Origin of the sequence: Micromonospora sp. NPDC049275, from assembly GCF_043197115.1 — a bacterium.
Taxonomy (GTDB): Bacteria; Actinomycetota; Actinomycetes; order Mycobacteriales; family Micromonosporaceae; genus Micromonospora.
In genome coordinates this window covers 221,092-275,784 of record NZ_JBICSN010000005.1, presented here as the reverse complement: position 1 = coordinate 275,784, position 54,693 = coordinate 221,092, and the positions used below count along the sequence as shown (strand labels likewise).

58 protein-coding genes and 1 other RNA gene (2 of these 59 cut by a window edge) are annotated in these 54,693 nt (G+C 71.3%); 23 read left to right on the top strand and 36 right to left on the bottom strand.

Translation table 11 applies throughout. The features are described from left to right. On the bottom strand, window positions 1-681 hold the 5' portion of the coding sequence (locus ACGFIE_RS18650; protein WP_393296126.1) for a histone. Its footprint begins 228 nt before the window's first position; only the first 681 of its 909 coding nucleotides appear in the window; it begins with the start codon at window positions 679-681; its stop codon lies off the left edge, out of view. An 81-nt stretch (window positions 682-762) separates the two neighbouring features. Beyond that, window positions 763-966, bottom strand: a complete 204-nt coding sequence (locus ACGFIE_RS18645; RefSeq protein WP_363683237.1) for a hypothetical protein — start codon at window positions 964-966, stop codon at window positions 763-765. Between the two features lie 191 nt (window positions 967-1,157). Between ACGFIE_RS18645 and ACGFIE_RS18640 the strand changes: the two genes are divergently transcribed. Next, on the top strand, window positions 1,158-1,655 hold the full coding sequence (locus tag ACGFIE_RS18640; protein ID WP_393296124.1) for an NUDIX domain-containing protein: 498 nt from the start codon (window positions 1,158-1,160) through the stop codon (window positions 1,653-1,655). Window positions 1,656-1,665: 10 nt separating this feature from the next. Here ACGFIE_RS18640 and ACGFIE_RS18635 read toward each other — a convergent pair whose 3' ends face one another. Then, on the bottom strand, window positions 1,666-2,532 hold the full coding sequence (locus ACGFIE_RS18635) for a GyrI-like domain-containing protein (RefSeq protein ID WP_393296404.1): 867 nt from the start codon (window positions 2,530-2,532) through the stop codon (window positions 1,666-1,668). A gap of 59 nt (window positions 2,533-2,591) precedes the next feature. Here ACGFIE_RS18635 and ACGFIE_RS18630 point away from each other — a divergent pair, with 59 nt between their 5' ends. Further along, a complete protein-coding gene (locus ACGFIE_RS18630; protein WP_393296402.1) occupies window positions 2,592-2,771 on the top strand; it encodes a GrpB family protein in 180 nt (59 codons plus the stop codon). Between the two features lie 74 nt (window positions 2,772-2,845). Here the strand turns inward: ACGFIE_RS18630 and ACGFIE_RS18625 are convergent, their stop codons facing one another. The 4 genes from ACGFIE_RS18625 to soxR form a co-directional block, all read right to left on the bottom strand. Continuing rightward, window positions 2,846-3,412 (bottom strand): GNAT family N-acetyltransferase, encoded by a 567-nt coding sequence (locus ACGFIE_RS18625; RefSeq protein ID WP_393296122.1) that lies wholly within the window; start codon window positions 3,410-3,412, stop codon window positions 2,846-2,848. Between the two features lie 36 nt (window positions 3,413-3,448). Beyond that, entirely contained in the window at window positions 3,449-4,390 is a 942-nt protein-coding gene (locus ACGFIE_RS18620) for a redoxin family protein (protein ID WP_393296120.1), read from the bottom strand. After that, entirely contained in the window at window positions 4,391-5,617 is a 1,227-nt protein-coding gene (locus tag ACGFIE_RS18615) for an epoxide hydrolase family protein (RefSeq protein ID WP_393296118.1), read from the bottom strand. It abuts the gene before it with no gap. Window positions 5,618-5,779: 162 nt separating this feature from the next. Then, on the bottom strand, window positions 5,780-6,238 hold the full coding sequence (soxR, locus tag ACGFIE_RS18610; protein WP_393296116.1) for a redox-sensitive transcriptional activator SoxR: 459 nt from the start codon (window positions 6,236-6,238) through the stop codon (window positions 5,780-5,782). An 85-nt stretch (window positions 6,239-6,323) separates the two neighbouring features. Here soxR and ACGFIE_RS18605 point away from each other — a divergent pair, with 85 nt between their 5' ends. Together ACGFIE_RS18605 and ACGFIE_RS18600 are read left to right on the top strand one after the other, a co-directional pair. After that, window positions 6,324-7,208 carry an NmrA/HSCARG family protein gene (locus ACGFIE_RS18605; protein WP_393296114.1) on the top strand — a complete coding sequence of 295 codons (885 nt, stop codon included), beginning with the start codon at window positions 6,324-6,326 and terminating at the stop codon, window positions 7,206-7,208. Window positions 7,209-7,373: 165 nt separating this feature from the next. Further along, entirely contained in the window at window positions 7,374-8,297 is a 924-nt protein-coding gene (locus ACGFIE_RS18600) for an expansin EXLX1 family cellulose-binding protein (RefSeq protein ID WP_393296112.1), read from the top strand. A gap of 31 nt (window positions 8,298-8,328) precedes the next feature. On the opposite strand, the gene ACGFIE_RS18595 is transcribed toward ACGFIE_RS18600, so the two are convergent. After that, complete coding sequence (locus ACGFIE_RS18595; RefSeq protein ID WP_393296111.1) at window positions 8,329-8,517, bottom strand: hypothetical protein; 189 nt, start codon at window positions 8,515-8,517, stop codon at window positions 8,329-8,331. A gap of 169 nt (window positions 8,518-8,686) precedes the next feature. On the opposite strand from ACGFIE_RS18595, the gene ACGFIE_RS18590 reads away from it, so the two are divergent. Then, complete coding sequence (locus ACGFIE_RS18590; protein ID WP_393296109.1) at window positions 8,687-11,485, top strand: TIM-barrel domain-containing protein; 2,799 nt, start codon at window positions 8,687-8,689, stop codon at window positions 11,483-11,485. A gap of 74 nt (window positions 11,486-11,559) precedes the next feature. On the opposite strand, the gene ACGFIE_RS18585 is transcribed toward ACGFIE_RS18590, so the two are convergent. Next, window positions 11,560-12,270: an SDR family oxidoreductase gene (locus ACGFIE_RS18585; protein WP_393296107.1), complete on the bottom strand. Its 711-nt coding sequence runs from the start codon at window positions 12,268-12,270 to the stop codon at window positions 11,560-11,562. 233 nt (window positions 12,271-12,503) lie between these two features. On the opposite strand from ACGFIE_RS18585, the gene ACGFIE_RS18580 reads away from it, so the two are divergent. Next, window positions 12,504-14,015 carry a cellulose binding domain-containing protein gene (locus tag ACGFIE_RS18580; protein ID WP_393296105.1) on the top strand — a complete coding sequence of 504 codons (1,512 nt, stop codon included), beginning with the start codon at window positions 12,504-12,506 and terminating at the stop codon, window positions 14,013-14,015. Between the two features lie 63 nt (window positions 14,016-14,078). Here the strand turns inward: ACGFIE_RS18580 and ACGFIE_RS18575 are convergent, their stop codons facing one another. Next, window positions 14,079-16,508 (bottom strand): ATP-binding protein, encoded by a 2,430-nt coding sequence (locus tag ACGFIE_RS18575; protein ID WP_393296103.1) that lies wholly within the window; start codon window positions 16,506-16,508, stop codon window positions 14,079-14,081. Window positions 16,509-16,805: 297 nt separating this feature from the next. Between ACGFIE_RS18575 and ACGFIE_RS18570 the strand changes: the two genes are divergently transcribed. Continuing rightward, a complete protein-coding gene (locus ACGFIE_RS18570) occupies window positions 16,806-16,925 on the top strand; it encodes a hypothetical protein (protein ID WP_393296101.1) in 120 nt (39 codons plus the stop codon). A gap of 56 nt (window positions 16,926-16,981) precedes the next feature. Here ACGFIE_RS18570 and ACGFIE_RS18565 read toward each other — a convergent pair whose 3' ends face one another. Together ACGFIE_RS18565 and ACGFIE_RS18560 are read right to left on the bottom strand one after the other, a co-directional pair. Further along, the gene (locus ACGFIE_RS18565) at window positions 16,982-17,245 is read right to left on the bottom strand and encodes a hypothetical protein (RefSeq protein WP_393296099.1); all 264 of its coding nucleotides are present in this window, start codon (window positions 17,243-17,245) and stop codon (window positions 16,982-16,984) included. Then, entirely contained in the window at window positions 17,242-17,517 is a 276-nt protein-coding gene (locus ACGFIE_RS18560; protein WP_393296097.1) for a hypothetical protein, read from the bottom strand. Before ACGFIE_RS18560 ends, ACGFIE_RS18565 begins: the two co-directional genes overlap by 4 nt. A 395-nt stretch (window positions 17,518-17,912) precedes the next feature. Between ACGFIE_RS18560 and ACGFIE_RS18555 the strand changes: the two genes are divergently transcribed. The 5 genes from ACGFIE_RS18555 (at window position 17,913) to ACGFIE_RS18535 (ending at window position 20,444) form a co-directional block, all read left to right on the top strand. Further along, window positions 17,913-18,719, top strand: a complete 807-nt coding sequence (locus tag ACGFIE_RS18555) for a helix-turn-helix transcriptional regulator (protein ID WP_393296095.1) — start codon at window positions 17,913-17,915, stop codon at window positions 18,717-18,719. After that, window positions 18,706-18,897, top strand: a complete 192-nt coding sequence (locus tag ACGFIE_RS18550; protein ID WP_393296093.1) for a DUF397 domain-containing protein — start codon at window positions 18,706-18,708, stop codon at window positions 18,895-18,897. The genes ACGFIE_RS18555 and ACGFIE_RS18550 overlap by 14 nt, the downstream gene beginning before the upstream one ends. A 46-nt stretch (window positions 18,898-18,943) precedes the next feature. After that, entirely contained in the window at window positions 18,944-19,135 is a 192-nt protein-coding gene (locus ACGFIE_RS18545) for a DUF397 domain-containing protein (RefSeq protein WP_393296091.1), read from the top strand. Between the two features lie 85 nt (window positions 19,136-19,220). Beyond that, complete coding sequence (locus ACGFIE_RS18540) at window positions 19,221-19,583, top strand: hypothetical protein (protein WP_393296089.1); 363 nt, start codon at window positions 19,221-19,223, stop codon at window positions 19,581-19,583. Window positions 19,584-19,664: 81 nt separating this feature from the next. Next, a complete protein-coding gene (locus tag ACGFIE_RS18535) occupies window positions 19,665-20,444 on the top strand; it encodes a transposase family protein (RefSeq protein WP_393296400.1) in 780 nt (259 codons plus the stop codon). Between the two features lie 60 nt (window positions 20,445-20,504). Here ACGFIE_RS18535 and ACGFIE_RS18530 read toward each other — a convergent pair whose 3' ends face one another. Both ACGFIE_RS18530 and rnpB read right to left on the bottom strand, forming a co-directional pair. After that, a complete protein-coding gene (locus tag ACGFIE_RS18530) occupies window positions 20,505-21,977 on the bottom strand; it encodes an NF041680 family putative transposase (protein WP_393296087.1) in 1,473 nt (490 codons plus the stop codon). Between the two features lie 651 nt (window positions 21,978-22,628). Beyond that, window positions 22,629-23,045: RNase P RNA component class A (gene rnpB, locus ACGFIE_RS18525), an RNA gene on the bottom strand. Window positions 23,046-23,172: 127 nt separating this feature from the next. On the opposite strand from rnpB, the gene ACGFIE_RS18520 reads away from it, so the two are divergent. After that, entirely contained in the window at window positions 23,173-23,934 is a 762-nt protein-coding gene (locus ACGFIE_RS18520; RefSeq protein WP_393296085.1) for a sulfite exporter TauE/SafE family protein, read from the top strand. Between the two features lie 108 nt (window positions 23,935-24,042). Here the strand turns inward: ACGFIE_RS18520 and ACGFIE_RS18515 are convergent, their stop codons facing one another. Further along, window positions 24,043-25,275, bottom strand: coding sequence for an MFS transporter (locus ACGFIE_RS18515; protein ID WP_393296083.1), 1,233 nt, complete (start codon window positions 25,273-25,275; stop codon window positions 24,043-24,045). Between the two features lie 54 nt (window positions 25,276-25,329). Between ACGFIE_RS18515 and ACGFIE_RS18510 the strand changes: the two genes are divergently transcribed. Further along, the gene (locus ACGFIE_RS18510) at window positions 25,330-25,782 is read left to right on the top strand and encodes a MarR family winged helix-turn-helix transcriptional regulator (protein ID WP_393296081.1); all 453 of its coding nucleotides are present in this window, start codon (window positions 25,330-25,332) and stop codon (window positions 25,780-25,782) included. Window positions 25,783-26,004: 222 nt separating this feature from the next. Here the strand turns inward: ACGFIE_RS18510 and mctP are convergent, their stop codons facing one another. From mctP to ACGFIE_RS18475, 7 genes are all read right to left on the bottom strand, one after another. Continuing rightward, on the bottom strand, window positions 26,005-27,654 hold the full coding sequence (gene mctP / locus ACGFIE_RS18505) for a monocarboxylate uptake permease MctP (RefSeq protein WP_393296079.1): 1,650 nt from the start codon (window positions 27,652-27,654) through the stop codon (window positions 26,005-26,007). Next, entirely contained in the window at window positions 27,654-27,896 is a 243-nt protein-coding gene (locus ACGFIE_RS18500; protein WP_363683299.1) for a DUF3311 domain-containing protein, read from the bottom strand. The genes mctP and ACGFIE_RS18500 overlap by 1 nt, the downstream gene beginning before the upstream one ends. A gap of 165 nt (window positions 27,897-28,061) precedes the next feature. Continuing rightward, the gene (locus tag ACGFIE_RS18495; RefSeq protein ID WP_393296077.1) at window positions 28,062-29,219 is read right to left on the bottom strand and encodes a bifunctional RNase H/acid phosphatase; all 1,158 of its coding nucleotides are present in this window, start codon (window positions 29,217-29,219) and stop codon (window positions 28,062-28,064) included. Between the two features lie 3 nt (window positions 29,220-29,222). Then, on the bottom strand, window positions 29,223-29,960 hold the full coding sequence (locus ACGFIE_RS18490) for a zinc ribbon domain-containing protein (RefSeq protein ID WP_393296075.1): 738 nt from the start codon (window positions 29,958-29,960) through the stop codon (window positions 29,223-29,225). After that, on the bottom strand, window positions 29,950-30,822 hold the full coding sequence (locus ACGFIE_RS18485) for a Nif3-like dinuclear metal center hexameric protein (protein WP_393296073.1): 873 nt from the start codon (window positions 30,820-30,822) through the stop codon (window positions 29,950-29,952). The genes ACGFIE_RS18490 and ACGFIE_RS18485 overlap by 11 nt, the downstream gene beginning before the upstream one ends. Window positions 30,823-30,916: 94 nt before the next feature. Next, window positions 30,917-31,489 carry a flavoprotein gene (locus ACGFIE_RS18480; protein WP_393296071.1) on the bottom strand — a complete coding sequence of 191 codons (573 nt, stop codon included), beginning with the start codon at window positions 31,487-31,489 and terminating at the stop codon, window positions 30,917-30,919. Window positions 31,490-31,505: 16 nt separating this feature from the next. Next, a complete protein-coding gene (locus tag ACGFIE_RS18475; RefSeq protein WP_393296069.1) occupies window positions 31,506-32,732 on the bottom strand; it encodes a helix-turn-helix domain-containing protein in 1,227 nt (408 codons plus the stop codon). Between the two features lie 249 nt (window positions 32,733-32,981). On the opposite strand from ACGFIE_RS18475, the gene ACGFIE_RS18470 reads away from it, so the two are divergent. After that, a complete protein-coding gene (locus ACGFIE_RS18470; protein WP_007463422.1) occupies window positions 32,982-33,653 on the top strand; it encodes a bifunctional DNA primase/polymerase in 672 nt (223 codons plus the stop codon). 263 nt (window positions 33,654-33,916) lie between these two features. Here ACGFIE_RS18470 and ACGFIE_RS18465 read toward each other — a convergent pair whose 3' ends face one another. The 5 genes from ACGFIE_RS18465 to ACGFIE_RS18445 are packed head-to-tail and all read right to left on the bottom strand — an operon-like array spanning window position 33,917 to window position 40,238. Beyond that, window positions 33,917-34,639: an FAD:protein FMN transferase gene (locus ACGFIE_RS18465; RefSeq protein WP_358102635.1), complete on the bottom strand. Its 723-nt coding sequence runs from the start codon at window positions 34,637-34,639 to the stop codon at window positions 33,917-33,919. 49 nt (window positions 34,640-34,688) lie between these two features. Next, window positions 34,689-35,288, bottom strand: coding sequence for an FMN-binding protein (locus tag ACGFIE_RS18460; RefSeq protein WP_393296067.1), 600 nt, complete (start codon window positions 35,286-35,288; stop codon window positions 34,689-34,691). An 11-nt stretch (window positions 35,289-35,299) separates the two neighbouring features. Further along, window positions 35,300-36,718 carry a ferredoxin reductase family protein gene (locus ACGFIE_RS18455; protein WP_363683311.1) on the bottom strand — a complete coding sequence of 473 codons (1,419 nt, stop codon included), beginning with the start codon at window positions 36,716-36,718 and terminating at the stop codon, window positions 35,300-35,302. Next, window positions 36,715-38,106, bottom strand: coding sequence for a DUF1501 domain-containing protein (locus ACGFIE_RS18450; RefSeq protein ID WP_363683313.1), 1,392 nt, complete (start codon window positions 38,104-38,106; stop codon window positions 36,715-36,717). Before ACGFIE_RS18450 ends, ACGFIE_RS18455 begins: the two co-directional genes overlap by 4 nt. An 8-nt stretch (window positions 38,107-38,114) precedes the next feature. Next, entirely contained in the window at window positions 38,115-40,238 is a 2,124-nt protein-coding gene (locus ACGFIE_RS18445) for a DUF1800 domain-containing protein (RefSeq protein WP_393296065.1), read from the bottom strand. 431 nt (window positions 40,239-40,669) lie between these two features. Between ACGFIE_RS18445 and ACGFIE_RS18440 the strand changes: the two genes are divergently transcribed. Beyond that, the gene (locus ACGFIE_RS18440) at window positions 40,670-40,927 is read left to right on the top strand and encodes a DUF3040 domain-containing protein (RefSeq protein WP_234586377.1); all 258 of its coding nucleotides are present in this window, start codon (window positions 40,670-40,672) and stop codon (window positions 40,925-40,927) included. A 4-nt stretch (window positions 40,928-40,931) separates the two neighbouring features. On the opposite strand, the gene ACGFIE_RS18435 is transcribed toward ACGFIE_RS18440, so the two are convergent. Further along, window positions 40,932-41,831: an SWIM zinc finger family protein gene (locus ACGFIE_RS18435; RefSeq protein ID WP_393296063.1), complete on the bottom strand. Its 900-nt coding sequence runs from the start codon at window positions 41,829-41,831 to the stop codon at window positions 40,932-40,934. Beyond that, a complete protein-coding gene (locus ACGFIE_RS18430; RefSeq protein ID WP_393296061.1) occupies window positions 41,831-45,292 on the bottom strand; it encodes an SNF2-related protein in 3,462 nt (1,153 codons plus the stop codon). The genes ACGFIE_RS18435 and ACGFIE_RS18430 overlap by 1 nt, the downstream gene beginning before the upstream one ends. 169 nt (window positions 45,293-45,461) lie before the next feature. Between ACGFIE_RS18430 and ACGFIE_RS18425 the strand changes: the two genes are divergently transcribed. Further along, a complete protein-coding gene (locus tag ACGFIE_RS18425; protein ID WP_393296059.1) occupies window positions 45,462-46,331 on the top strand; it encodes a carbohydrate kinase family protein in 870 nt (289 codons plus the stop codon). A 19-nt stretch (window positions 46,332-46,350) separates the two neighbouring features. Here the strand turns inward: ACGFIE_RS18425 and ACGFIE_RS18420 are convergent, their stop codons facing one another. Next, entirely contained in the window at window positions 46,351-46,872 is a 522-nt protein-coding gene (locus ACGFIE_RS18420) for a DinB family protein (RefSeq protein ID WP_393296057.1), read from the bottom strand. An 82-nt stretch (window positions 46,873-46,954) separates the two neighbouring features. On the opposite strand from ACGFIE_RS18420, the gene ACGFIE_RS18415 reads away from it, so the two are divergent. Next, on the top strand, window positions 46,955-47,161 hold the full coding sequence (locus ACGFIE_RS18415; RefSeq protein ID WP_363683325.1) for a hypothetical protein: 207 nt from the start codon (window positions 46,955-46,957) through the stop codon (window positions 47,159-47,161). 7 nt (window positions 47,162-47,168) lie between these two features. Here ACGFIE_RS18415 and ACGFIE_RS18410 read toward each other — a convergent pair whose 3' ends face one another. Both ACGFIE_RS18410 and ACGFIE_RS18405 read right to left on the bottom strand, forming a co-directional pair. After that, on the bottom strand, window positions 47,169-48,311 hold the full coding sequence (locus tag ACGFIE_RS18410) for a polysaccharide pyruvyl transferase family protein (protein WP_393296055.1): 1,143 nt from the start codon (window positions 48,309-48,311) through the stop codon (window positions 47,169-47,171). Between the two features lie 78 nt (window positions 48,312-48,389). Then, complete coding sequence (locus ACGFIE_RS18405) at window positions 48,390-48,878, bottom strand: GNAT family N-acetyltransferase (RefSeq protein ID WP_393296053.1); 489 nt, start codon at window positions 48,876-48,878, stop codon at window positions 48,390-48,392. Window positions 48,879-48,989: 111 nt separating this feature from the next. On the opposite strand from ACGFIE_RS18405, the gene ACGFIE_RS18400 reads away from it, so the two are divergent. Continuing rightward, window positions 48,990-49,922 carry a phosphotransferase gene (locus ACGFIE_RS18400; RefSeq protein WP_393296051.1) on the top strand — a complete coding sequence of 311 codons (933 nt, stop codon included), beginning with the start codon at window positions 48,990-48,992 and terminating at the stop codon, window positions 49,920-49,922. A 26-nt stretch (window positions 49,923-49,948) separates the two neighbouring features. Here ACGFIE_RS18400 and ACGFIE_RS18395 read toward each other — a convergent pair whose 3' ends face one another. Beyond that, on the bottom strand, window positions 49,949-50,575 hold the full coding sequence (locus ACGFIE_RS18395) for an HAD-IA family hydrolase (RefSeq protein ID WP_393296049.1): 627 nt from the start codon (window positions 50,573-50,575) through the stop codon (window positions 49,949-49,951). 135 nt (window positions 50,576-50,710) lie between these two features. Between ACGFIE_RS18395 and ACGFIE_RS18390 the strand changes: the two genes are divergently transcribed. Both ACGFIE_RS18390 and ACGFIE_RS18385 read left to right on the top strand, forming a co-directional pair. Continuing rightward, the gene (locus tag ACGFIE_RS18390; protein WP_393296047.1) at window positions 50,711-51,457 is read left to right on the top strand and encodes an SDR family NAD(P)-dependent oxidoreductase; all 747 of its coding nucleotides are present in this window, start codon (window positions 50,711-50,713) and stop codon (window positions 51,455-51,457) included. 301 nt (window positions 51,458-51,758) lie between these two features. After that, window positions 51,759-52,553: a hypothetical protein gene (locus ACGFIE_RS18385; RefSeq protein ID WP_393296045.1), complete on the top strand. Its 795-nt coding sequence runs from the start codon at window positions 51,759-51,761 to the stop codon at window positions 52,551-52,553. A 7-nt stretch (window positions 52,554-52,560) separates the two neighbouring features. Here ACGFIE_RS18385 and ACGFIE_RS18380 read toward each other — a convergent pair whose 3' ends face one another. Genes ACGFIE_RS18380 through ACGFIE_RS18370 form a run of 3 tightly spaced genes read right to left on the bottom strand, consistent with a single transcriptional unit; the run spans window position 52,561 to window position 53,818 of the window. Continuing rightward, complete coding sequence (locus ACGFIE_RS18380) at window positions 52,561-53,112, bottom strand: DinB family protein (protein ID WP_363683339.1); 552 nt, start codon at window positions 53,110-53,112, stop codon at window positions 52,561-52,563. Window positions 53,113-53,159: 47 nt separating this feature from the next. Beyond that, entirely contained in the window at window positions 53,160-53,375 is a 216-nt protein-coding gene (locus ACGFIE_RS18375) for a heavy-metal-associated domain-containing protein (RefSeq protein ID WP_393296043.1), read from the bottom strand. After that, window positions 53,372-53,818, bottom strand: coding sequence for a nuclear transport factor 2 family protein (locus ACGFIE_RS18370; protein WP_393296041.1), 447 nt, complete (start codon window positions 53,816-53,818; stop codon window positions 53,372-53,374). The genes ACGFIE_RS18375 and ACGFIE_RS18370 overlap by 4 nt, the downstream gene beginning before the upstream one ends. Before the next feature lie 86 nt (window positions 53,819-53,904). On the opposite strand from ACGFIE_RS18370, the gene ACGFIE_RS18365 reads away from it, so the two are divergent. Beyond that, the gene (locus ACGFIE_RS18365) at window positions 53,905-54,492 is read left to right on the top strand and encodes a TetR/AcrR family transcriptional regulator (RefSeq protein WP_393296039.1); all 588 of its coding nucleotides are present in this window, start codon (window positions 53,905-53,907) and stop codon (window positions 54,490-54,492) included. Between the two features lie 79 nt (window positions 54,493-54,571). After that, window positions 54,572-54,693: the 5' end (the start) of a class I SAM-dependent methyltransferase gene (locus ACGFIE_RS18360; protein WP_393296037.1), read on the top strand. Its footprint extends 751 nt past the window's final position; only the first 122 of its 873 coding nucleotides appear in the window; its start codon is at window positions 54,572-54,574; its stop codon lies off the right edge, out of view.

Below are 54,693 nucleotides of genomic sequence, written 5' to 3'. Positions count from 1 at the left end.
GCCGCTCGGGCGGGTGGAAGCGGTCTTCTTCGCCGCGGTCTTCTTGGCGGGAGCCTTCTTCGCCGCGGTCTTCTTCGCCGGGGCCTTCTTGGCAGCCGTCTTCTTCACGGTGGACGCCTTGGTCGCGACCTTGCGCGCGGGCGCCTTCGCGGCGGCGGTGGTCCGCTTCGCCGCCGACGCCGTGGTCTTCTTCGCGGCGCCTGTCGTCTTCTTGGCGGCGCTCGTCGTCTTCTTCGCCGTACCAGTCGTCCCGCTCGCGGCGGTGGCGCTCGTGCGCGTCGTGGACGCCGGGGTCCGCTTCGCGGCGGTCGTCGTCTTGCGGGTGGCGGTCGAGGTCTTGGCCGGGGCCTTCCTGGCCGCCGCGCTGGTCCTGGTCGTGGTCTTCTTCGCCGGGGCCTTCTTCGCCGCGGCGGCGGTCCTGGTGGGGGCGGCCTTGCTCGCGGTCGTCCTGGTCGCGGCCTTCTTCGCCGGAGCCTTCTTCGCCGCCGCGGCGGTCTTCTTGGCCGGGGCACGGCCCGCGCCGCCGGCTGCCTTGCGGGCCGGCGCCTTCGCGGCACCCGTGGTGGACTTGCGCACGGGGGTGGTCCGGCTCGCCGACGTGTTGCGCTCCGCCGCGGCGGTCTTCTTCGCGGTAGTGCGACGGGCGGCCGGACGGGTGGTGGCCTGCTGTGCTTCGGCCATCGTGGTTCCTCCTCGGGGACGTGCTCTCGCGTGCGTCCTCGCGGAGCACGAACTACCGCGACGCGGGCCGTCCCGCGCCGTCTACCTGTCCTCCCCGGCCCAACGAGCGTCCTCGGCCTCCCACGCTTCGTTGCGCTCCTGCACCTGCTGCAGGGCGTTCTCCGCGTCGGCCGCCGAGTTGTACGGGCCGAGAACGTGCTTCGCCGGACACACGTCGGCGTCCGTCTCGACCCGGTGGTGCCGGGTGCACCAGTAGAACTGCCCATTACGTCCGCTGTCGTTCATGGGAATCACTGTGCACCGGGAACGGGCTGACCGCCACCGGATCACGCAAGTCGCCGAACCCTCTCCACAGTAGAGACGCTCAGCGCACTTTGGGCGAAAACGCCGAAAGAAGTGCAGGTGGGGCATTGGCCCCTCGGGTGCGGGCCGGCGGGGCGGGCCGTGGCCGCCCACCAGCGGCCTATGATCGCCCGATGTCGGTACCGGATTACATCGTGCGGATGCGCAAGCACATCGGCCAGGACCTGCTGTGGCTGCCGAGCGTCAGCGCGGTGATCCGCAACGATGCCGGCGAGCTGCTGCTCGGCCAACGCGCCGACGACGGACGGTGGTCGATCATCAGCGGTTTCGTCGAGTCGGGCGAGCAGCCGGCCGCAGCGCTGCTGCGGGAGGTACGGGAGGAGACGGGCCTGGACGTGGCGCCCGTCCGGCTGTCCAGTGCCGTCTCGCACCCGCACACCTACCCCAACGGGGACCAGTGCGAAATCCTCAACCTGGGCTTCCTCTGCCGGGTGGTGTCCGGCACCGCACGGGTCAACGACGACGAGTCGGTGGCCGTGCGGTGGTTTCCGGTGGACCGGCTGCCCGAGCTGGACAAGCACGCGCTGCTGGTCATCGCCTACGCGCTGCGCGACAACCCGTTGGCCGGCTACCTGCCGCCCGGCACGAACTGGGACGACGTCCCCACCTGAACCGCGCCCGTCAGGCCGCGACCCGTTCGACGGGGATCCACAGTTCGGCGTCCGCCGTGGTCCCGTCCGCGGACACCCGCACCCGGGAGATCTCCGGTCCGGGTCGGCTGCGGTACGGGTTGGACGGGAACCACTGGGTGAAGACGTCCCGCCACAGGTACTGGACGGCCTGCGGGAACGCGCCGGAGGTGGTGAACACCGCCCACGTTCCGGCCGCCACCGCAAGCGCGTCCAGGTCCTCCGGTGGCGTGGCGCCGGTGACCACCCCGTGCCAGTAGTCCAACTCGCTGCCCTCGGCCCGACCGTCGGCGAGGTTGTCACTGACGTTGACGATCCCGGTCGGCTCCTGATCGGAGAGCGCCTCGATCCGAGCCGTCGTCTCCTGGTCGATGCTCCGGATGAACGCGACGATCGCGGGGTTCATCCCCTCGTGCACCAGCGGGACCCGGGCCCTGCGCCCCACCAGCGCGAACGCGTCCTTGGCGACGATTCGGTACTCCATGCTGCCACTCCCTTCCACTGTGAGTCGGAAGGACATCCGGGGCTGGGCGCGCAGCACTGCCCCCGTACGCCGAGCTTCTCCCGGCCCCACGCCGTGTACGGCGTGGAACGCCCGGGCGAACGCCTCGGCCGATCCGTAGCCGTACCGGACGGCGACGTCGAGCAGTGTCCGCTCCCCCGCGAGCACGTCCGCGCCGGCGACGGTGAGCCGACGACGACGGATGTACTCCGACAGTCCGATGCCGGCCAGCGCGGAGAACAGTCGCCGAAGGTGGTACTCCGACGTCAGCGCGATCCGCGCCAGGTCGGCCACCTCGATCTGCTCGTCGAGGTGCCGCTCGATGTGCGCCATGGCCTCGTTGAGCCGCTCCAGCACCCGGGCCTCCTTCCCTTCGAGCACCGACGCTAGGCGGCAGGTCCCGTCCCCCACCCGACATCCGATGCCCGCAACGATCGGGGTGGGTCGCACCGCTGCGCGCGCATCCGAAGGACCGGGAGCGGTACGCCGCGACCAAGCGCCGCCTCGCGCGGGACACGGCGCACCGGCCCCGCGACTACAGCCTGGCGAAGAACGACGTCATCGACGAGATCTACGGGCGCATCTTCGCCGCCTGACGTCGACGATCACACCCAGATCTTGGACAGTTTCCGTTAGCTGCTAACGGAAACTGTCCAAGATCTCCAGTAGCTCAGCGCGGCGGCTGCTGCATGATCCAGGTGGGGACGGGCTCGGCCAGGTAGCCCATCTCCTCCCAGCCGGCGCGGCGGTACAGCTCGACGTTGCCCGGGTTGCTGGTCTCCAGGATCGCCGGCAGGCCCTCGGCGGCCGCATGGTCCAGCCCGGCCCGCATGACCACACGACCCCAACCGCGTCCGGCGCTGTCCGGGTGGGTGCCCAGGACACCGAGATACCAGAACGGGTACGCCGGCAGGGCGGCGTGCACGACCTCGTCGTAGCCCCGCACGCGGGCCAGCACGTCGGCGGGGTAGTCGGGGTCGGCGTCCGTCGACGCGTGTCCGGCGTCCGGAGGCTCCCAGACGGCGACGGACGCACCCCCGCCGAGCATCCAGATCGACGACCTGTGCACCCGCTTGTCGAACAGGTCGCCAAAGAAGGTGGCGGCGTAGTGCGGGTAGGTCGCGTCGTCGGGGAACAGGTGCCGCAGGATGGGATCCTTGACGAACGCGGCGACCAGCGTGCCGACCACCGCATCGCGGTCCGTTGGCGTTGCGAGGGTGATCTCAGGCGTTGTCACAGCAGTCGACACTATCGCGGGCGGTAGTGCGCTGACTCACCCGAATGTGAAGGCGTACGCCGCGGCGCCCGGCTCGTCGAACGTGATGTCCAGGGTCCGTTCCCGGACCGCACCCGGTTGGCGTACGAGCTGGTAGAGCCGTCCGTCCTCCAGGACACCGTTGCCGTCGGCGTCGACGTCGACGCCGTGCGACGGCCCGGGAGCCTCGCCGTCGAGCAGCACGCGGAACGGGACCGACCGTCCCACCACGGGGGCCAGCACGAGATGCGCGTCGCGGGCGCGGAAGCGGACGGCGATGCCTCCCCCGGCCCCGTCGAGCGCGACGTTCTCCGACCCGATCGTCCACTCCCCCGCCAGGGCCCACTGGTTGAGCGCCAGGCTGCCGGGGAGGTCGTAGGCGCGGCGTTCGTCGAGCGCCGCGCCGTTCGGCGACGCGAAGTGGTCGCCGCGACTAAATCCGAGGTACGTCTCGGGCGTCCGCAGACTGTCCCAGTCGGCCGCCGCCTCCGGGCCGAGCCCGTTGACGGGTACGGGGTCGCGCTCGATGCCGAGCAGGCGCTGAAGCGTGCGCTCGGACTGCTCGTAGCGCCCCTCACCGAAGTGCTCGTCGCGGATGACGCCGTCGGTGTCGGTGATGTACAGCGCCGGCCAGTACTGGTTGGCGAAGGCACTCCAGATCGCGTAGTCGTTGTCGACGGCGACCGGGTAGTCGATCGAGCGGGCCGCGACCGCCCGGCGTACCCAGTCGACCTCATGCTCGAAGGCGAACTCCGGCGTGTGCACCCCGACGACGACGAGGCCGTCGTCGCGGTAGGCCTGCGACCAGGCGCGGACGTACGGCTCCTGACGCAGCCAGTTGATGCAGGTGAGCGTCCAGAAGTTCACGAGGACGACACGACCGCGCAGCCCGGCGGGGTCGAGCGGCTCGGAGTTGAGCCACTCGACCGCGCCGTTCAGCGGAGGCAGGTGCACGGCCATCTAGCGCAGTGACCGGAAAGCGGTCCGCAGTTCCTCGGAGAAGATCTTCGGCTGTTCCCAGGCCGCGAAGTGCCCACCCACGTCGAGCTTGTTGTAGTAGATGAGGTTCGGGTACGCCTGTTCGGCCCAACTCTGCGGCGCCTCGTACAGCTCGTCGGGGAAGACGCTCACGGCGACCGGGACGTTCACGCCCTTCGCGGCGAAGAACGACAGCTTGTTCTCCGCGTACAGCCGGGACGCGGAGATCGCGGTGTTCGTCAACCAGTAGAGCGAGATGTTGTCCAGGATGTCGTCACGGGTGAGGCCCGCCTGGGCCCCGTCGAAGACCTGCGCGATGAGGGCCAGGCTCTTCGCGTCGTGGTCGAGCAGGAAGGACGCCAGCCCGACCGGCGAATCCGCCAGGCCGGTGAGCGTCTGCGGACGGGTCGCCATCATGAGGGCGTACGCGACGTGCTTCCAGACGTAGTTGACCTCCTCGGCGGCGCGCATCTCGTCGGCGGACAGGCCGGAGGGCAGGGAGCCCATGGCGTTGTTCGCGCCCGTGGTGTCGCCCTGGAACAGCAGGTCGATCTCGGTGGGGACCGCGCCGGGCATGTTGGTGTGGATGCCGAGCAGTTCCGGAGGCGCCTGGATGCCCATCTGGTCCACGATGACCGCGCCCCAGTCGCCGCCCTGGGCGACGAACCGCGAGTAGCCGAGACGCTTCATCAGCTCGGTCCACGCGCTGGCGATCTTCTGCGGGTTCCAGCCCTGCTCCGTCGGCTTGCCGGAGAAACCATGGCCGGGCAGCGAGGGGATCACCAGGTGGAAGGCGTCCGAGGCGCTGCCGCCGTGGGCGGTGGGGTCGGTGAGCGGCTCGATGATCTTCAACTGCTCGATCACCGAACCGGGCCACCCGTGGGTGACGATGAGCGGCAGCGCGTCCTCGTGCTTCGAGCGCACGTGGATGAAGTGGATGTCCACCCCGTCGATCGTGGTCATGAAATTCGGTACGGCGTTCAGCCGCGATTCGACCTTGCGCCAGTCGTACTCATTTTCCCAATAACGCGCGACGGCCTGGATCGTCGCGAGTGGCACGCCCTGCGACTGGTCGTCGACGATTTCCTTGTCCGGCCAGCGGGCGGCCGCGATTCGCCTTTTCAGGTCGTCGAGGTCCGCCTGGGGGATTTCCACCGTGAACGGCCGGATCTCCGTGGTGCCGGGACGTGCCTTCGTCTTGACAGCCATGCGTGCTTCCTCTCTGTCGAAAGTTCGCGCTCGCGAGGGGAATCATGGGGTGAGGGCACTGCCCGAGCTTGTGCGCCAATTCGGAATGGGCACGCCGCCGCCATATCTCGGAGCCTAGAACGAGGTCTTCGAGCCCGTGGCGATACGAGCAGACGGCGCTGGTCAGTCCGTGCGCGGCAGGCGGCGTGCGCCGGGGCCCTCGCGGCCGAGCACGTCGCGGGGGTTGGTCAGGTGGCAGGACCGCAGCGAGAGGCAGCCGCAGCCGATGCATTCGGTGAGGTCGTCCCGCAGAGCCTGCAGGTGCGCGATGCGCGCGTCGAGTTCGGTGCGCCAGGCCGCGGACAGCCGGGTCCAGTCGTCGTGCGTGGGGGTGCGTTCGCTGGGGAGCTGGTCGAGCGCTTCCCGGATCGCCGTCAGCGAGATGCCGACGCGCTGGGACGCCCGGATGAACGCGACCCGGCGCAGGGTGTCGCGAGCGTACCGGCGTTGGTTGCTCGCCGTCCGGGTGCTGCGGATGAGGCCCTTGCGCTCGTAGAAGTGCAGCGCGGAGATTGCCACACCACTGCGGTCGGCGACCTGCCCGACGCTGAGTTCGTGAAATGCGGTGTGGGCCCTCGGCATGGCCCGACCCTAACGCTTGCCCTCAAGCATGGTTGAGGGCAGAGACTCGGCGTCGTCCCCGAACCGCTATCGAGGAGGCCGCACCGTGACCACCGTTCTCGTCATCGGCGCCACCGGAAAGCAGGGCGGCGCCGTCGCCGAACTCCTGCTCGAGCACGGCCACGACGTCACCGCCTACGTGCGGTCGCCCGAGTCACCGTCCGCCGTGGCACTGGCCACCGCCGGGGTACGCCTCGCCGTCGGTGACCTGGCCGACCCGCAGGCGCTCGCCAGCGCCGCCCACGGCACCGACGCGATCTTCGGCCTGTCCGTGCCGTTCGGCGCCGGCGGCAGGGACGAGGAGGTCGCCCAGGGTCGCCTCCTGGTGGACACCGCAATGCGGGCCGACGCGCATCTCGTCTACTCCTCCGTGCGCGGCGCCGACCGGATGGTCGCTACCGACATCGACCACGCCGACAGCAAGCAGCTCGTCGAGGCGTACCTACGGGAGCGGCAGGTCCCCGCGACAGTCCTCGGGCCGGTGTACTTCATGGAGAACGCCCTGAACGTCGGGTTCAGCCGCCTCACCGACGGCGTCCTGGCCAACCCGCTCTCCCCGGGCAAGCCGCTGGACCAGGTGACCGTCCGGGACATCGCCGGCCTCGCCGTGCACGCCATCGAGCACCCGGACCGGTTCGTCGGGGAGCGGATCGACGTCGTGTCCGACCGGGTGACCGGCGAGGAGGCGGCCCGCATCCTCGGCGACGTACTCGGCCGCGAGATCCCGTACCGGCAGATGCCGCTGGACCAGGTTCGGCAGTGGGCCGGCGACGAGATCGCCGACATGTTCCAACGCTTCGAGGAGACCACCGACTTCGCCGACATCGACGCGCTGCACGCCCGGCACCCGGACGTCGCCTGGCACAGCTATGCCGACTGGGCCCGCACGGTGGACTGGGATTACGTCCTGCGCAGCCCGACATCCGCTTGATCCACTCGGTTTCCCTGAAACCGGTCCATCCCGGGGGACACGACACCCCGTCTTCCGTGAAGCCGAGTGGACCAAGCGACGGACTGCGACCCGCCCGGTGCGGCGGGTGACGGTGCGCTCGACGGCTTTGCGCTGCCGCAGTGGAGTGCGGCAACATCAGCCGCCGTGACGGCAGCACCAGGCACGGATCCGGAGAACGCCACCCCCGCCGGCAACAGCGGCACGCCCCGGTCGAGTCGCCGGGTCAGGCACTGGCTGGCAGGTGCCGGGGTCGCCGCCCTGGCCGCCGTACTCGGCATCACCCTCGCCGTACGCGGCGGCGCCGCCCCGGCCTGCGCCGCGCCGCCCACGGGCAGCTCCGTCCACAAGGGAACGGCGAGTTTCTACGACGCGGGCCGCTCGGGTGGCACCTGCTCCTTCCCGAACCCACCGGCCGACCGGCTCTACGTGGCACTCGGCTCGTCGCAATACTCCGGAGCGGCGGCCTGCGGCAGCTACCTGGACGTCAGCGGTCCGAAGGGCACCGTCCGGGTCATGGTCATGGACCAGTGCGCCGGGTGCGGAAACAGCAAGATCGACCTCTCCGACGAGGCGTTCGCCCGGATCGCCGACCGGTCGCAGGGCATCGCGCGTGTGACGTACCGGGCGGTGGTGAACCCGCCGCTCCACGGAGGGCTCACCTTTCGGATGAAGGGCGGCGCGTCGAAGTACTGGTTCGCCGTTCAGGTCGGCAACCACGGCAACCCGCTGCGCTCGGTCGAGGCGAAGGGGCCGAGCGGCGGCTTCCGCAAGGCGGCCCGCCAGGTCGACAACTACTGGACCATCGAGGACGGGATCGGCCCCGGGCCGTACAGCATCAGGGTCACCGACGTGTACGGACGCCAGGCGACCGCCACCAGCATCCGGATGGTCACGAAGCAGGTGCAGCGCAGCACGGCCTCTCTCGTCTCTCCGACGCCGAGCATCTCACCCACGGCCTCGCCGAGCCCCACCATCGCGCCCTCACCGACCCCGACAGCATCAGTCGCACCGACGGAGACGGTCGAAGCGCTCGCCGGTGCCGCCGCACTCGACAGCCCTCGCTGCTGAGGAGTTGAACGAGAAGGGCGACGACGGCCCGTCAACGCACCGTGCCGAGCTGTTTGACGGTTCGTAGCAGCGGCTCCGACTCGATCCGCTCCACACCGTCCAACGAGCTCAACTTTTCGGTCAGGTACCGGTAGAACTCCGGCATGTCCCGGCAGAGCCCATCACCGCCGAGGCGCTCGTGGGCAGCACGCAGCCGACGCCGAGACCGGCCACGTTTCATCGATGAACGCGCACGCATCTGGTAGCTACCGCGTGGACGCGGTGACACCTGGACCCGACGAGCCGCGAAAGAGAGAAGGGACACTCTCCGACGCCCGTTGACATATGTTTCGGGCGAGTGACAGCGTTGTCATCGACTCATTTCCTCCATATGAGACGAGGAGCGCATCTTGCTCTATCGGAACTCACCACGCCGCCGCCGCACGACGGCCGCCGCTGCGGCCGGCATTCTCGTCACGGGGCTGGCACTCGCTCCGTCCGCGCCGGCCCAGGCCAGCCACCGCCGGGCGCAGGACGAGGCCGTACGGTCGGGCGACGCCCGTTTCGAGGTGCTGTCCCCGACCCTGATCCGCACCGAGTACCAGAAGGACGGCAGGTTCACCGACGCCGCCACGTTCAACGCCATCGGGCGCGACGACTTCCCCCGTACGCGGTTCACGAAGCGCGTCGAGCACGGCTGGCTCACCATCGACACCGGCGCGATGACGCTGCGCTACAAGGTCGGCTCGGGCGCGTTCACCGCCGACAACCTGACCGTGCGGCTCAAGGCTGGCAAGCAGACCGTGCAGGGTCAGCCCTGGGCCGGCCACACCCCACCCGCCTGCGCGTTCGGCGCGCTCTGCGAGGCCGAGTCGCTGCAACTGAGCGGCCCCGGCGTGGCCACCGACCACCAGGGTTTCACCGGACGCGGATTCGCGGCCGGCTTCGCCTCGTCCGGCGACTCGATCACGTTCGCGCTCGACGCCCCGGAGAGCGGCACGAAGCAGCTCGCCGTCCGCTACGCCAACAGCACCGGCGGCGACGGCCAGAACGTGGACCGCACCCTGACGGTTCGGGTCGACGGCGACGCCGGCCGCACGCTGACGCTGCCGCCCACCGCGAACTGGGACACCTGGGGCCTGGCCACCGTGCCTGTCGACCTCACCGCCGGAAAGCACGTGATCAGCGTGGTACGGGGTCCCACCGACTCGGGCAACGTGAACGTCGACAGCCTCGCGGTGGTCAACCCTGGTGATCCGTTCCCGGCGCCGACCCCGCCCCAGCCGCAGCCCCTGCGGTTCGGCACGCTGGCAGAGGCCGAGACCGGCGCGCTGACCGGCGGCGCGAGGCCCGCGAACGACCACAACGGCGCATCCGGTACGGGATTCCTGGCCGGCCTGGAGAGCACCAGCTCCGCCGACGCGCTCACCGTGACGGATGTCCCGTCCGCGGGTGAGTACCAGGTGCAGATCCGCTACGCCAACGGCCAGGCCGGCGGCCAGCCGAGCCAGGCGCGCACCATGTCGGTGACTGCCGGAACGGCGGCGCCGGTCACGGCGACCCTTCCGCCGACCAGCGGGTGGGACTACTGGAACACCGTTTCCGTCCCGGTCCACCTCGACCGCGGCACCAACACCGTGACGTTGGGCTGCCCCACCGACGCCAGTTGCAACGTCAACGTGGACACGGTCGCCGTCACGGGCAAGGGTTCCCCGCTGCTCGCCCCGCACGCGCCGCTCGGCGGCTACCGCCGGGGCCTGGACGGCGTGACCGGTTCCGCGCTCACCGCTCCGGGCCTGCTCTACCAGGACGGCTGGTACCTGCTCGACGACTCGGCCTCGGCCCTGAGCACCACCAAGCCCCGGCCCGCCGCCGAGCAGGACGGCTACGTCTTCGCGTACGGGCAGGACTTCACCCGTGCCCTGAAGGACCTGTCGACCCTGACCGGGCCCACGAAGCTGCTGCCGAAGTGGGCGTACGGGGTGTGGTACTCCGAGTACTACGACCGCACCGCCGCCGAGTTCCAGGACCTGGTGTCCCGGGCCAAGGCTGAGGGCGTACCCATGGATGTTCTTGTCCTCGACACCGACATCAAGGCGCCGGACAAGTGGAACGGCTGGAGCATCGACCCCACGCGGATCCCCGACCCGAAGGCGTTCTTCGACTGGGCCAAAAAGCAGGGCCTGCACACCGGCATCAACATCCACCCGAGCATCCTCGGCTCGGACCCGAAGTTCGCGCAGGCACAGGCCACCGCGAAGGGCAAGCTCCAGCGCGTGGGCTGCAACGGCGGCGCCGACTGCTACGCGTTCGACTTCGGCGACCCGGACCAGCTCAAGGCGTACCTGCAGCTGCACGACGGGATGATCCCGAAGGGCAGCAAGGGCCCCGACTTCTGGTGGCTGGACTGGTGCTGCGACAACACGAAGTCCTCGCTCGCCGGGGTCACCGGGGACGCATGGATCAATCAGCAGTACGCCGACAAGACCGGCTTCGCGTTCTCCCGGGCGTACGGCTCGTTGCAGGCCGGCGGCTACAGCAGCCCGACCCCGGTGTCGACCGGGCCGTGGGCCGACAAGCGCACCACGCTGCACTTCACCGGCGACACCACCTCCGACTGGTCGACCCTGCAGATGGAGGTCGGCTACACGCCGGGCGAGTCGGCCGCGACCGGGTTGGCAGCGGTCAGCCACGACATCGGCGGGCACACCGGCGGCCTGCGGGAGCCGGGCACCGAACCGGGCAGCACCAAACTGCCCGACGACCTGTACGCCCGGTGGGTGCAGTTCGGCACGTTCCAGCCCATCGACCGGCTGCACTCCAACCACAGCGACCGGCTGCCCTGGCAGTACGGCCCGGAGGCGAACGCGTCGGCCAAGAAGTTCCTGAACCTGCGGGAGAAGCTGCAGCCGTACACCTACGCCGCCGCCAAGGAGGCCACCCGCACGGGTACGCCAATCGTCCGCTCGATGTACCTGGCGTACCCGCATGAGCAGGCCGCGTATGCCACCGCCGGTTCGGAGTACCTCTACGGCCCGGACTACCTGGTGGCACCGGTGACGACGCCGGGCACCACCGCCACGACGTCGGTGTGGTTCCCGCCGGGCAACAGCTGGACCGACATCTTCACCGGGAAGACGTACCGGGGCGGCACCACCCAGAACATCACCACCACCCTGGACACCATGCCGGTGTTCAAGAAGCACTGAAGCCTCTTTGCAGGGATCAAGACGCCGGCCGGGTGGGGTAACCCACCCGGCCGGCTGCACGGGAGGCGGTGGTGTCAGCCGAAGAGGGCGGCGGAGATGTCGGCGTAGAAGAGGGCCGGGTCGCGGGAGAGCGAGGCCTTGACGTTGGCGGTAGGACTGTCGGCGATTACTTCGAGCTTGCCCGCCTCCAGGCCGTCCAGAGCGATGGCGACCACCTCGCGGGGCGGGAGTTTAGGGATGTCGTAGGCGGCCATCATGTCGGTGTCCGCTATCGCCAGGGCGAGGGCGGTAACCTGGGTTTTCTGGTCGGCCAGCTCAAGTCTGATGCCATTGGTGAGAGACCATTCGGCGGCTTTGGAGGCGGCGTAGCCATTGCTGGCAGGGGCATAGGCGTACCAGCTCAGCGCTGAGATGACGTTGAGAATGGCACCCCCGCCGAGCCTGGGAGCAAAGGCGCGGGTGACGTTGAGGGTGCCCCAGAAGTTGGTGTCGAACTCGCGACGGATGTTTTCCACGGAGGAGCCGAGCAGGGGTGCGTTCGTGGAGATGCCGGCGTTGTTGATGAGGACGTCAAGGTCGCCCACCTCGGCTGCGGCGGCCTCGATGGACGTCTGGTCGGTGATGTCCAGGTGGAGGGGGATCACGCCGGGGATGTCGATGCTCTCCGGCCGGCGGGCGGTGGCGTAGACGGTGGTGGCACCGCGGGCGAGGAGCCCCTCGGCGAAGGCCTTGCCGAGTCCACGGTTGGCACCTGTTACGAGGGCTTTCGTACCGTTGATCTGCATGCCCCCACGCTAAAACCTCACGTTAACGTCAGGGGCAAACATTTGCGAGGTGGGTCACTGTGCGGATCGGGACGCGGGCCCGTCGGTGATCGGCGATCGCGCGAGCACCGATCCGCGTACGCCGAGCACGGTGCGGCAGACCACGGACGACTGCCGGCAGGACCGCCGGCATGTTGACTCCTGCCGGGCGTCCTGCCTGTCTCCCGGCAGCGGACGTTGCTTGACTCAGCGGCATGACATCAATACGGAAAGCGATCGCCAGTACGGTGATCGTCGGGGCACTGGTCGGCGCGACAGCGCTCACCGGTCCCACCTCCGCGTACGCGGAGTCCGGCCAACCGGGGGCCGCCGGGGCCGCCAAGTCCCTCCTCGACATCATCCCGGCACGGACCCTGGACCAGATGGTCGCCCAGGCCCCACTGGTCGACGTGGCCAATGTCATCCGCACCGCGGTGGAACGCGCACCGGCACGTGGCTATGCCGGTATCGGCCTGGTCGACGACCACGTCACCCTGTGGTGGAAGGGTGCGCTGCCCACCGACATCACGGCAGCCGTCACCGCAGCCCGCCGCACCGCGCCGGTCGAGGTGGCCAACGCCACCTACTCCCGCGCCGAACTGCGCAAGGCCGCCGCCAAACTCACCCCGGTGGTGGAAGCCGACCCGGCGGACGCCAGCCACTCGGTCAGGCTGCGCACAGACGGCACCGGCATCGAGATCGCCGTTGACCACACCCCGGCCAAGCTGCCGAAGCTACCGGTCACCGGCGTCCGTACCAGCTTCGTCGAACGCAACCGGATGGTCGCACGGTCACGGGCCAACGACGCCGCGCCGTTCGACGGCGGGGCGGGCATCGGGTTCACCACGCCCGGGTGTACCGCAGGCTTCGGCGTCCGCAACGCGGACACCAACGCCGGTTACATCCTGACCGCCGAACACTGCGGAGCCGTCGGCTCGCCCTGGCACGTCGGCTGGAACAAGGCCACCGGCACCGGCACCCTGGTCGGCTACGCGGTCGCCAGCAATGACAACCACGACACGATGATCATTTCAACGCCGACGCCCGGCGGCCAGCTCTACGTCGGCGGTCAGCAGGACGAGGTCCGAACCCAGGTGATCGGCTGGACCGAGGTCTTCCCCGGCCAGCTGTTGTGCCAGTCCGGGTACACCTCCGCGGGTGCGATCGGCGGTCCGGTCTGCAACCTGCGGGTCGATTACCACTACGACGACATCGAGGACCTCGTCGAGGCCACCCAGCTCGACGGCCAGGAGTCCGCACGGGGCGGCGACAGTGGCGGCCCGGTCTACGCCGTCAACGCCAACGGCACCGTGCTCGCCGCCGGCACCACCACCCGATCGGCCGGTCGGGGCTTCGGGTTCCAGGACTTCGCCACCGCCCGCGACGACTACGGCAACCTCGTGCCGGCGACGAAGATCGCCAGCACCTGCCGGGTCTCCTTCGTCGTCACCAACTCGTGGGTCACCGGCTACAGCGCCAGCGTCACCGTCTACAACGACGGCCCGGCCGCCAACGGCTGGTCGCTGGGCTTCACCTTCCCGGGTGGACAACTCGTCCAGGGCCACTGGAACGGCGTCTTCCAGCAGGCCGGCTCGGCGGTGACCGTCACCAACGAGAACTACAACGCCACCATCCCGACCGGCGGCGCCGTCAACTTCGGCTTCACCGCGAGCGGCCCCCCCGCCACCTCGGCACCGTTCACCCTCAACGGCACCACCTGCAACTGACCCCCTGTCCCTGCAACACCGGGCCCCGCCGCATCGTCGGCGGGGCCCGGTGTGTGTCCGGGATCAGGATTCGGCCAGTTCGCGTCGCAGGGTGGCGCGCAGGGTCCGCACCTCCGGGGCGTCCAGTTCGCCGCACCGGTCGAGCGCCCGCTGTCGCAGCAGGCGGGCGTCGGCGGCCCGGCCCGGAGCCGAGCCGGCAAGCGCCGCGAGCGCGGACAGAGTCTGCGCCTCCCACCACGGGCAGGACAGCGCGGCATACAGGGCCAGCGCCGCCCGCAGCGCCTCGCCCGCCGCGTCGGCCTCGCCCAACGCCTGAAGCGCGAGCCCGTAGCGATGGATGGCGATGGCCTCGCTGAACGTCGCGCCGCACCTGTTGAACAGCCGCCGGGCGCGGGCGTACTCGTCAGCGGCGTTCCGCCAAAGGCCCATCCCGGCCAGATCCGCACCGAGACTCATCATCGCGCCGGCCTGGGCCACCACCGCGCCGGTACGACTGAGACCGTTGCCCTGGACGTAGAACGCCAGCACGTCGCCGTGCAACTCGGCCGCTTCGGCGAACCGGCCGAGCGTTGCCAGCGCTCCGCCCAGCGCGCTCGCCGCGCTGTGCTCGCCGAGGGCGTACCCGATCTCGCGGAACAGGCCCACGGCCCGGCGGCAATGGTCGACGGCCGCGCCGCCGCGGCCGATCCGAATGAAGATCGCGGCGGTGTAGGTCAGCGCCCACGCCTCCTCGCGGCGGTCCCCGATCCGCTGGGCCAGTTCCAGCGCCCGGTCCAGCGCGGCCAGCCCGTCGGTGTTGCGGTCCCGGCAGAAGTACCGGGCCCAGCCCAGGAAGTTCAGCAGTACGGCCTCGTCGCGCGGGCTACCGGCGGCCCGGGCCGCGGCCACTCCCAGCGAGAAGATCTCGTCCCAGGAGTGCCGGTGGCTGTTGGCGTCCGAGTACCAGTGCAGAGCCCTGGTGACCGCGACCACGTCGGCGTGCCGACCGCGCCGGGCCGCGTCGCGCAAAGCCGCCAGCCAGTTGACGGACTCCCGATTCAACCAGTACGCCGCCGCCCGATCGTCGTCGAACGGGGAGTCGACCCGAGAGGCGACCGGTTCGAACATCAAGCCGGCCTGCCGCGTACGCCGCAGCAGCCAGCCGACCATCTGATCGTGCGCGCCCGTTCGGGATGCCTGCTGTTCCTCGGCGTCAAGGCGTTCCTGGGCGTAGAGCCGGAGCAGGTCGTGGAACTGGTACCGGTCCCCCATGGTCAGGAGGACACCAGCCTCGACCAACTCCTCCAGGGCCGCCGCCGCGGTGTCCTCGTCGGTGCCGGACACGGCGGCGACCAGCGCGGGCTCGAAGTCGCTGCCGGGAATCAACGAGGCCCGCCGGAACACTCGCGCGGTCATCGGGTCCAGTTGCCGGTAGGAGACCTCGAACGCGGATCGAACGCCCAGGTCTCCGGCGGTCAGAACGGTCAGCCGCTGACGCTGGTCGCGGAGCAGGTCCACCAGCCAACCGACCGACCATTGCGGTCGGCTGGCGAGGCGGTTGCCGGCGATCCGAACGGCCAGCGGCAGCCGGCCGCAGAGTTTGACGAGTTGGTCGGCCGCGGCCGGCTCGGCGGCGATCCGGTCGGCACCGACGATCGCCGCGAGCAGCAGTCGACCGGCTGCCGGGGCGAGCAGGTCGAGCGGCAGGCGGACCGCACCGGCAAGACCCGTCAGTGGACGCCGGCAGGTGACCAGCGCGAGGCATCCCCGCCCGGCCGGCAGCAGTGGGCGTACCTGCGCCTCGCTTGCCGCGTTGTCCAGGACCACCAGGAGCGGCCGGTCCCGAGTGAGGGTGCGGAACAGACCACCCCGCTCGGCCGGCGACACCGGCACCCGGCTGTCCGGCACCCCGAGCGACCGCAGCAATCCGGCCAGCGCCTCGGCCGGGTCGACCGGGTCGTCCGGCGAGGCGCCCTGCAGGTCGACGAAGAGTTGTCCGCCGGCGAAGGCCGGGCTGAGTCGATGTCCAGCGGCGACGGCGAGGCTGGTCTTGCCGATCCCGGGCGGTCCGTGCAGCACCACCACCGAGGCGGTGTCCGGCCGCCCTGCGGTGACGTCGGCGGCCAGCGCCGAGAGCCGTTCCAGGATCTCCGCCCGGCCGGCCAGGTCCGGTACGGCGGCGGGCAGTTCCCCGGGTACGACCAACGCCGAAGGGTCGTGCGGCACCACCGCGACGCGGTCGTCCGGCACCGCCACGCGGTCGTCCGGCTGCCGCTCGACCCGGGCCAGGGCGACGAAACGATCGCGGTCCTCCCCGGTCAGCCGCAGGGCGTCGGCGAGCAGCACCACCGTCCGTCGTTGCGGGCTGCGCACCCGGCCGCGCTCCATCTCCCGGATTCCCCGGACACTGGAACCGGCTGCCTCGGCAAGCTCCTCCTGGGTCAGCCGCCGCTCCAGGCGGAGGGTCCTGAGGAGGTCTCCGAAGTGGTCACGCCGTACCTGACTCTTGGGCATGCTCCCCCAACCACCAAGCGCCCGCAGTGACGTAACGTACGTCGATGCTCGCATGTGTGTGACGAGTAACGAGCCACTGTGCACCGAGTGTGAGTATCGCCATGGCGGGCGGTGAGCCACCGACATCTGCCGGGGACAACGCCCCATCGGCCAGAGAAACCAGGTCCACCGAGGCCGTACGGAAGCCGGCGGGTTGGCCTGATCGCGTGGTCGGGGCTTCCGGCTGCCGCGCCAGTCCAACCCGGGCCTGGCTTGCCACGGCACGTCGATGGACACCGTTCGCCCGCGACGACGTCGGTGTGGTTCCCGCCGGGCAACAGCTGGACCGACATCTTCACCGGGAAGACGTACCGGGGCGGCACCACGCAGAACATCACCACCATGCTGGACACCATGCCGGTGTTCAAGAAGCACTGACGTACTGGCTCGACACCGGCCGGGTGGGCTACCCCACCCGGCCGGTGCGTTCGCTGCTACCGGTGCGACCGTCGCGCCAGCGACAACCAGCCGAGGAACCGGGCGTGCAGCGCGGGCAGGTCCGGGCACAGCCCCATGCCGTACGCGTCGTCGATCGCCTCCTGCATCGACGCGGCGAGGTAGAACGCCAGGGCTATCGAGTGGCCGGAGAACTCGGCAGCGAGGGCGAGCTGAGCCGGGCCGCACGGCCAGGGCGCGGCGCAGTTGCGGCACCGCCACGCCGGGCGCATCGGCAGGTGCGGGCGAGGGCGGGCGGTCATCCGACCCGCGCCGAATCCCGGTGGCGTTTGGCTGACCTGGTCGGTTTGCCGGGCGGGGCCTGCAAGCGCAGGCCCGCACGCCTCACGTACAACTCGCGCCGCGCCACCGCGTCGCCCGTCGCGTTCAGTTGGTAGCCCTCAATCCAGACCCATCCGTCGTACGTGTGCCGCTCGGGCAGCTCACGGATGACGCGTACGAAGATCGGGCGCAGGAACTGCACGCTCGCCGCGGTGGTCAGGTGGACCACGTCGCCGGCCTTCAGCGTCCCCATCACCGCGACTCCCGGGGGTACGCGGCAGCGCGGCTCGCGCCGGGGCAGCGGATTGATGGTCCGGGCGACCACGGGTCGTAGGGCGCATTAGGGTCGCCGGGTCGTGGGCTTGCCGGTTCCGGGGTGGCTTTCTCGGGTTTGTCGTCGGGCACGGTCTCCCCCTTTGGTGCCGTTGGGAAGGGGCCGCTCCCGTGAGTGCTCGCCCGCCGGGAGCGACCCCGCTACGAACGCGACCGCCGGATCTCGTGGTCCCTACCGGCCGCGCCGCCTGGTGACACTCTGCTGTGGAGACCACTACGCTCGTAAGACGTTCCAGGTGTCCGGCCGGAGCTGGCAGAACAGCCGCCGGACGTGTGGCACCTCGGGTAGTCGATCTCCGATTTGAGGAGCCTTGAATGGCTGACGTGCCGAGCCCTCTCGCGGACTTCATCGTGAGCGAGATCCGCCGCGCTCGTGGAGCCTCCGGGATGACGCAAGAGTCATTCGGCCGGGCAGCGGGCTTCAGCGGCTCGCACGTCAGCGCCGTGGAGAGCGGCACCCGAGCGCTGACGATGGACTTCATCCGGGGAGCGGACCGGGCCTTCAGCAACGACGGGCTGTTCGGACGCCTGGTGGCGAAACTCGGCGCACCGTCGTGGTTCCTGCCGTGGCTGGACGCCGAGCGCGGTGCGCGACAGCTTCGCCTCTTCGAGCCGCTCCTGATCCCGGGCCTACTCCAGACCGAAAACTACGCCCGCGTCGTGATGCGCCTGAACGACCTCATGTCCGCCACCGAGGTAGACCAGCAGGTGAGCGCCCGGATGAGCCGACACAAGATCCTCACCGGTGACAGCCCGCCGCAGGTGGTGGCCGTGCTGGATGAGTCCACGCTCCACCGCTCGGGCGACGAATACGCCGGCATCATGGCCGAGCAGGTCGCGCACCTCATCACCGTCGCTGAGCTGCCGCACGTTCACGTCCATGTGATCCCGGCGGGCGCTGGCCTCCACATCGGGCTGTCCGGGCCGTTCGCGCTGGCACGGGCCGGTGACGGGAGCTGGGTCGGGCACCTTGAAAATCAGCTGGGCGGGATCGTGGTCGACAACGAAGATGAGCTACATACTCTTCAGACGAGGTGGGAGAACGTCCGAAACGAAGCGCTCCCGCGCCGGCAGTCCAACGAGCTGATGAAGGAAGTGCACAGCGATCATGGACCTCACTAACGCCACCTGGCGCAAGTCCCGGCGCAGCGGATCGTCCGGGGGCAACTGCGTCGAGGTCGCCGACAACCTGCCCGGCGTCGTCGGCGTCCGGGACAGCAAGGATCCTGCCGGCCCGGCCCTGACCTTCGGTCCAGCGACCTGGCGGGCATTTGTCACCCAGATCGGCGCGCGGCGCTAAACGCGCCGGCAGTCCATCGACCTGCCGAAGGAAGTTGAGAGCCATCATGGACCTCAGGAACGCCCGGTGGCGCAAGTCCACCCGAAGCGGAGCAAGCGGCGGGAACTGCGTCGAGGTGGCAAGCAACCTGCCCGGCGTTGTGGCCGTCCGCGACTCGAAGGACGCCTCCAGACCGGCACTGACCTTCGCCCCCGCCGCCTGGGCAGCGTTCGTCGCCCAGATCGCAGAGCGGCCGTGAGTGGGCGTCTCGTCCGCTTAACACCTGCTTAAGAGACGTCTCGTAAATCCGAGCGGGGTTCGCAGCCGGATGCGATCCTCGGGGCATGACGGGCCCAGCACGGGATGACGCCGAGGTGGCATACATGCGGGAGGTCACCGCGCTGGCCGAGAGTCTCATCGCCGCGAAGGATCCTTACGAGGTAGCGCTGGACATCCACGGGGTGTCTGCGCATGCGTCGATCGAGGTGGATCCGGCCGGCTACGTGTACCTCATCTGGGGCGAACTTACCGACTGGGTGGAGCTCAAGCCTGACGAGCATGAGCAGGCCGCAGCTGAGATGGTCCGGGCGGCGCGGGAGTGGCTATCGCTGGACCTTGCCGATCGCGAGGCCGTGGCCAGGTATCTGGACTACTGGGTGCACGACGTATGCGGCTATGCAAGGCGGGCCGGCGCAGGCGCTGACTGACTGACTGACGAAAACTCTGCAAGGCGACACCTCGTAGCCCCGGGAATCTGTCTGTTGAGGATGGTGGGGCAGGATGCCGGGGTGCAGGTGATCTCGGCAGCTCGCTCGGAGTGGATCTTTCCGTTCACCGGGCTACAGCCCGCCCAGTTCCGCACGCTGGTCCGGCTGGTCGCCGAGCGTGGCGGTGACAGCATCGCTGACGGCCGGCCGGGCCGGCAGTGGGCCCTCGACCTCGCCGACCGGGTGCTGCTGGTGGCCGCGTACTGGCGCACGAACCTGACGATGCGCCAGATCGGCCCGCTGTTCGGGGTGTCGCATTCCGCAGCCCACCGGGTCATCGACACCCTCGCGCCGCTGCTGGCACTGGCGCCGGTGCGCAAGCGGCCAGTCGAGCAGATCGTGATCGTCGACGGCACCCTGATCCCCACCCGGGATCATCGCCTGGCCGCCCGGAGCAAGAACTACCGGTACTCGACGAACCTGCAGGTCGCCATCGACGCCTCCACCCGCCTGGTCATCGCCGTCGGCGACCCACAGCCCGGCAACCGCAACGACACCATCGTCTACCGCACCTCGGGCATCGCCGAGAAGCTGGACGGGCGGCCGGTGATGGCCGACGGCGGCTACCGAGGCAACCCCGAGGTGATCATGCCGTACCGCAAGCCGTCTAACGGCAGCGCGCTGCCGGACTGGAAAGAAGCCCTCAACGTCGAACACCGCACCGTCCGCGCCGGGGTCGAACACGCCCTGGCCAGGATGAAGTGCTTCAAGATCCTGCGCGACTACCGCCGCGCCGCCCACACATTGGCCGATGCCGCTTCTGGCATCGCCAACCTCCACAACATCATCCTCATCGGCTGACCGCCGGCAGGCGCTGGGACACGCCTTCACCCAGTTACGAGACATCCCTTAGCTTGATTTTTAACCTGTGCGGCGTGGCCTCGGGTTATTCGAAGTCTTCGTTTTCTTCGTGCCGGGTTTGGGTTTTGTGCTGGTGGCGGCGGTGACGATGTGGACGTCGTGGCGGGTTGCCGGGTGGCGGTTGCGTTGTCCGGGTGGTCGGCCTGGTCCTGGCCGGGAGGGTTTCGGTGCGCGGGCGGGGTTGCCGGCTTTGGTGCGTAGGTGCCGAAAGCCTCGGCGGACGCGGGCGGGCGTGAGTCGCTCAGGTGGTGCGGGGCGTTCCCAGGGCCGGCGGAGGTCGCCGACGGCGCCTCGGGCGAGGCGTAGCTGGGTGTAGGCGGCCAGCACCAGCCAGGTCCAGCGGTCAGCGGCGTGCGGGTCGCGGAGCTTCGGGCTGGTCCAGCCGAGGGTTTGCTTGAGCATGCGGAAGGTGTGTTCGATGTCGAAGCGGCGCAGGAACGCCTGCCAGAGCAGGTCGACCTCGGCGGTCGTGGCGGCGGGTTGGACCCACCACAGCCAGACCGGTTTCGCGGTGGCGCCGGAGGGCAGTCGGTCGACGGTCAGCAGGATCACGGTGCCCTCGATGATCGGCAGCGGGCCGTGCTGGGCGGTCCAGGCGGTGCGGTGGGTCAGCCTGGGGTGCAGCCGGTGCCAGGCCCGCGCGGTCGCGGTGCCGTAGAGACGGGTGTCGGTGCTCGTGGCCACATCCGGGTCGCCCCAGCTGCCCGGGTCACCGAAGATGAACTCGCCGCCATGCCTTGGTGGGCGGCCGGTGGTGCCGGGCAGCCGGGGTGGCGCGGGCCGGCGCAGCACCCGGTCGGAACGCATCCGCACCAACACCTGAACGGGCAGATCAGCCAGCAGGAACGCCAGCCGGGGACCGTCATAGCCGGCATCCGCGACGATCCACACGTCCGGATCACCAGGCTGCCACTGCTTGGCAGCGATCAGCCGCCGCACCACGTCGCGCAACTGGCCGGCGGTGATCGTGGCAGCGTCGTCGCCGGGCGCCAGCCGCCGGGCGTCCAACGGCGCGGTCCACGAGGTGCGCCCGGCCTCCAAGGCGGTGACGAACGAGTACGGCCAGCCCGGAACCCCGATATGCGTGTCCTTGCCACGCCCATAGGTGTGACACAACACCCGCTGCGGGCAGGTATGCGCCTCCGGCCGCAACCAGCACGTCACATCCACCGCCAGGACGATCCGCCCGTGCGCGGCCCGCGGCAGCGGCACCGCCGCCACCGCGGTCCGCAACCGCTCGACGTCGATCCGGCCCCGGTTCAACGCCGCATACAGCGAACCGTGACCACGGCGATGCTCACCCACCAGCGACAACTCCACCAACGAACGCACCGGAGCATCCCCGCACAACAACGCGTCCGCCAACTCGAACAACGCATCCCCACGAGCGGTCAGACAACGATGGAACTCACGCCGGAACGCCGCCAGCCGCCCGACCTCATCGGTCGCCCCGGCATCGTGCACACTGATCACCAGACAGCCCTTGGTTTGCGATCTTCTTCCCTAGACAAGAGGAATGATCGATCAAGGGCTGTCTCCATGATCAGCCGGGGTCGATGCCACCGCCCGACAGGTTAAAGATCAAGTTAGCGCAAGCCGGTCCTCGGCGTGTTCAAGCACCCGCTGCGCCCCCTGCTGCTCACTATCCAGACCGATGAAGCGGGCAACCAGCAAACCGCCGATGATGGCGACGAGGGCAGCAGTCGTCCCCGTAAGCGCTGACAGAAAGGTGGACGGATCGACGGGAGCGCCTACAAACGAAACGGGGTCCGACGGTGAAAGCGTTACCGAGGGCAACGGAGTTGGCTGACTCGATGAAATCATTCCCGCCTCATCGGGAGACGCGAGAGTAGGCAAGGGTAATGGAAGCCCAGGTTCAGCAGCCCACATCGATCATCACTCTCCGGACGTCGAACTTGACCAAGCAGATCAGCCTAGGTGACGCCTAATACGACCGCTGCCCCCTGGAGGGCCAGCCGTGCATCTCCAAGATCAGGTCGCATCCAGGGGGTCAGGGCCTCCCCAGAGCGTCAAACGTCCACCGATGATGACCATCAACAGCTATAGATGGCATGAAATACGACCGGGTCACAGCCCTGGTAGTGGCTGCGACCTGGTGGGCGACGGACGAGTCGACCTGTACGCCGGATTCTGTGCGCGGCGCGTACCCCGAGGGGTTTGCGCCGGCGGCGGCCATCCATCTCGGCCTGCCGTTGCCGGCAGGCTCCAGCGGCCTACCCGCAGACATCGGGCGGGCAGCCCTCAAGCGTCTGCGCCGGGTCGTCATCTTGCGGTGACTGCCCTTGCTTGGCCTTGCTCCGGGTGGGGTTTACCGAGCCACCCCGGTCACCCGGGGTGCTGGTGGGCTCTTACCCCACCGTTTCACCCTTACCGTCCCCGTTGGGGGTCGGCGGTCTGTTTTCTGTGGCACTGTCCCGCGGGTCACCCCGGGTTGCCGTTAACAACCACCCTGCCCTGTGGAGTCCGGACGTTCCTCGGCGGCGGGCCGGAGCCCGCCGACGCGACCGCCCGGTCGACTCGTCCGTCGCGCTCCCATCCTAACGACGAGCGTGCCGCCGGTATTGCCGCCCCGCTTGAACAAGATCGCGCTGCTCAAGGGCGGTCCGGCGGATCTGCCCCGGGAGGCGGGCGCTAGCCTCGTGGGGCTATGGATCTCTCCCACGCCGCGCTGCTGCTCGCCGCCGGTCTCGCCGCTGGCACGGTAAACGCGGTGGCCGGTGGCGGTTCACTGATCACGTTCCCGGCGCTGATCGCGATCGGGTTGCCGCCGGTGCCGGCGAACGTGAGCAACTCCGTCGCCGTGTTCCCCGGGTACGTGGCGAGCGTGGCGGGCAGCCGCATGGACCTGCCGCGCCCCCGGGCGCTTGCCACGCTGGTGCCGACCACCATTGTCGGCACGATCGTCGGGGCGTTGCTGCTGCTGGCCACGCCGGCCCGCGCGTTCGAGCTGGTCGTACCCTTTCTGGTCCTCGGCGCGACAGCGGTCCTGGCCTTCCAGGACCCGCTGCGCCGGCTGGTCGGCCACCCCCGCGACCTGTCGCCGCGACAGCGGACGGTCGCGGTGCAGACGATGGTCGCGCTCGGCTCGGTGTACGGCGGATACTTCGGCGCGGCGCTCGGGGTGATGCTCGTCGCCGGCCTGGCGCTGGTGCTGGACGCGACGCTGGCGCGGGTGAGCGCCATCAAGAATTTGCTCTCCGCGATCGTGGGGCTCACGACGCTCGTGGTGTTCGCCCTGTTCGGCCCGTTGAACTGGGCGGCCGTCGCGGTGGTCGCGCCGGCCACCCTGATCGGGGGGTACGCGGGCGCCCGGCTGGTCCGTCGGCTGCCGCCGGTGGTGCTCAAGACGCTGATCGTGGTGTTCGGTACGACGATCGGCCTCTACCTGCTCTATCGCGCGCTGACCTGAGCGGCCCGACGCCAAGATCCGCACGGCTTTCCGGGAAACCGCCGTGTCAGCGTGAGCTGAAGCAGCGGTTTCCCGGTAAAGCGTGCGGATCTTGAAAACGAGCCCGGGTCAGTAGGCCTCGCCTACCGGTTCTTCGGCGGTGTTCTCGGCGCTCGCGGCGCTGCGGTTCCAGCGGGACCACAGCACCCGCTCGCCGTAGCCGGCGGCCATCACGTGGGCGAACGCCAGGTAGACAAGCACGCCGACGGCGAGAACCCCGAAGCCGACCCAGAAGGGCAGCGCCAGTGAGCGCTCGGCGAGCTTGCCGGAGATGATCGGCGCGGGCGCTGCGGCCCCCCAGCGGACCAGGTTGAACGCGCCGGTGGCGAGCCTGCGGTCGCTGGAGCCGAGGCCGAGCGCCAGGTCGGTGAGGTTGGCATTGGCCAGGCCCATGCAGAGGCCGGCGAGCACGAGCACCACGAGCGCCTCGGCGGTGCTGGTGGAGGTCGCGAAGAGGACCATGCAGACCAGCAGGCCGGCGATGGCCACGCCGACGGTCTGCACCGCGCCGATCCGGTGGGCCAGCCGGTGGCCGATCACCAGGATGCCGGTGGCCAGGCCGAGGCCCCAGCCGGTGAACGCGAGCCCCAGCGGGACGACGTCGAGGCCCAGGAAGAGCGGCGTGTAGCCGAGCACGACGAAGAACACGAAGTTGTACGCGGCGGTCACCACGCAGAGGGCGATGAACGCCGGTTTGCGGTAGGTGGCGAAGATCTGGCCGACGCGTACCGGAGCCTGCCGGTTGGTGGGTTCGCGCAGCTTGCGGGCGGCCACACCGAGGGCGAGGACCATGAACACGCCGCAGACGAAGAACGGCAGCCGCCAGGAGACCTGGCCGAGCAGGCCGCCGATCAGCGGGCCGACGGCGAAGCCGAGGCCGAGGGCTGTCTCGAAGAGGCCGACGACCCATTCCCGGTCGATGGCCAGGTTGACGAGCACCACCATGGCGGTGGCGAAGAACATCGCGTTGCCCAGCCCCCAGACGCCGCGCAGCACGGACAGCTGCACGATGTTGTCGCTGAACGAGGCGAGGATGGCGGCCAGCCCGACCACCGAGACACCGGCGATCAGCACCGGCTTGAAACCGAAGCGGCCGCTGGCGAGCGTCGCCGGGATCATGCCGAGGGCCATGACCGCGATGTACGCGGTGAACAGCAGCTCGACCTGCCAGGCGGTGACCCCGATCGCCTCGCCGATGGCCGGCAGGATCGGGTCGACGACGGCGATGCCGGCGATGGCGAGGAAGGCCACAAGTGTGGTGGCGTAGATGGCACTGCGGTTCGGTTCGGAACTCCGATCCACTCCGACTCCCCAAGTAGCTGTATCGTACAGGTAGTTATTCTGTATCATACAGCTATGAGCGACGACCACGAGAGCACCCTCGGCCACATCGAGACCGAGGTGGCCCTGCTGATGCGCTTCGGCGAGGCAACCCGGCGGGCCACCGGCACCGACGAGCACCGGGTGCTGGACCGGGCGGCGTACGTCATCCTGCGGCACCTGGACTCCGCCGGCCCGCAGAACGTCTCGGCCCTCGCCGCGCGGCTCAACCTGGACGGTTCGACGGTGACCCGGCAGGTCTCCGCCCTGCAGCGCGACGGCCTGATCGTCCGCGCCCCCGACCCGACGGACGGCCGGGGCACTGTCATCTCCCCCACCCCGGCCGGGCTACAGCGGATGGCAGCCGTGCAGGCCGCCCGGATCAGGCTCTACGGGGACATGCTGGCCGGCTGGAGCGCCGAGGACCGGGCCAGCCTGGCGACCCTGCTGGGCCGCCTCAACCACGCCCTGATAAACCGCAACCGCTGACCGCGCCGCCGCTGACCCGCGCCCCAGGCGGACCGTGCCCCAGGCAGGCCGTGCCCCAGGCGGGCCGCGCCCCAGGCGGGCCGTGCCTGATTCGTCGGCGACATCAGCTCCAAAGGGCCCGAACGAGGCCCGCCCGTCCCGGCGGCGGCTCGCCCGGACGTCAATCACGCCGCGCGGCCCGCCCAGGCCACACCGACGCGGCCCGCCTGGGCGTACGCGAGGTCAGGCGACCGGTTCGCGGGCCGAGTCGGCGTCGCGCTCGACGCCCGGGGTGACGCGGGGGTCGCCCTCGTCGGCGAAGTAGTCGTCAGGCGTGGTGCCGTCGACGCCCTCGGACACCCTGGTGGCCCGCAGGATCAGCGTCAGCAGGGCGGCGACCGCCAGGTTGACAAGCACCGCCACGATGCCCACGTAGATCGTCTTGGGCGTGTCGAAGCCGAACTTCTCCAACGGGAACGCGGAACCGCCGAAGTGCTTCTTCGTCGGGCTGGCCACCTGGTAGAGCATCCACATGCCGAGCCCCATGCCGGCGACCCAGCCGGCGATCAGGGCGGTCCGGTGGAACCACCGGGTGTAGAGGCCCAGCGCCACGGCCGGCAGCGTCTGGAGGATGATCACGCCGCCGATGAGCTGGAGGTCGATCGAGAACTGCGGGTCGAGGAACACGATGCAGGCCACGGCCCCGACCTTGACCACCAGCGAGGTGATCTTCGAGACGTTCGCCTCCTGCGCCGGGCTGGCGTCCCGCTTCAGATACTCCTTGTAGATGTTGCGGGTGAACAGGTTCGCCGCCGCGATCGACATGATCGCGGCCGGCACCAGCGCGCCGATGCCGATCGCCGCGTACGCGACGCCGGCGAACCAGTCCGGGAACTGCTTGTCGAACAGCAGCGGCACGATCGTGTTGTTGTCGACGCTGCCCGCCGACGCCCCCGGCAGCGGCTTCACCCCGGCCGCGATGGCCATGTAGCCGAGCAACGCGATCAGACCGAGCAGCAGGCTGTACGCCGGCAGCGCGGACATGTTGCGCTTGATCACGTCGCGGTTGCGGCTGGCCAGCACGCCGGTGATGCTGTGCGGGTAGAGGAACAGCGCCAGAGCCGAGCCGAACGCCAACGTGACGTACTGCAACTGGTTGTTGCCGTTGAGCAGGATGCCGTCGTTCGGGTTCGGTGACGCCTGGAACTTCGCGTCCGCGGCGTCGAAGATGTCACCCCAACCGCCGAGCTTGTACGGCAGGTAGATGACCGTCACCAGGATGACGACGTAGATCAGGCTGTCCTTGACGAACGCGATGAGCGCCGGTGCGCGCAGCCCCGACTGGTAGGTGTACGCGGCCAGGATGGCGAACGCGATGATGATCGGCAGGTGCCGGGCCAGGGTGCTCTCCCCCGTGACGCCCATCGTCTTCAGGACCGCCTCGATGCCCACAAGTTGCAGCGCGATGTAGGGCATCGTGGCCACGATGCCGGTGATCGCGATCAGCAGCGCCAGCACCGGCGAGTCGAACCGGGTACGGACGAAGTCGGCCGGGGTGACGAAGCCGTGCCGGTGCGAGACCGACCAGAGCCGGATCAGCACCAGGAAGACCAGCGGGTAGACGACGATCGTGTACGGCACGGCGAAGAACCCGGCCGCTCCGGCCCCGAACATCAGCGCCGGCACCGCCACGAAGGTGTACGCGGTGTAGAGGTCACCGCCGACCAGGAACCAGGTGATCCAGCCGCCGAAGCTGCGCCCGCCCAGCCCCCACTCGTCGAGGTGCGCCATGTCGGTCGGCCGCCGCCAGCGCGCGGCGACGAAGCCCATCGCGCTGACCAGCAGGAACAGCACGGAGAAGACGATGATCTCGGTGAGATGGTCGCGCCACATCAGCGGCCTCCCCGCTTCTTCGTCATCTGGTACACAAGCGTCGTGGTGGAGACGCCGAGCAGGATCCAGGCCAGTTGCAGCCAGTAGTAACGCGGGAACCCGAAGATCCGGGGCGCGTCGCTGTTGAAGAACGCCGGGATCAGCGGCACCAGGATGGGGAGAAAGAGCAACCAGTTCCAGGGACTGTGGTCCTTCGCCCGGGTCGGCGCCGTGGTGGGCGCCTCCGGTTCCGGTGCAGGCATCTGACACACCTCCGGGGAGTCGTGGCACGCGATGTAACGGCCGGAGGCTACGACTCTCTGACCGCCGTCACGATCAGCGCGTGGACGGCTCTGCGCCGAACGGCCGACCGGCTGCGCCGAACGGCGCGACCGGCCGGTCGGCCAGCTGGGTTGGGATGTGCCGGCTCAGAGGGCGGCGAGGTGCGCGGTGTCGTTGACCGTGCGTACCGCGATGCCGCCGTCGGGCCACATGTCGAGCACCGAGATGCCGGCCGCGTCCAGGAAGAGCCGGTGCAGGAAGGCGTCGCTGGCGGCGAGGGCGTCGCGCAGCGCAAGCTTGATCGGCGAGACGTGCGAGACGACCACCACGGTCTCCCCGGGGTACGCCTTCGGCAGCGCGCCGACGACCCGGTGCACACGTTCGGCGACCTGGGTGAACGACTCCCCACCGGGCGGGGCGATCCGTGGCGAGGCGAGCCAGGCGTCCATCTCCCCCGGCCACTGCTGGCGTACCTCGGCGAAGGTGCGCCCCTCCCACTGACCGAAGTCGCACTCGATCAGGTCGGCCTCGGTACGCACGGGCACGTCACCGATCGCCCCGGCGATCGCGGCGGCGGTGGCCGTACACCGGGAAAGGGGTGAGCTGAGCACGGCCGCGACGGACGGGGCCAGCGCGGCCACCCGGGCAGCGGTGGCGCGGGCCTGTGCCCGGCCGCGCTCGGAGAGCGGCACGTCGCCGCGGCCGGAGTAGCGGCCCTGCTCGGTGTACGCGGTCTCGCCGTGGCGCACGAGGATCAGGCGGGTGGCCGTGAAGCTCGGCCGGGGTTCCCAGGAGGCCGGCGCGGTCGCCGGGTCGCTGCCCGTCGAGGCGCCCCCGGTCGGGGCGCTGGCCGAGGCCGGTGCGCCGAGGGAGGCCGGCGGGGTGGGTCGGCCGGCGGCGGCGTCCATGGCGGCGTTGGCGAGCGCGTCGGCGTGCCGGTTCTGCTCGCGGGGGATCCAGGTGAAGCGGACCGCGTCGAAGCGGCCCACCAGGGTGGCCGCCTGGGCGGCGAGCGGACGCAGGCCGGGGTGCTTGATCTGCCACCGGCCGCACATCTGCTCGACCACCAGCTTGGAGTCCATCCGGACGTCCACCTCGGCGGCGTCCACGTCGGCGGCGGCCCGCAGACCGGCGATCAGCCCCTGGTACTCGGCGACGTTGTTGGTAGCCGTGCCCAGCGACTCGGAGCGCTCGGCGAGCACCTCGCCGGTCTCCGAGTCGCGCACCACCGCGCCGTAGCCGGCCGGCCCCGGATTGCCCCGGGACCCACCGTCGGCCTCGACGACGACCACGCGCGGCGCCACGACCTACAGGCCCGACTCGTTGGTACGGACCATGATCCGTCGGCAGTCCTCGCAGCGGACCACGTCGTCCGGGGCGGCCTTGCGGATGCGGGCCAGGTCGGCGCCGGAGAGGTCCAGCCGGCAGCCACCGCAGCGGCCGGCGGTGAGCAGGGCCGCGCCCAGCCCGGTGTCCGCGCGGATCTTGTCGTAGAGGGTGACCAGCTCGGCGGGGAGGTCGGCCGCGAGCGGCTGCCGGGCGCCCCGCTTGAACTCCTCCTCCTTGGCGATCTCGGCGAGCGCGTCGTCGCGGCGCTGCTCGGTGGCGGCGCGCTTCTCCCGGGCGTCGGCCAACCGCTGCTCCACGCCGTCCAGCACGCTCTGCGCGGTCTCGCGCTGCTCCATCAGCTCCAACTCGGCGTCCTCCAGGTCACCCTGGCGCCTGTTGAGCGAGGCCAGCTCGTGCTGGAGCGCCTCCAGCTCGCGGGCCGGACCGGTGCCGGCGGCGAGCCGGTTCTGGTCCTTCTCCTTGCGGGCCCGCACCTGCTCGACGTCCTTCTCCAGGCGGGCGATGTCCCGGTCCAGGTCGTCGACCGCGACCTGGGCGCGAACCCGCTCGTCCTCCAGCGACGACAGCTCCCGGGCCAGCGCCTCCAGTTCGGCCCGCTCCGGCAGCGACCGGCGGCGGTGCGCGAGCTGGGCGAGGTTGGTGTCGATCGCCTGAAGGTCGAGCAGGCGGCGCTGGACCTGGGGGTCAGCCTTCACGGTCGGGCTCCTTGTCGTCCACAACGGGTGCGGCGGCGTGCACGGTCCACGGGTCGGTGTCCAGGTCGGACACCAGCGTCTCGACGCCCGGCGCCTCTCGGAGGAGGGCGGCCAGGTCGTCCAGCCACGGTCGTTCGGTCGCCCAGTGAGCGGCGTCGATCAGGGCGGGACCATCGGCGGCGAGGTGCTCGCTGGCCGGATGGTGCCGCAGGTCGGAGGTGAGAAACGCGTCCACCCCGGCGGCGGTCGCGGCGCCGAGGAAGCTGTCCCCCGACCCGCCGCTGACGGCGAGGGTACGAACCATACGCCCGGGATCCCCCGCGGCGCGAACTCCCCAGGACGTGACGGGGAGCACGGCGGCGGCGTGCCGGGTCAGCTCGGCGAGTGTCATCGGACGGGGCAGCTCCCCGATCCGGCCGATGCCCCGGTCGTCGCCATGGGCGGGCGAGCCGGTCGCCGGTCGCTGCAACGGACGCAGCCCGGTCAGGCCGAACCGGGCGGCGAGGGCGTCGGAGACGCCGGGGGACGCCACGTCGGCGTTGGTGTGCGCCACGTAGAGCGCCACGCCGGCCCGGATGAGCTGGTGGACGATCCGCCCCTTGACTGTCGTCGGGGCGACCGACGAGACCCCCCGCAGCAGCAGCGGGTGATGCGCGACGATCATGTCCGCGCCGACGGCGAGCGCCTCGGCGACCGTCTCGGGAACCACGTCGACCACGCAGAGCACCCGCCGGACCGGGGCGCTCGGCTCGCCGAGCACCAGGCCGACGCGGTCCCATTCCTCGGCCCAGCTCGGCGGGTAGCGCCGTTCCAACTCGGCGACGACGTCCGTCACCGTGGCTGTGGATGCGCTGATGCTCACGGCGGGCCAGCTTACCGGCGCGGGGAGCTTCGGGCGGCGACGCCCGGCCCGACCGCGCCGGTCCGTCGAGCCGGCCGAGGCGACCGCCGGACGCTCAGGCGGCCCGGTACGCGACGGTCCGCAGCGCGGCCAGCGGCATCTGCCAGGGGAACGCGTGCAGATGTTGTTCACCCGTTCCGGGCGGGTGCAGGGCGACCACATGGTCACCGAAGAGCACCGTGACGCCCCAGTCGGCCAGCCGGGCCACGCCGGCCCGGAACGCCGGGTGGGCGGCCATCGCGACATTCGTGTACGGCACCGCGACGATCGGAACGCCCTTGCCCTGTGCCTCGACGAGCAACCCGAGAGCGAGGGTGTCGGCGATGCCGGCGGCCCACTTGTTCACCGTGTTCACTGTCGCCGGGCAGACGATCATGGCGTCGGCCGGCGGCAGCACGTCCGGGTCACCGGGTTTCTTGTAGTGCGTCCGCACCGGGTGGCCGGTCTGCCGCACCAGGGCCGGCTGGTCGACGAACTTGGCGCCGTCCGGCGTGGTGATCACGCAGACGTCCCAGTCGTCCGACTGGGCCAGGTCGACCAGACGACCGACGTGGCGGGCCAGCGGCGAACCGCAGGCGATGACGTAGAGCACCGCACGGCGCTCGCTGGTGCGTGGTGCGCCGGTCACCAAGCCGGCTCCGCGCTCATACCCCTACTCCCATGTGCTCAGCCAACTCCGCTATCGGAGAAGGCGGCGCACCACGTGTGCGACGTAGGACGTCCGACATCACCTCGTGCGCGATGGGCCGGCAGCGGATCTCCGACGGCGCGAGCCGGTCGCCGAGCAGCAACATCTCGCCGGCGTTCGCCACGTCGCCGATCTGGGCGTACCCCCGGGCGATGTCGAGCAGGTGGTGGGCGCGGCGCTCGGGCAGCAACGCGTTGAAGGCGGGCTCCACGATGCGTACGTGCACCTCGACGGCGCGGCCCCCGTCTCCCAACTCGACGGCGGCGGCGGCCCGGTGCAGCTCGACGTTCGTCGGGCCGAACGAGGTCCAGTAGTGGTTGTGGTCCCCGCCGAGCAGCGTGGCGGCCTCCTGCGCACAGTTGATCAGGTCGTCGACGCTTGCCGAGTCGCCGATCCGGGACGCGGCCATCGCCCCCTGCAACAGCAGCATCCCGTAGACGGACAGCCGGGCCGGGGAGACCTCGTTGCTGCCGCCCGGCGCCAGCCGGTTGGCGATCTGGACGTTCAGCTCCAGCGCCGGTCGGGCCCGGCCCATGGCGACCAGGGCGTTGCAGACCCGGGTGGTGGCGATGCCTGCCAGCAGCGGGTCGTCGGCCCGCTGGGCCACCGCCATCGACCGGTCGGCGGCCAGCCAGGCCAGCTCGAACTCGCCGAGCTTGCGCAGCACCGACGAGGCGATCTGGTACACCTGCCCGAGCAGGTGGGCCGCCTCCGGCGCCTGCGTTCCCCCGTAGGCGGCGTCGGCCGCCTGAGCGTCGCGCAGCAGCTTCGGCAGCGCCCGGGTGAGCATCCCGTAGCGGCCGTACTGGTAGGTGAGCCAGGCGTGGTTGACGGCCTTGCGCATGTCGTCGAGCGGAGGGGGGTACGGCACGGCGTCGAAGTAGGCGCTCATCGAGTCGTACCGCTCCAGGGCCGCCCGGATCTCCTGCACCTCGACCTGGTCGATGCAGTTCAACCCGTCGGTACGCCGCTCCGGGTCCCGGCCCATCAGCAACTGCACGTCCATCTGGAGGATGTCGGCGATCTCGTAGAGGACGGAGAACTTGTCCAGCCGGCGGACGCCCCGCTCGACCTTGTCCACCCAGCTCTTCGACTTGCCCAGGCGGTCGGCGAAGACCTGCTGCGACATCTTGCGGCGCCCCCGCCAGTAGGCCACTCGCCGCCCAATGGGTAGCTCGTCCATCTCCCCATCCCTCCCCTGCCGTCGCCACCCATCGGGTGCCGACGATGTCCGCGGGTGCGGCGATCAGTCGTCCGTCTTGAAGTTTTCGCTGGTCGCACAGCCTGTACGTCAGTCGGACAGCCAGTCCTCGTAACTTTCGTGCAAGTTGCACGAGCCGTTCGTCAACCTCAACGATCGTGGGTTACGGCAGTGACGGTGCTCGACATGCGACCTGGCGTTCGCCGGGCCCAACGAGGGGAGATGGCACACATGTGGGGGAACGTCGTACCGCGCGTCGCCGAACTGTCGCCGCTGGAACGCGTCCGGCTGCGCCGGGTCGCCATCCGGTACGCCGTACACGGCTGGGAGGTGACGCCCGGCGCCTGCCTCGCCCGCAGCAGGTTCGTGTGCGGTCGGGCCGGCTGCCCCACTGTGGGTTGCCACCCCGCCCTGGAGAACTGGGAGCTGGCCGCCACCACCGACCCGGCCCGGGTGGCCACCTGGTGGCGCACCCGCCCGCACGGTGTGCTGCTGCCCACCGGACGGACCTTCGACGTGCTGGAGGTGCCGGCCCACCTCGGCCGGCACGTGCTCGACGCCGTGCAGGTCCACCCGGCCGGCACCGGCGTACGCGGACCCGTGCTCGTCACGCCCACCGGCCGGTGGATGTTCCTGGTCCGTCCCGGCGACCCGCTCCGACCGGAGTTGGAGCACTGCTTCCACGTCGTCCGGCACGGGCCGGGCTCGTGGATCCCGGCGCCGCCCACCCGGCTGCCCGAGGGGACCGTCCGCTGGGCGGTCGCCCCGGAGCAGGCCCGCTGGCAGCTCCCCGACTCCTACCTGGTGCAGAACACCCTGATCGAGGCGCTGCGGGCCAGCGGGGTGACGCTCGCACCCGACCTGCTCCCCGGTCACCTGCCGCTGCCTCGCCGGGGTAGGTGACCCGGCCCCGGCCGACGATTCGATCCGGTGGCCGACAGCGTCGCCGGGCGGCCGGCGCTCGTTGAGCAGGTGACCGCGCGAACGCGCGCCACGAACGGGGGAACGATGTCCACACACGACAGGTCGCCGTATCCCGGCGGCACCGAACCGCCCCGTCGCAGCCACCCGCGGCACCGTTGGGCGGGCACCCGCCCGGCCGGCTCGCGCCCCGGGCGGCCCCGCCCCACCGGCACCCGTCCCGCCGGCACCCATCGTCCGCTGCGCTAGACCGTCAGCGGGAGCGCGGTGGAGTGGAACTGGCGGGCGTCGTCGGTGACGACCGCGTGCGTGTGGTCGCCGAGACGGTCCAGCCAGCCGATTCCCGCCGCCCCCATGGCCAGGGCTGCGGTGGCGTAGGCGTCGGCGACGCCGAGGTCGCTGCCGACCACGGTCACCGAGCGCAGCCCGCTGGCCGGCGCGCCCCGGCGAGGGTCCAGCACGTGCCGGCCCCGCTCGTACACGCCGGAGGTGGCCACGGCCAGGTCGGTGCCGGCCAGCACCAGACACGTCGCCATCGCGTCCCAGGGGTGCCGGATGCCGATCCGCCACGGCTCGCCGGCCGGCGAGAAGCCACGCACGCGTACGTCGCCGCCGGCGTTGACGCAGTGGTTCGCCGCTCCGGCGGCGAGCAGCCGGTCGGAGGCGACCTGCGCCGCCCAGCCCTTCACGAACCCGGACGGGTCGAGCCGTCCGGTGGCGTACGCGTCGAAGAACCCGTCGGTGGCGCCCCACAGGTCGGCGCACGCCTCCAGCACGAAGCGCAGGTCCGTCGACGCCTCGGAGAGCAGCACCTCGCCCCGGTCGAAGCGGCACACCTCGCTGTCCGCCTTGTACGTGCTGAACCGGGCGTCGACCTCGCGCATCCAGGCGAAGACGTCGTCGGCCAGCTCGTGCAGCCGCGCGGGGGGCAGGTCGTCGGCGAGGTCCAGGGTGATCGCCGTACCCATGATCTGCTCGACCCGGCACAGGCCGGGTCGGATCATCGCCGCCGGCACGTCAGAACGCCTGCTCGATCGCGGCCCGCAGTGACTGCTTGTACGAGTTGCTGGTCTCGGTGGCGCCGGAGACGGTGTTGAGGTTGGCGCTCTGCTTCTGCACCACCTCACCGCCGGAGCCGTTGTACATGGTCCGGACGTCGCCGCTGTGGATGTCGGACTCTCCACCGCTGGGCAGCTGCAACGTCACCACGTCGACGATCTTGTTGCCGGAGACCACGATCTGCACCTGCACGTACCCGTACTCGTTCTTCACTTCCGATCCGGTCACCCGGCGGGTTGTCGACTGGGGCGCCTTGGTGGTGGTGCGCGGCGCGCTCGGGGCCTTCGCGGTGGTCTTCGTGCCCGACGGCCGCGCGGTGGTCCTGGTCGGCTTGGGCGACGACGACGGCGGGCCGGCGGCCACCGACGGCTTCGGCGCGGCGCCCGTCGGGTCGACGGCCGGGTCGGCGCTCGGGTCGACGTTCTGCGGGGTCGGGTTGACCGGCTGCGCGGTGGGCAGGTTCTGGGCGACCTGGGTGGTGCCCGGCGAGCCCTTGAGCACCACCAGGGCGGTGGTGCTGGCGGCCAGACCGGTGATCGCGAACAACGCGCGACGCATGCGATGCCTTCCTACAGCTCGAACGTGGCCAGGTGGATCTGCCGGCGGGGCACGCCGGCACGGCGCAGCGCGCGCACCGACTGCTCCACCAGCCCGGGCGGCCCGCACAGGTAGACGTCGCGCCGGGCCACGTCGGGCACCAGTTGGCGCAGCCCGTCCGGGCTCATGAGCTGGCGGGGACCGGGGTCGTCGCGGGAGCCGATGACGTACCAGATCGACGTGTCGCGTTCCTGGGCCAGCCAGTCCAGTTCCCGGCTGAGCAGCACGTCGGCAGGCGTACGGGCCCGGTAGATCAGGGCGGCGCCCGGCGGCAGCTCCTCCAGCATGGCCCGGATGGGCGTGATGCCGCTGCCGCCGGCGATCAGCAGCGCCCGCTCGCGCACCCGGTGCGCCGCGGTGAAGGTGCCCGACGGGCCGTGGGCCCAGACCCGGGTTCCCGGGTCGAGGTCGCGCAGGTCGGCGGTGTGCCGGCCGACGACCTTGACGGTGAGCCGCAGCCAGCGGCCGTTGGCGGCGGCGGAGACGGAGAACGGGTGCGACTGCCACCAACTGCCGGGGGTGAGGAAGCGCCAGCGGAAGTACTGCCCACCGAGCATCTCCAGCCGGCCCAGCCGATCCCCGGTGAGGTAGATGGAGACCGTGTCCGGGCTCTCCGCGACCACGTCGGCGACCCGCAGCCGATGACGCATGTTGAACGCCAGCGGCGCGATCACCCGGCCCCAGAGCAGGGCGGCGACCACCAGCAGGTACAGGGCGATCCAGCCGGTCCGCACCGGGCCCGGCTTGTAGAGCTGCGCGCCGTGGCTGAACTGGTGCCCGTAGCCGAGCAGCAGCACCAGGTAGCTCGACCGGTGCAGCAGGTGCCACACCTCGTAGGGCAGCGCCCGACGGATCGCCCGGATGCTGCTGAAGCCGACCACGAGCATGATGCCGGCGGCGACGAAGGCCGAGAGCATGTCCTCGTAGTCGCCGAGCAGCGTGCCCACCTCGGCGAAGATCGAGTGGTTCCGCAGGTCGGCGTACCCGACGAGGATCAGCGACACGTGCGACAACACGGCGACCAGCAGCGTCGCGCCGATGTCGCGGTGCCAGCGGGCGAGCTGCTCGCCGCCGATCCACCGCTCCAGCACCGACAGACGGCTCATCATGAGCACCTGCACGAGCAGCAGGTAGCCGGCGATCAGGCCGGTGATCCGGCCGGCCGCGGTGACGGTGGCCGCGGTGGTCGGCAGCGAGCCGGCGGCCGTGCCCAGCCACCAGGGCAGCACGCTGGCGACCAGCCCGACCAGGAGCAGCGCGGCCAGCAGCCGCCGGCCGCCGGGTCCGCGCCGGGCCGGAATCTGCGGGGGTACGGGTGCAGCCGACCGGCCGCCGTGCCGGGACGAGGTCCCGGTGCGGCGGCCGGCGGCGTGGGTGTGCGAATGCGTCACGCGTACAGCTTCATCGGCTTGTAGGCCCGGTCGCTGCCGGGGAAGAGCATCTTCTCCACCTGCGCGTTGGTCAGGCCGAACCGGCCCTGCGCCACCGAGCCGTACACGTTGAACATGTTGTTGTACTCCGGCACGTCGCCGGAGTCCAACTTGTCCAGGCCGTTCCAGGTGCCCAGCAGAGAGCTGGCCAGCTTCTTGCCGGAGAGCACGGTGACCACGCCGCCGTGCCCGTGGTCGGTGCCGCCCTTGTTGGAGCTGACCCGCCGGCCGAACTCGCTGGACACCATGATCGTCACGTCGGCGGCCTGCGGGCCGAGGTCGGTGAAGAAGGCGGCCATCGCGCTGGCCAGCTCGCCCAGTCGGCGGTGCAGCTGACCGCCCTCCTGGGTGCCCTGGTTCTCGTGGGTGTCGTAGCCACCCATCCCGACGGTGGCGACCCGGACGTTGGCGCCGCCCTTGATGAGCTGGGCGAGCTGCTGGAAGGCGTTGCCGATGCCCTCGTACTTGACACCCGCGGCGGGCTGGTACGGCTTGGCGGCGAGCCTCTGCGCGGTGGCGAGCGCGCCCATGCCGTCCTGCACGGCCTCCTCGACCGGGTGGTTGATCCCGGTGAAGAGCCCCTTGATCGCCTTCTCGGTGGCGGCACGGAACTTGTCGTCGCCGTTGAGCCGCAGCGAGCCGACGCTGTTCAGCGACAGCGCGCCGTTGTTGCCGACGAGCGAGCGGGGCAGCGTGCTGCCGATGCCGACGCCACGGAAGGCGGTGCCCGTGCCGAGGTGGTCGACCAGGTTGTCCAGCCAGCCCCGACCGCCGGTCTCGTGCGGCAGACCGCCCAGGTTGCAGGCGTCCGCGGCCTGGAAGTGGCTACGGGACAGCCGCTCGTCCGAAACCGCCGGGATGAAGCCCAACTGACCGGCCTTGAGGTACTGCTCCAGCGGCTTGAACGCACTGGTCAGCTTGAAGCCGCGGGCCAGGGCCAGCGAGTCGTTGCCGAGCAGCAGCTCGGGCCGGCCCTTGGTCAGTGCCGGGTCGCTGTCCGGTGCGACGAGGCTCAGCCCGTCCAGCCCGCCGTAGAGGAAGACGTGGATCAGGGTGCCGGTCTTGGTCGCCGCGAACGACGCCGAGGTGGTGACGAACTGGGCCGTGGCCAGCGCGGTGGCGGTGGCCGCGGCACCGGCGACGAAGGTCCGCCGGGTGACACCGCGACCGTCCTGCTGGGCCTCCTCCAGATCCTCCAGGGTCCGGTAGCGGTCGGCCTCGGCGGCCTGCTCGGCGGCGACGATGTCGGCCTCGGCGCGCAGCAGGGCCTCGGTCGGGTTGTCGGCCAGCCGCCCCAGGTCGGGGCATTCGGGGTGCAGGGGGAAAGAGTTGTACACAGTCTTCTCCATCGGGTGCCTCACCGGAGGTGGTGCTGGGGGGACGCGAGGATCGCCCGCGCGACGGCGGTGATGGCCCCGTTGAACGTGGCATCGACCTTGGTGGTCGCCGAGACGCCGGCGACGCCGAGGATCAGGTTCTTCTCCCGGGCGGTGAGCTTCTGGTGGACCAGCCGCTGGGCGAGCGCGTCCACGTACGCCCCGGCGGTGGCCGGCGGCTTGGCGACCAGCTTCTCCGGCGCCGTGTACGTGAAGGAGGTGCGGTAGCCGGCAATGATCTCGCCGGCCTCGTTCCAGCCGTTGACCATCGTGCCGGCCGAGGTCCACGCGACGTAGACGTCGGGGTAGCCGTCCGGGGTGGGCTGACCCATCGGGTACTGGCCCAGCTCGCGCAGCTTGTCGTGGATCTGCCGCAGGCCCCGGGCGAACGGGGTGCGCTTGTTGTCGCCGTTGTCGTTCTTCGCCGACGCCTCCGGCGAGACGCCCAGGATGCGGTACGTGGCCACCAGGTACTCCATCGGCCGGCGCACCTTCTGGCCCACCGCCGCCCAGAACTCCGAGGAGCTGAACAGCGCCATCAGCACCGGCTTGATCAAGCCGTTGTTGCTGGTGTAGATCTTGGCCAGCCGGTCCACGAGGGACTTCGGCGGGGTGTCCGAGACGAACCGGGTCGCGAGGCTCTGCGCCACGTACTTCGCGGTGGAGGGGTGCATCGCGATGTAGGTGATGTACTTGTCGATCGCCGCGTCCACGGCGGCGATCTCCTTGGCCGTCGGGTTGTTGACGTCCTTGATGCCGAACGTGTTGGCGTGGGTGAAGCCGAGGATCTTCACCTTGCCCATGTAGTGCTGGTTGACGCGCAGGACGTACTGGCCCTTGTCGTCGACGCCACGGCCGGTCTGCAGCATGGCGGCCTGCCGGACGTCGCCCTCCTTGTAGCCGCCGTCGACGCCCACCGAGTACAGCTCCAGGTTCTCCCGGGCGAGGTTCTCGTTGATGGCGTCCTTGCGGGAGTCCTTCTGGTTCAGGTAGATCAGCAGCGCGGGGTGCTTGTTCGCCGCGACGAGCATCTCGGGGTAGCTGCCCAGCGCGTGCTTGCGCACCACGTCCTTGTCGAACGAGGTGCGGTACACCTCGCCGCCGTCGAAGTCGGCGGCGACGTGCAGGAAGTCGTTCCAGAAGTCGACCATCACCTCGAACAGCTGGCGCTTCGACCAGATCTGCCGGGCCAGGGTGGCGTCGACGACCTCGCGCTCCGGCTGGGCGCCCTGCTCGTTGAGCTTGTCCCGCTGGGTCCGCAGCTGCTGCACCGAGAGCGTCTGGGTGGGCAGCTCGGCGAGCTTCAGCTCGGCCTTGGTCGGCTCGATCTTGTCCGGGTCGAGCTGCCCGCGGAGCCAGGCGTCGATGCCCTGCTTCTTGATGTCGGAGACCACGGCGGGGGTCGCGCCGAAGGTGGTCCGCCGGGCCAGGTGCAGGATCGGGTCCTTGGCGAGCACCGTCTTGACCGTCACCTTGGTCTCCGCGGCGGCCGCGGCCGGGCCGGAGAAGGTCCGGCCACCGCTGGGCGCGTTCTTCTTCAGCGCCTCGCCGGCCCGGGAGCCCATGTAGCTCTCGTTCTGCTCGGTGTAGGTACGCACCGTGCTGGGCTGCTGGCCGCTGGGACGCGCCGCGGTCCCGTCGGTGACCGTGCTGCCCGTCGCGTCGCCCGCGGCCGCCTCGTCACCGAAGAGGCTGCGGAACTGCGGCGTCATGGCCAGCGCCGCGCCACCGGCCACGACGGCGGCGGTGCCACCGAGCGCGACCATGGCCTTGCGTCGGCCGACCTTGCGGCCCGGCTCGTCGTCATCGTCCAGGGTGGGCAGTCCGGCGCCGGCCGGACGTGCCGGGGCCGGGCGGCCCAGACCCTCCGGGCCTACCCACTGCGGCCCACGCGGGGCGGGGGCGGGCTGTCCGGCGTGCGCGTACCCGTCGCCGTACTGCTCGCGCGGGTCGCCCTGGGCCGGGTAGCCGCCCTGGTAGGGGTGGGGCGAGTCGTATCCGTACGACGCGGTGGGGTCGCCGTAGCTGTCCGAGGTGTGGTGCTGGCGTCCGTCCCAGCCGCGGTCGTCCCGCGGTCGACGTGGTGGCACATTCTGGTCGGCCATGTACCAATCCCGATTTCTGATGAGCGCCGGAAGCTGCGACCGAGCGGGTGCGGCAGGTGCGGCGACTGTTGCCTGAGGGGGTTGCTACGGCAAGGTAACCAAGCGCTCAGGTGCCTTCAAGGTGGGCCGAACACGCCGGTGAGGGCACTTAAGACAGCCCTCACCACCGCGTACGTGGCCAGGCGGTGATCGGGGTCGGGCTCCGACCTTCCCAGCAGGGCGGACGTGCGGCAGCCGGGTACGGATCGGACCGCGCCGCCGTACCCGACACGTTCCGCGCCGTTCACCACCACAGGCAAACTTAAGGCTCAGCTAAGCCGTACGTGAAGTGTCCTCACGCTGGGGAAAAGTAGGAGGAGCGCGCGAGCGTGAGCCGCCGCCGCAGCGGGTATGCCGCCGAACCGCTGAACGCGTGAGGGGAAGGCAGCGCCATGCTCAGCAAAGAGGATCAGCGCAGGTTCGACCAGATCACCCGTCAGCTCCGGGAGAGTGACCCGGCCTTCTTCGCCCGGCTGGACCACCGGGTCCGAGCCCGCAGGGGCCGCTACCTGATGTTGTTGACCATCGTGCTGTGGGCGTCGCTCCCGGCGATGGCCGTGTTCGCCGGCCGGCTGGCCGGGGCGATCTGCGCGGTGGTGCTGGTGGCCAACGCGGCGATCATGTGGCGGTTCCGCCGCCGGTGGACGTGACGGCTCACCCCGGGCCGAAGGCCCGGTACGCGCGACGCAGCCGTTCCAGCAGGCCCGGCCCACCGATGGCCGGCGCCGGCGGACCGAGCTGGCGCAGCAGGAGATCCGGCCCGGTCGCCAGTCGGGGCGGCCGGTCGGGAAGCGGCACCGGTGCCGCCCAGAAGCGGTCCACCGCCTCCGCGAGGGGGGTGGCCGCCAGCCCGGCGAGCGCCCGGGCCGCACCGACCGGCGGCAGCACGTCCACGGCGTCCACAACCGACGGAACCGCGTCCGGCGTGGACGGTCCGGGAGGCACGGTCGCGCCGGTGGCCTCGGCCCGGCGGGCGCGCAACCCGTCGAGCAGGTCCGCGCGGGAGCGGCCACGCCAGTGCAGCAGCTCGAACGGGTCCGCGTCGAACGCCTCGGCGAGCAGATAGAACGTGGCCGCGAGGTGCTTGCACGGCACCGCGAAGTCGGGGCAGTTGCAGCGCTGGGTCAGCTCGTCCACGGCGGCCGGGAACAGCGGGGCGCCCGCCGCCACGAACAGCTCCTCCAGCTCGTCGGGCAGGTCCCCGGCGAGCAGGCGGGCGCTGAAGAACGCCTGCCCGGCCAGCTCGTCCTCGATCCGGGTCCAGAGCGCGGCCGGGAACGCCGCCAGCGCGATGGACACCTCGTACGGGCGGGGTCGCGAGCCCTGCACCTGGGCGGTGACCCGACCCGGCGCGATGTCCAGCCGGAGCACCTGACCGGCCCGCGCGTACGACCGGCCCCGGGTCAGCCGGGTGCCGAGCGCGAACGACTCCAGCACCTCCAGGAAGCGCCGGGACCACCAGGACCGGCCGATAGCGCCCCGGGCGCTGCGTGCCCGCAGTCCGCCGTCGACCTTGCGGGGACGGCCGTAGTCGGCGAAACGGTCGGTGCTCATCACTCCACCACCGCCCCGGCCTCCAGGGCGAACAGGTCCCGCAACTGACCCGTGGACAGCTCGGTGATCCACTGTTCGCCGGTGCCCACCACCCGCTGGGCGAGGGCGCGCTTGTCGGCGATCATCGCGGCGACCTTCTCCTCCACGGTGCCGGCGCAGACGAACTTGCGGACCTGCACCCGCCGGCGCTGCCCGATCCGGAACGCCCGGTCGGTGGCCTGGTCCTCGACCGCCGGGTTCCACCACCGGTCCACGTGCACCACGTGGTTCGCGGCGGTCAGGGTGAGCCCGGTGCCACCGGCCTTGAGGGAGAGGACGAACAGCGGCGGCCCGTCCGCCGACTGGAAGCGCTGCACCAGGGCGTCCCGCTCGGCCTTGCCGAGCCCACCGTGCAGGAACAGCACCTCCCGGCCGAACCGCGCCGACAGGTGACCGCGCAACATCGCGCCGAACTCCGCGTACTGGGTGAACAGCAACGCCCGCTCCCCCGCCGCAAGCACCTCCTCCAGGATCTCGGTGAGCCGGGAGAGCTTGCCGGAGCGCCCCTCCAGCGCCGAGCCGTCGCGCAGCAGCTGGGCGGGGTGGTTGCAGACCTGCTTGAGCCGGGTCATCGTGGCCAGCACCAGCCCGCGTCGCTCGATGCCGTCGCTGGTCTCGATCCGGGCCAGCATGTCGTCGACGACCACCCGGTACAGGGCGGCCTGCTCGGCGGTGAGGTTGCAGAGCACCTCCATCTCCAGCTTCTCCGGCAGGTCGGAGATGATGGACGAGTCGGTCTTGAGCCGGCGCAGCACGAACGGGCCGGTGATCCGGCGCAGCCGCTCGGCGGCCTCGGCGTCGCCGTGACGCTCGATCGGCTCGGCGAACCGCTTGCGGAACGTCGCCGCCGGGCCGAGCAGCCCCGGATTGGCGAACTGCATGATCGACCACAGGTCCGCGAGCCGGTTCTCCACTGGCGTACCGGTCACCGCCACCCGCTGCCGGGCCGGCAGCGCGCGGACCGCCTCGGCCTGCCGGGTGGAGGCGTTCTTGATCGCCTGCGCCTCGTCCACCACCACCCGGTGCCAGTCGATGCCGGCCAGGTCCACGGCATCGCGCGCGGCCACCGAGTAGGTGGTGAGGACCAGGTCCGCGCCGTGTGCGGCAGTCGTGAACTCCGCCCCCCGCGCCCGCTCCGCCCCATGGTGTACGTGCACCCGCAGCCCCGGGGTGAACCGGGCGGCCTCCCGCTGCCAGTTGCCGACAAGCGACATCGGACAGACCAGCAGGGTCGGCCCCGCCTCCGGCGGATCCCCGGCGAGCAGCGCCAGCAACTGCACCGTCTTGCCCAACCCCATGTCGTCGGCGAGCACCCCGCCCAGGCCGAGTGACCGCAGGAACGCCAGCCAGGCCAGACCCCGCCGCTGGTACGGCCGCAGCGTCCCCTGGAAACCGGGCGGCGGGTCCAGCGGCGTGAGCCGGCGCTCGACGGCACCGGCGAGCAGGTCGCCCAACGCCCCGTCGGCGGTCACCTCCAGCACCGGCAACGCCTCGGTGTCGTCGCCGTCGGCGAGCCCGAGGCGTAACAGGTCGGCGACGCTCAATTCGCCCGTCGAGCGGAGCAGGCGCAGGCCGGCCGCGAGCCGACCGGGGTTCAGCTCCACCCACCGGCCACGCAGTCGTACCAGCGGGGTCTTCAGCTCGGCCAGCGCCGCCAACTCGTCGGCGGACAGCGGCTGGTCGCCGAGCGCGATCTCCCAGCGGTAGTCGACGAGCGCGTCCAATCCGACGCCGGCCTCGGTACCGGCCACCGTGCCGGGCGCGGTCCGGCTGCGGGCGCGCAGCCGGGCGCCGAGCCGCGCCGACGGGCGCTGCCACCAGGAGGGCAGCAGCACTCCGAAGCCGGCGGCGTGCAGCACGGGCGCGCCCTCGCTGAGGAACCGGTGCGCGCCCTCGACGTCCAGCTCCATCGCCTCGGGCGCGGCGGTGCGCAGCGCGGCGTCCAGGTCGGGCCAGAGCCGGCTGGCCCGACCCAGCTCGGCGAGCAGGGTCTCCTGCGGGCTGGCCGTCCGGTCGGCGAGTCCGTCGACCGTGTGCGCCCGCCACACCTCCGCGGCGTCGATGTGCAGGCCCGGCTCGTCGGCCGCCTGCAACCCGAACTCCAGCCGCCACCGCGCGCCGACGACCGGGGACTCCCCGACGAGGCCGACCTCCGCCGTCCCGGCCGGGTCGCCGGGCACCGGGCGGGTGGCCAGGATCGGCTCGGTGACCTCGTCGGGGGCCGGCTCGACCAGGCGGAAGCTGGCCCGGACCGCGCCGCCCGCCGCGTCCCGCTGCCAGTCGTCCAGCTCGGCGCGGAGGATGTTCAGTGCCGCCTGGTCGACAGTGAAGTCGCGGCGAGGGCCGGCGAGCGCGGCCAGCCAGGCGGGTGCGGGCCCAGCGGGGCGCACTCCTCGGGCCAGGGTCGTGGTCGCGAGGGCCGCCCGGGCGGCGGCGTCGGTGAGTGCGTCGAGCGCGTCCGCGACAAGCGCCGCGGCCGTCAACTCGGACCCGTCCGGATCGTCGGACCCCGAGGTGGCGAAGGCGGGGGCCGGGGCCGCGCCAGCGCCTCGGGCGGGCGGGACAGCGGCGGCCGGAACAGCGGCGACGAGGGACGCGCCGGCCGTGGAGGCCGCGGACGCGCCGGCCGTGGACACGCCGGCCGTGGCCGTGGAGGCCGTGGCCGTGGATACGCCGGCCGTGGCCGTGGAGGCCGTGGCCGTGGACGCGCCGGCCGTGGACGCCGTCGCTGCTCGGGCGGCGGGTGGCAGGGCCAGTGCCAATGACCGCGCCCAGCCGGCGTCGGTGCCGGTCAGCAGCGGCCGCCAGACCGCCCGCGCCGGCACCTGCGCTTGCGTCGGCACCTGCATCGGCGCCTGCATGTGCGTCGACAGCAGCGCTTGCGCGTCCGGCGACGGGGCGTCGGCCGTCGGCTCGACCGCGGCGGCACCCGGGGTCTGGGTGCCGGCCGTTGTGACGCCGGGAAGGACGCGGCCTCTGCTCACCAGGTCGACGGCGAAGTCGGCAAGCTCGGCGAGGTGGCGCAGGGTCGCCCCGGGCACCGCCGGGAGGTCGTCCAGGGCACGCAGGAGAGGTAGGGCGTCGTCTGGGGCGTACACCAGGGTGGGCACCCGCCACGCGGCCAGGGTGAGCCGGCTGCGGGCCGGGGGCGCGACGGTGGTCCGGATCAGTTCGGGTGAGTCGGTCGGTGCACCCGCCCGGGTGGGCAGGGTGAGCAGCGCGGTGGCCGGGCGGGCCGGTTCGGCGGCGTCGGCGAGGGCCGCGACCAGGTCGGCGTGCCCGGCGGCGAAGGGGTGCGGGCGTTCCCGGGGTGGCCGGCCGGAGCGGGCGGCGGGCGGCGGCGCGGCGCTGTCCTCGGCCCAGACGGCGAGGCCGGCGGTCGAGCCAGAGCCGGGCAACCACAGCCCGTGGATGACCAGCACCTACTCCCCCTCGTCGCCGCCCGCGCCCAGGATAGGCGGCCGCGCGGCGGCCCCGGCGCACCCCTCGCGCGATCGTGCGGTTCCGGTCGACGTTGTGCGCTGCATGCCCGTTATGCCCGTCATCGAAAGTGCAAGATCGGCGAGGGGACGCATGGGCTAGCGTCGACGCGTGGAGGATCTGCTGGTTGTTGGCGGGCTTGGGGTGGACGTGCGGGTCCGGGTGCCCGCGCTGCCGCTGCCGGCCGCCGACTCGCACACCGTCGAGCCGATCGAGCTGCGGATCGGCAACACCGGCGCCGGGGTGGCGCTGGCCGCTCGGGCGCTCGGCCTGCGGGTACGGGTGGTCGACACCCTCGGCGCGGACCCAGCCGGCGATCTGGTCCGGGCGGCGCTGACCCGGGCCGGGGTGCCGGCGGTGCTGGCGCGGGACCGCAGTGGCACCCGACGGTCGGTGAACCTGGTGGACCCCGGCGGCCGGCGCACCTCGCTGTACGACCCGCGCCCGTGGCGGGGCGACCCGCCGTTCTCGCCCGGCCAGGTCGCCGAACTGGTCCGGGACGTCCGGCACGTACACCTTTCGATCATGGACTGGGTGGTGCCGCTGCTGCCCGCCGTGCGGGCCGCGCTCCCGGCGGGCGTGTCGCTCTCCACCGACCTGCACGACTGGGACGGCACCAACCCCTACCACCGGCCGTTCGCCGAGGTCGCCGACCTGGTTCTGGTCAGCGGGGTGCGGCTGGGCGAGCGGGCCACGGCGCTCGCCGGCACGCTGGCGCCCCGGACCGTGGTGGTGACCCGGGGCGCGGACGGCGCCGAGCTGTACCCGGGCGACGGCACGCGGGTGCCGGTGCCGCCCGCCGCCGCGCCGGGGCCGGTGGTGGACAGCAACGGGGCCGGCGACGCGTTCGCGGCCGGGCTGATCGCCGGGCGGTTGCGGGGCGAGCCCCTGACGGCGGCGGCTCGGTACGCGGCACGGGTCGCGGCGGCGGCCTGCGCCCACGACGGCATGGAGTATCCGCCGGGCCTGCTACCCGCCTGATGACGACGGATGGCCGGGCTCAGAGCGCGCCTGTCGACCCGTCGGTCAGTTCGCGCAGGATGTCGGCGTGGCCGGCGTGCCGGGCCGTCTCCTCGATCAGGTGGACCAGGATCCAACGCACCGACACCTCACCGAGCTGCGGATGCGGCACCACGTGGTCGAGGTCGAAGCGTGCGGCGACCGCCCGGGACCGGGCGCAGGCCCGCTCGTACGCCTCGGCGAGCCCGTCGACCGTGTCGCGCTCGTCGAGCGTGAAGCTCGCGACCGCGTCCTCCTCCGAGGTCAGGTAGACGTCGCCGGGCTCGGGCGCCAGTAGCACCGGAAACCAGTTCCGCTCGATCAGCGTCAGGTGCTTGAGAAGCCCGGCGAGCGTGGTCGCGGAGGGCACCAGCCGGCGGGTCGCCTCGGCGTCGGACAGGCCGCGCACCTTGCGCAGCACCATGCCACGGTGGAAGTCGAGGAACGAGTCCAGCACGGCGCGCTCGTCGCCGACGCGGGCGAGCACCGGGCCGAGCGTCGGATCGATGGTCTGCTCCGCCATTCGCCGACCCTAACGACGTCGGGGCCGCCGCGCTGCCCCGCATCCCGCTGCGAGGCGCGCTCGCGACAGGCAGGATGGGCGCATGGCTTCATCCGTGCAGATTCTCCTCGTCGGCGGCGCGGCGGACGGGCAGACCGTGACCGTCGAGCTGGACACCAACGACCGCCCCCCGCTCACCCACCACCACCTCGGGTCCGGTGGGTTGGCCGAGGCGCAGATCTACGAGTTGGAGTCCGCCCGCGAGGAGAGCCGCGAGTGGCGCTACCGGTGGACCGGCCCGGCGGTGTGATCGCGGGTCAGGCCCGGGTGAGGATCTGACTGCGCAGCCTGTCCAGCACGCCACGGGTGACCTCCGCGGTGCCCCGGGCCTGCTCGCAGACCTCGGCGACCCGGCGGGCGGTGGCCTCGGCGCGTTCCGCGCGTTCGTCCCACAGCCGGTCGACCTCGGCCAGCAGTGGCCCCTCCACCTCCCGCTCCACACCGCGCAGCGCCGGCACACCGAGCCGCTGGGCCAGGTCGAAGACCTTGCCGGCGTACGGCAGCGGCAGGAACGGCGTGCCCACCATCGCCGCGAAGATCAGGAAGTGCAGGCGCATGCCGACGGCCAGATCGAAGTGGCGCATCAGCCCGAGCACCTGCTCCGGCGAGTAGGTGCCGTGCAGGATTCGCCCCCGCTCGGCGGCGACCATGTGCGACAGCACCCCGTGGGCGTGCCGGATGTCGTCGCGTTCCATCGGCACGAACAGCACGTACGCGTCGATGCGGTGCACCAGGAAGTCACCGATCTGGGCGAGCAGCCGGTGGTAGCCGTCGACGTCGAGGCGTTCCGCGGCCCGTCCCGGCTCCCGCACGCTGATCCCGACCAGCCTCTTACCGGCCGGCACCCCCTCCTCGGCGAGCAGGTGCGCCGGGAAGTCGGCGGGCTGCAACAGGAACGCCGGGTCGGCGGTGACCGTGATCGGGTTGAGCAGTCCCGCCTCTTCCAGGACCATCCGGGACTCCTGGTCGCGCACGGTCACCTGGGTCGCGCCGGCGAGAGTCTCGCGGACCATGCCGGTGTCGACGGCGTCGCTGAGCGGCCCGACGCCCACCGCGTACGTGATGAGGGGCAGGCCGCGTTCCTGGGCGACCCGGACGACCCGCAGGTAGCGGCGGGCCTCCCGGTCGTAGAGGATCCCGCCGCCGCCCAGGATGAGCAGGTCGAGTTGGGCCAGCACCAACGCCGAGTCGGTACGGCTGACGCCCTCCCAGGGCACCGCCTCCACGTCGGGGTGCGCGCCCCGGGTGTGTTCCGGGTTGCGGGAGAAGACGATGATCCGGGCGTTCGGTTCCTGCGTGCGTAGATCGGTGAGCAGACCGGTCAGGATCGCCTCGTCGCCGAGGTTCCGGCCGCCGTACGAGCCGAGCACACCGATGGTCAGTCCGGCGCCATGCGTCATCCGTCGCTCCTCCCCAGGTGCGGTCCGCCACGGTTTCCCGCTGGTCGGGCGAACAGTCCTGGGCCGGGCCGGGGGTGCTCAGCCAGCCGGGTCGAGGCGCTTGGCCATCTGCTGCGCGGTGACCTCGAAGCCCAAACTCCGGTAGAGCCCGATCGCCACGGTGTTCGTGCCGAAGACGTTCAATCCCAGCTCGGGCACGCCGAGTCCGGCCAGTTCGGCCTCGATGAGCTGGATCATCCGCCGGGCGTGCCCACGCCCCCGATGCTCCGGATGCACCTCGATGTTCGAAATCCACGCCTGCGTCGGACCGCCCGCGGTACCCACCCCGGGCAGGCCCACCCAGATCCAGCCGACCTCGGTGTCGCCGACCCGCGCCAACCGCAGCAGCACGCCCTCGGTGGCGGCGCCCGCCGGCAGCCCCTCCCGCAGCTGCTGCGCCGACCGCTCGCGGGCCGCCTCCGGGGTCATGCCCCGGTGCGCGACCAGATCCTCGGCGTAGCCCACCTCCAGCGGTTCCCACAGCCGCGCCAGTTCCTCTTCGGTCATCGGCGTCAACGTCAGCTCCACCGGGGCCTCCCCTTCGATCTCGGATTCAGCGCGTAGTGCAGCAGACCACCGCCGACGCCGCCACCGGGAATTGGGTTGTTCGGCGAGGCGGGCCGGGCGCACCGTGGGCGGATGCAGCGGACAGCGACGCGGATCGGCTGGGGTGATCTGCCGGCGGCGGTCCGGTCCGCCGTGGAGGGCATCATCGGTGACCGGGTGGTCGAGGCGGTGTCCCAGCCGGGCGGCTTCTCGCCGGGCACCGCCGACCGGGTCCGCACCGCTGGCGGCCGGCGGGCCTTCGTGAAGGCGGTCAGCCCGGCACAGAACCCGGACAGTCCGGTCATGCACCGCGCCGAGGCCCGTACCGCCGGCGCGCTGCCGGCGACGGCGCCGACGCCCCGCCTGCTGGGCTGCCACGACGACGGCGAGTGGGTGGCGCTGGTCTTCTCCGACGTGGACGGACGGCACCCGACAACCCCGTGGCGGGCCGACGAGCTGACAGGCGTGCTGGACGCCCTGGAGGCGATGGCCGTCGCGCTCACCCCCAGCCCCGTGGGGCACGTTCCGGCCGCCGCCGAGCTGCTGGCCGGGGACTTCGCCGGCTGGCACCGGATCGCCGCCGACCCACCGGATCGGCTGGACCCGTGGGCCCGGGCGCACCTGGACCAGCTGCGCGCCGCCGCCGACGAGGGCGTCGCCGCGCTGACCGGAGACACCCTCTGCCACCTGGACGTGCGGGCCGACAACCTGCTGCTCGACGCGGCCGGCACGCTGACAGTGGTCGACTGGCCGTGGGCCTGCCGGGGGCCCGCCTGGCTGGACACCGCGTTGCTGCTGGTGAACGTCCGGCTGCACGGCGGGCACGACACCGAGGCACTGCTGCGCCGGCTGCCGCTCACCGCCGGTGTCGACCCTGCCGCGCTCACCGGGGTGTACGCCGGGCTGGCCGGCTTCTTCGCCGACAGCGCCCGCCGCCCATCACCCACAGGCATCCCTACCGTACGGGCGTTCCAGCAGGCCCAGGCCGACGCGCTGCTCCCCTGGCTGGCCCAGCGACTCGGCTGACCTCGGCGTCTCGGCAGGGCTGGCGGTCAGCGTGCCGCAGCCGCTGCCAACCCGTACGCCAGTTGTGTCAGGTCGACCAGCCGCAGGTCACCGTCGAGTCCCTTGAGCGCTGCGGTCATCGCCCCTGCCGCGCGCCCGGCCCGCAACCCGACCTCGGCGTCCTCGACGACCAGGCAGCGCGTCGGCGACACGTCGAGCAGCGCGGCGGCCCGCAGGTAGCCCTCCGGGTCCGGCTTGCCCGCGCGTACGTCCTCGACTGTGACAAGCACGGGCGCGGTGATGCCGGCGGCACCGAGGCGGGCCTGCGCCAACCGGACGTCGGCGCTTGTCACCACCGCCCAGGGCAACCCCAACCGGGGCAGCGTCGACAGCAGCTCGTGGGCGCCCGGGGTGGCGGTCACGTCGGACAGGTCGTCGTACTGCAACGCCAGTTGCCGGGCCGCCGCCACGGCGACCGCCGCGTCGTCAAGCGCGGGAAGCAGCCGGCGGATCGTCTGGTCGGCGGGTCTGCCGTGCGCGATCGCGAGCGCCGCCGCCGGCTCGACGGCGTACTCGGAGGCCCAGCGCTCCCAGGCCCGCTCGACGGCGGCGTCGGAGTCGACAAGCGTGCCGTCCATGTCGAACAGCACCGCATCGACGTCAGCCAGTCCCACGACCACGCTCCCCCCGTACGCTCCGTTGCGAGAATAGGGCGTCACTGACCGTTGGCGGGAAACGGACCCGGCGCTGGGAACGAGTGGTCCGATGGCCGCCAGACTCGACCACGAGCCGCCGACATGATCGTTTGCATGACGACGACGACACTTGACGGCAAGGCCGCCCTGGTGACCGGGGGCTCCCGCGGCATCGGGGCCGGTATCGCGCTGCGCCTCGCACAGGACGGGGCCGACGTGGCGCTCACCTACCGGCAGAACGCCGAGCGGGCCGCGGTCGTGGTGAAGCAGATCGAGGCGCTGGGCCGGCGGGCGTACGCCATCCAGGTCGACAACGCCGACCCGGACGCCGTTCACGACGCGGTGGACAGCGCCGCCGCCGAGCTGGGCCGACTGGACATCCTGGTCAACAACGCGGCGGTGTTCCTGGTCGGCGCCGTCGGCGACCTCGGCGCAACGGAGCTGGAGCAGACGATCGCCGTGAACGTGCGGGCGCCGTACCTCGCCGTGCGGGCCGCGCTGCGGCACCTGGGCGACGGTGGACGGATCATCAGCATCGGCAGCAACGTCGGGGAACGGGCGGTCTTCCCCGGGCTGGCGCTCTACGCGATGAGCAAGACCGCCCTGGTCGGATTGACCCGGGGCCTGGCCCGCGAGCTGGGCCCCCGGGGCATCACCGTCAACCTGGTCAACCCGGGGCCCACCGACACCGACGCCAACCCGGCCGACGGGCCGAACGCGGGGACCATCGCCGGCTTCACCGCCCTCGGCCGCTACGCGCGCCCCGCCGAAATAGCGGCCACCGTCGCACACCTGGCCAGCCCCGAAGCCGGGTACGTGACCGGCGCGGTGATCAACGTGGACGGCGGCTTCACGAGCTGAGGAACGCTGGTCGCGGCGGGTCGCCCACCGGTCGGCGCTCTCCTGACGGGCGACGGTGAGCTGGTGGTCGCCGACCGCACCTGAGCCCGACGGGCTGTCGAAAACGGGGTCACGTTGTGTACGCGCGGTTGATACAGTGACGCCTTTCCCTTGATCAACAAAGGACGTCGCCATGACCGGGGCTGAACCTGCCGCAAGCCCGCCGCCGGACCCCAGCCCGGCGTCAGATGCAACACCAGATCCCGCTGTCGCGCCGGAGACGTCGCCCGAGCTCGCGTCCACGCCGGACCAGGCGCCAGCCATGCAGCTGCCGGCGCAGCCGGTCTACCCGACCGGCCCGCCCGGGTGGGTTGCCGCCGAGCCGCCCACCAGTTCGAACCGCACCGCCATCGTCGCCGCCGTCGTCGGGGGCGTCGTGGTCGTCCTGCTGGTGCTGTGCCTCGGCCTGGTCAGCGGCTTCTTCCTGCTGCGCGACAGGGAGACCACCGCGTCCGGCCCGGACGCCACCGCGCCGGCGCGCCCCCCGACCGACGGCGGCCCGATCGCCAGCCCCTCCCCCAGCCTCTCCGAGGAACCCGTCGTGCAGGGGCCGCAGGCCAGCGCGTACCCGGCGGAGAAGATCGAGGACCTGAACCGGGTGTGCGACGAGGACATCTACTACCCCGAGTTGCCCAAGCGCGCCGGTAAGGCACCGCACCCGGTCGTCCTGCTCCTGTCGGACACCCCTGGTCTGCGTCAGAAGGACGGCGGCTACTACTACGACCTGGGCCTGTCCAAGAAGGTCGAGCAGACGTGGTCCTCGGACGACCCCAGGGTCGTGCAGATGGTCGCCTGCCTGGACCGGGTCAGCTCCGGCTCGACGATCCGGACCTGCAAGTTCGACGATCCGAAGCCGCAGAGCCTGCCGCTGGTGCGGACCAGTTGGCGTCTGCGGGTGTACGAGGCGGCGACCGGCCGCAAGCTGCTGGAGAAGAAGATGAACGGCGACGACCAGAAGTGCCCGTACTTCGTCCTGGTCGGCGCCGACAGGAAGATCTACGCCGAGGTCAGTGATCGGGCGGCGATCGTGGCACTACGCAACCTGGTGACCAGGTAGTCCCCGGTCAGCGCGGCGGATCCTCGCCGGTGAGGCCGTCCACCGACTCTCGGATCAGGTCGGCGTGCCCGACGTGCCGCGCGTACTCCTCGATCAGGTCGACCAGGACGCGGCGCAGGCTCGGCACCCGACCGTCGGGCCACTCGCCCCGGGCCAACTGTTCCGGGCCGCCGTCGGCGAGCAACTCGGCGACGGTGGCCCGGGAGCGGGCCACCGCCTCGCGCCACAGCGTGTAGAGCTGGTCGGGGGTGTCGTCGGCTGCCGATCGCCAGTCCCAGCCGGGGTTGGCGTCCCAGTCGACGGTGTCCCACGGCGGCCCGGGTGAGCGCCCGGCCAGCTTCAACGAGAAGTAGAGATCCTCGACCAGCGCCAGATGCTTGAGCAGCCCGCCCAGGGTGATCGACGACGGACCGAGCGTCGCCCGCAGCCCGGCCGCGTCGAGCCCACCGGTCTTCCACGCCAGGGTGGCGCGCTGGCGGTCCAGGGAACCCAGCAGGGTGGCGGTCTCGTCGCCCGCTACCGGCGGCTCCGGGTGACCGTGCTCATTCGCGTTGGTCATGGTGGTCGACGCTAGCGGGCCGACCGAGGGCGGTCCAGATGGTCGACTCAGGGCTGCGTGTCGGGGAGTTCGTAGCCGGCTTCCTCGACCGCGGCGCGTACCTCGGCGATGTCCAGAGGCGCTTCGCTGGTCACCGTGACGGTGTCGAGTTCGACATCGACAGCCACGGCGGTGACGCCGGGGATCTGTTCGATCTCCTCGGTGACGAAGCGTTCGCAGTGCCCACAGGCCATGCCGACCACGCGGTAGATGCCGACGGTCATGTCGGATCCTGCCCGCCGGTGGGCGCCTGTGGCGGCGGTGGCGGCGTCACGCCGGCCCCGACGGGCACGGGGCGGGTGAGCATGTGCGCCCGGCGCAACCGACCGTCGTCGGCGAACTGCCCGAAGAAGTGCACCTCCACGCTGCCGTCCCGGTTGCGGTTGCGGAAGTGCAGGGTGTAGCGGGCGGCGATCCGGTCGCCGTCGGCCAGGGCCTCGTGCACCTCCCAGCGGGCGTCGGGTTGGTGCTTCTGCGCCGGCCGGGTGTGTGCGATGAGCTTGGCGCGGTCCATCCGGCTGCCATCGGCGATCTGCACGATGTCGGGCGTGTGATAGCGGTCGACGACAAGTGCGATGTCCTCCTCCCCGCGGACCAGGTCCGCCATGAAGGAGGTGAAGAAGTCGGCGATGAACTGCCGGGGATCGGTGCCGTCGAGAGCGCGCATACCACCCACCGCCAGTCCGTGATCGCGAGCTAAGTTTGACGAGCTGTAATATATCGACACCCGAGAACCTTGGCAAGGTGTAAAAGATGAGTGGTTCAGCGGAGCGCAACCGTCGGGCCGACGCCCGCCGCAACAGCGGTGCGATCCTCGACGCGGCACTCCGGTTACTCGATGGGCAGCCCGACGCAAGCCTCGACGCCATCGCCAACGCGGCGGGGGTGACCCGGCAGACCGTCTACGCCCACTTCCCGTCCCGCGAGCACCTGCTGGCAGCGGTCGTCGACCGGATCACCGACGAGGCCACCGCCGCGATGGACGCCGCCGAACCGGACACCGGCTCGGCCGCCGACGCGCTGCTGCGCGTCCTCGAGGCCGGCAGTCGGACCGCAGCGCGCTATCCGGTCCTCGCCCAGCACATCGCGTCGCTTCCGGTGAGCCCGCACACCGACCAGGAGCGCCACGCGCCGATCGCCGATCGGATCGGTGGGGTGATCCGGCGCGGTCAGGCGAGCGGCGAGTTCGACAAGAAGGTCCCGGCCGAGTGGCTCACCGCGGTGACCATCAAGATCGGGCACGCCGCCGGCGAGGAGGTGGAGGCCGGCCGGATGAAGCCGGCCGAGGCCGCGGACGCGCTGCGCACCGTCCTGCTCCGGGCGCTCCGACCCGGAAGCTGATCCGACCGACCGACCGGCCGTGCGTGACGGTACCGTCGGCACGCAGAGCCGACGCCGAGCGAGGAGGGGAGCGACACCAGTGCCGAGAACCCCACAGCCGAGCCGTACGGCGGTGCTTGTCTGCCAGGGCCGCGCGGCGGCGGACGGCCTGGTCGCTCCCGGCCGTTTCGCGGACCCGACGGCCGTGCGCCTGCTCCGCGC

Coding starts and splice junctions, on each gene's coding strand:
- ACGFIE_RS18645 (WP_363683237.1), bottom strand. CDS start 966: ATGAACGACAGCGGACGTAATGGGCAGTTCTACTGGTGCACCCGGCAC.
- ACGFIE_RS18640 (WP_393296124.1), top strand. CDS start 1,158: ATGTCGGTACCGGATTACATCGTGCGGATGCGCAAGCACATCGGCCAG.
- ACGFIE_RS18620 (WP_393296120.1), bottom strand. CDS start 4,390: ATGGCCGTGCACCTGCCTCCGCTGAACGGCGCGGTCGAGTGGCTCAAC.
- ACGFIE_RS18615 (WP_393296118.1), bottom strand. CDS start 5,617: ATGGCTGTCAAGACGAAGGCACGTCCCGGCACCACGGAGATCCGGCCG.
- soxR (WP_393296116.1), bottom strand. CDS start 6,238: ATGCCGAGGGCCCACACCGCATTTCACGAACTCAGCGTCGGGCAGGTC.
- ACGFIE_RS18595 (WP_393296111.1), bottom strand. CDS start 8,517: ATGAAACGTGGCCGGTCTCGGCGTCGGCTGCGTGCTGCCCACGAGCGC.
- ACGFIE_RS18585 (WP_393296107.1), bottom strand. CDS start 12,270: ATGCAGATCAACGGTACGAAAGCCCTCGTAACAGGTGCCAACCGTGGA.
- ACGFIE_RS18580 (WP_393296105.1), top strand. CDS start 12,504: ATGACATCAATACGGAAAGCGATCGCCAGTACGGTGATCGTCGGGGCA.
- ACGFIE_RS18575 (WP_393296103.1), bottom strand. CDS start 16,508: ATGCCCAAGAGTCAGGTACGGCGTGACCACTTCGGAGACCTCCTCAGG.
- ACGFIE_RS18565 (WP_393296099.1), bottom strand. CDS start 17,245: ATGACCGCCCGCCCTCGCCCGCACCTGCCGATGCGCCCGGCGTGGCGG.
- ACGFIE_RS18560 (WP_393296097.1), bottom strand. CDS start 17,517: ATGGGGACGCTGAAGGCCGGCGACGTGGTCCACCTGACCACCGCGGCG.
- ACGFIE_RS18555 (WP_393296095.1), top strand. CDS start 17,913: ATGGCTGACGTGCCGAGCCCTCTCGCGGACTTCATCGTGAGCGAGATC.
- ACGFIE_RS18550 (WP_393296093.1), top strand. CDS start 18,706: ATGGACCTCACTAACGCCACCTGGCGCAAGTCCCGGCGCAGCGGATCG.
- ACGFIE_RS18545 (WP_393296091.1), top strand. CDS start 18,944: ATGGACCTCAGGAACGCCCGGTGGCGCAAGTCCACCCGAAGCGGAGCA.
- ACGFIE_RS18540 (WP_393296089.1), top strand. CDS start 19,221: ATGACGGGCCCAGCACGGGATGACGCCGAGGTGGCATACATGCGGGAG.
- ACGFIE_RS18520 (WP_393296085.1), top strand. CDS start 23,173: ATGGATCTCTCCCACGCCGCGCTGCTGCTCGCCGCCGGTCTCGCCGCT.
- ACGFIE_RS18510 (WP_393296081.1), top strand. CDS start 25,330: ATGAGCGACGACCACGAGAGCACCCTCGGCCACATCGAGACCGAGGTG.
- mctP (WP_393296079.1), bottom strand. CDS start 27,654: ATGTGGCGCGACCATCTCACCGAGATCATCGTCTTCTCCGTGCTGTTC.
- ACGFIE_RS18500 (WP_363683299.1), bottom strand. CDS start 27,896: ATGCCTGCACCGGAACCGGAGGCGCCCACCACGGCGCCGACCCGGGCG.
- ACGFIE_RS18475 (WP_393296069.1), bottom strand. CDS start 32,732: ATGGACGAGCTACCCATTGGGCGGCGAGTGGCCTACTGGCGGGGGCGC.
- ACGFIE_RS18470 (WP_007463422.1), top strand. CDS start 32,982: ATGTGGGGGAACGTCGTACCGCGCGTCGCCGAACTGTCGCCGCTGGAA.
- ACGFIE_RS18465 (WP_358102635.1), bottom strand. CDS start 34,639: ATGGGTACGGCGATCACCCTGGACCTCGCCGACGACCTGCCCCCCGCG.
- ACGFIE_RS18460 (WP_393296067.1), bottom strand. CDS start 35,288: ATGCGTCGCGCGTTGTTCGCGATCACCGGTCTGGCCGCCAGCACCACC.
- ACGFIE_RS18450 (WP_363683313.1), bottom strand. CDS start 38,106: ATGGAGAAGACTGTGTACAACTCTTTCCCCCTGCACCCCGAATGCCCC.
- ACGFIE_RS18445 (WP_393296065.1), bottom strand. CDS start 40,238: ATGGCCGACCAGAATGTGCCACCACGTCGACCGCGGGACGACCGCGGC.
- ACGFIE_RS18440 (WP_234586377.1), top strand. CDS start 40,670: ATGCTCAGCAAAGAGGATCAGCGCAGGTTCGACCAGATCACCCGTCAG.
- ACGFIE_RS18435 (WP_393296063.1), bottom strand. CDS start 41,831: ATGAGCACCGACCGTTTCGCCGACTACGGCCGTCCCCGCAAGGTCGAC.
- ACGFIE_RS18420 (WP_393296057.1), bottom strand. CDS start 46,872: ATGGCGGAGCAGACCATCGATCCGACGCTCGGCCCGGTGCTCGCCCGC.
- ACGFIE_RS18415 (WP_363683325.1), top strand. CDS start 46,955: ATGGCTTCATCCGTGCAGATTCTCCTCGTCGGCGGCGCGGCGGACGGG.
- ACGFIE_RS18410 (WP_393296055.1), bottom strand. CDS start 48,311: ATGACGCATGGCGCCGGACTGACCATCGGTGTGCTCGGCTCGTACGGC.
- ACGFIE_RS18400 (WP_393296051.1), top strand. CDS start 48,990: ATGCAGCGGACAGCGACGCGGATCGGCTGGGGTGATCTGCCGGCGGCG.
- ACGFIE_RS18390 (WP_393296047.1), top strand. CDS start 50,711: ATGACGACGACGACACTTGACGGCAAGGCCGCCCTGGTGACCGGGGGC.
- ACGFIE_RS18385 (WP_393296045.1), top strand. CDS start 51,759: ATGCAGCTGCCGGCGCAGCCGGTCTACCCGACCGGCCCGCCCGGGTGG.
- ACGFIE_RS18380 (WP_363683339.1), bottom strand. CDS start 53,112: ATGACCAACGCGAATGAGCACGGTCACCCGGAGCCGCCGGTAGCGGGC.
- ACGFIE_RS18375 (WP_393296043.1), bottom strand. CDS start 53,375: ATGACCGTCGGCATCTACCGCGTGGTCGGCATGGCCTGTGGGCACTGC.
- ACGFIE_RS18370 (WP_393296041.1), bottom strand. CDS start 53,818: ATGCGCGCTCTCGACGGCACCGATCCCCGGCAGTTCATCGCCGACTTC.
- ACGFIE_RS18365 (WP_393296039.1), top strand. CDS start 53,905: ATGAGTGGTTCAGCGGAGCGCAACCGTCGGGCCGACGCCCGCCGCAAC.